The organism is Pseudoalteromonas sp. CO348, from assembly GCF_004208845.1.
Lineage (GTDB): Bacteria > Pseudomonadota > Gammaproteobacteria > Enterobacterales > Alteromonadaceae > Pseudoalteromonas > Pseudoalteromonas maricaloris.
Map to the genome: position 1 here is coordinate 57,672 of NZ_SGPI01000012.1, position 57,671 is coordinate 115,342.

Consider the following 57,671-nt stretch of genomic DNA (forward strand, 5'->3'; position numbering starts at 1 on the left):
GGTGATTTCTCGTAGTGGCGGGGAAGGGGAAAACGTCAGTATTCGTGGTCTTTCCTCTGATCTTACTTTTACGCAGTTAAACGGCAATTTTATCGCTTCTTCTCCGGGCTCGCCGTCGCGCTCTTTTAGTTACTCTTTGTTGCCTTCTACCATGGTGCAATCGGTTGAAGTCTTTAAGTCTTCAGAGGCGCGTTTAGATGAAGGTGGGGTTGGCGGCACGGTTATTCTTCACAGCCGCAAACCACTGGATATGGAGGCAAATTCTGGGGCGTTGAATGTTGAATATACCTACGCTGATGTGACTGAAGAGTACGAGCCTAATTTTAGCGGCGTTTATTCTTGGAAGAACGAAGAAGAAACTTTTGGCTTGCTAGTTGGTTATACCAAACAAGACCGCACCAACCGCTCTTTAGGCGGTGATATGTCGGGCGGTGGCGGTTGGCGTTGGGCAACAAGTTCAGACTTGCCAGCAACGGACACGGCGGGCAATGTGATTGCTGATAGTACACGCCGATTTGCAGCGTTAGAAGATGCTTATGGTAACGTTTATGATGGTGTTTGGGCACCGCAAGTTGCAGGTGTTGGGGTAACCAAAGAAAAACGTGAACGTCAGGGGTTACAAGCCACCATTCAATGGCGTCCAATAGATGATTTATCTTTAACATTCAATCATTTTCATTTTGAGCTTGGGCAAAATCGCACCACGTCACAAATGTGGATCCCAGAATGGAAGTACAACCCAGATTATCTGACCGGTATTACCCTAGACGAAACCGGTACGATTGTGACTGGCATGGACTTTACCAGTGGCGCTGGTGGCACTGAAGGGAATCTTGAATTTCCCTGGATCATTGGTAGTTATACGGTAGAAAAAGATACCTCGGATACCTATGACTTCGCCTTTGAATATGCTGGTGATTTATATGATTTGCGCGGTAAATTTGGCCACACTGAAGCCAGCGGTGGCCCTTCAGAGTCTTGGAGTGCGGCATATAAAAGCGGCCAACCTGCGAGTCGCAGCGACTCAGGCCAAGTTGAAAACGCCGCTTCATTTGCTGGATGGCGATTAGGTGACAGAGTGTCGCTGTACGCCGATCCCGCTTTGTTGTCTAACCTTCAGGCTGGTATTGCCGGCGATCCCGATCCGGGGTCGACAGGTTCAAGCTTTGTCGTCAGTGACTTAGAAGAGGACTATGCTCAGTTAGACCTTGATTATCGCGTCGGGTACGGCATCGTTGATACGCTGCGTGTCGGTGCTAAATATCGTAAAGCGACACTGCATCGCGAAACCAACAACACCTTCTTCATCACTCAAGATGGGGCTGACAGAATTGCCAGCGGCGAGCTTGATCCATTCAGTCAAGGTGCCATTGATGAGGTGTCTTATCAGTGGATTGGTGGTATGCCAAAACTGGAAGATATTTTGAACGCAACGTCTGAACAAAATATCCCAGGCGGTTTTGAAGTAAATGCGATGCCCACGATAAATTGGGATAGATACCGTGAAATCGTGACCAGTGAATATGTTAAGCACACGCGCCGTGAGCCTGATTTTGTGTTCGACATAGAAGAAGAGATCATGGCCGCCTATCTACAGGCCGATTTTTCTTTTGGAGATTTTAGAGGAAACATCGGGGTACGCTATGTCGAGACTGAAACGCAGATTATGTCATCGGATAAAATTAACTACTTTTTAGATGACATTGATGATGTCACCGAAGAGGATATTTTAGGTGATGAGCGCCTTATTGACGTTGAAACCACCACCGTGCGTACCGTAACCGACTCGCAATTTTTACCTAGTTTCAATATTGTCTGGGATGCCAGCGACAATCTTGTTATACGTGGTGCTATCGCCAAAACGATGTCTCGAGCTCCGTTCAACGACATGGGTGCGCCAGAGCAGCTGACCTTTATCTCTCAAGAATGGGCTGATGATAGACTAGAGTTTAGAGGCAACCCTGTGGAGCCAGGGTGGCGCGGCTCCGGTGGTAACAAGGCGCTAAAACCATTTGAATCGGTACAGATGGATTTATCTGCGGAGTATTATTATGGCGAAGGATCTGCGGTTGGGATTGCGGTATTCAACAAAGACGTAGATAACTTTATCGTGCCCTTGATCATTACCTCAGTAAGGCCGTTTGAGGGCTTTAATAATCCTTTTACCGGTGTTGAAATTGTGCCGCCGGGTGATATTACCGTCACGCCGTTTACCACCACCGCCAATGGTACAAATGCAACCTCTCGGGGAATAGAGCTGTTTGCACAACATGCATTCGACAATGGCTTTGGTCTCAACGTTAACTACACCCTAAACGATACTAATCAGGCAGACATTAGCGTAGACGGTGAAAAGGTCGGTGAGTCTGCGCTTGTTGGCAGTGCCGATAATCAATTTAACTTCTCCGCCTATTACGAGAATGACACCTTTAGTGTCAGAGCATCATATAACCGCCGAGGAGAAACCGCTCTGGGGCTTGCTGACGGGCTCACTGTATATCAGGAACCATACCAACAAGTTGATGTGAACGCTTCTTATAACTTGATGGAAAACCTGATCCTAACCGCGTCTGTGATCAACCTAACCAAAGAAGAACCGAGAACCTTTTATGGTGAAGATTCTAAAGCGAGATTGCGCAGCAGCAGCTACACCGGGCAGCGCTACTATGCCGGGATCACCTATCGATTTTAACTTTGGCGATAACCATAAAGTAATGCAAACAGGGTGAAGTCGTGTCAGTACAACGAGAAACAATATCACGGCTTATCACCTGCTTGTGGTGCGTTTATATCAACCTAGTCACACGAGTTGGTTGATATGTAAGAAGGGATAAATATGAAAACGTTAAATAAAATAAGAAATGCGATCCCGCTCATTGCCGTTAGCAGTTTATTGGCTGCATGTGGCGGCGGGAGCGATGACCCAAAAGTTGAAGAAGTGCCAGTAACCCCTGCTGTGACGACGGCAGAAGTATCAGGTTCAGTGATAAAAGGCGCGTTGAGCCAAGCCCGCATTTCGGTGACGGCGCTCAATGGCTCTAGCATGATGATGGATGAGAACTCGGCAACCAGTCAATCGGGGGAGTTGTTTATAGAACTGACGGGTAAAGCCGGGTTTGGCATTAATTCCACCATTAAAGTGACCGCCACAACGAGCGAAGGCTCGCAGATGCGCTGCGACGCCAGTCGCTGTGGTTCTGCAGGAATTGGGGAGCAGGTAAGTGGCGATTACATTGCTGGTGTGACTTTGGCTACCTTGAGTCATGTCGCCGTGCCGTTTGGTTCAAATGCCGATGGCAGTGCTGATGCTACCTTACAAATCAACGCCTTGACGACACTAGCAACCATGCTGGTGGAGCAGCAAATTGCTGAGGGGCGTAATGTCTCTACGCCCGAATTAATGGCATTGGCAAAAGTGGAGATGTCTGCGTTATTGCTTCGGGCCCTTGGCTGGCAAACCGGGAACACCAATGTTTTTGAGTTACCTGTGGTTAGCGCCGATCAATTAACGAATTTTGAATTAGGGGAAACTTGCACAACCTCTGACTCTGGTGAGCAAAATTGCGAGATGACGTATGTTTCCGAGAGTGTGCAAAAGCTTTCTCTATTCAATGCTGCATTTGCCCAGTTTGACGAGCAAGGCTCTTTGCAAGGCGTTTTAAGCAACTCTGCTAGCAATCTTAGCGCCGCACTTGGCGGTGATGAAGTTGCACTTGAAGCGCTTCGATTGCCAATTTACAACGCGCTTCAAGCTCACCCATTAACTGCGCAGCTAGATCTTAGTGCCGATAGTATTATGGACTTAGCGTTACCATTATTTGATGAGCCAGTATCCACGGGACCCATGCAGCAAGTCGTGACATCAGGTGCCACTATCACAGCAAGAAATGCTATTGGTGATGCTGAGAGTGCAGACAAAGCATTTGATGGCGATCCACAAACTAAATGGCTTGACCACAATGACTGGCAGGGGCCACCTACTGAGGAAGCGCCATCTTGGATCCAGGTGGATTTTCCCACTCAACAAGCAATTAGCGGTGTTTACATTACCAGTGCTAATGATGCCCCAGAGCGAGACCCTGAAAACTTCTCTTTATTAGCTTCTAATGATGAGGGTGCGAGTTGGGTTAATTTGGGTAATGTGGTTGGGGCGTCGTTTGAAGCGCGCTTTGAACGTCAAGGCTTTGTATTTGGTAATGCGCAAAAGTATACAAGCTACCGAATTGCAGTGACAAAGAACAAAAATAACGATGGCTTACTGCAAATTGGAGAAATTCAATTTGTCGGGCCGGTTTATCCGAGCGTTGACCATACTGATACTGAGACGTTTGCGGTCACGGCAAGCAACAGTATCGGTGAGGAGGAAAACCAAGATAAGGCATTTGATAACGACCCTACCACTAAGTGGCTAGATCATAATGATTGGCAAGGCCCACCTACCGTCGAAGTGCCTTCATGGATCCAAGTAGATTTTAATGAGGCTGTGGCGGTTAATCAGCTTGCGATAACGAGCGCCAATGATGCACCAGAGCGAGATCCTGAGAACTTTGCTTTGTTTGGCTCTAACGATAATGGGGTTACATGGCAGCAGTTGAGTAATTGGATTGGTGAGTCTTTTGAAGCGCGAGGGAAGCGCCAAAGCTTTGCGGTAGCGAATCAATTGCCATACCAAAGCTATCGCCTTGAGATAACCAAGAACAAAAATAATGATGGCTTGATGCAGCTTGCTGAGATTGAATTAATCGGTCCAGAAATCTCTGGATTAGATCATGCACAAGTACAAGGTGCGAGTTACTCGGCGCGTTTTAGCATTAGTGATTCAGAGGGCGCAGCGCAAGCATTTGATAAAAATGTTGAGACTAAATGGCTCGATCACAACGACTGGCAGGGGCCACCCACGGTTGAAAATCCGGCTTGGGTTCAAGTTAGCTTGCCGCAAGCGCAAGCGGTAAATACTTTGTACATTACCAGCGCCAATGATGCGCCGGAGCGTGACCCTGAAAACTTCCAACTTTTAGCATCTCACGATGGGGAAGTGTGGCAAGTATTAAATACTTGGGTAGGGGAATCGTTTGAATCGCGTTTTGAACGTCGTGCCTTCGCGTTTGCTAATGGTTTGGCTTACTCACATTATCGCTTGTCTATCAGTAAAAATGCGAATGATGATGGATTAGTGCAAGTAGCTGAAATTGAACTCGCTGGACCTCAGTATGCACTTGAAGATTTGTCTGACTTGGCTGGAACAAGCTTTACCGCGCGTAATCGTATTGGAGATGCGGAAAGTGAACAAAAGGCGTTTGATAATGATATCGAGACAAAATGGCTAGATCACAATGAGTGGCAAGGCCCGCCAACAGAGGAATCACCATCTTGGATCCAAGCTGATTTTACTGTGCCACAGATTGTGAGTGGTTTGGCAATCATCAGTGCCAATGATGCACCAGAGCGCGATCCCGAAAATTTCCAATTACTCGGTTCTAATGATGGCGGTGAGACGTGGACAGAAGTCGCGGTTTGGGTGGGTGAGAGCTGGGATGAGCGCTTACAACGAAGAGCGTTTACTTTCTCCAATGCTTTTGCCTATAGCAGCTATCGTCTAAATATTAGCAAAAATGCGAATAACGATGGCCTAGTACAAGTCTCAGAAATTGAGCTCCTTGGTCTTAGCGACGAATAGCCTAAATAACCTGAGTTAAATAAATCTCAACCAAAAAAGCCAGAATGCAATTTGCGCTCTGGCTTTTTATTTGTCTCTATGGGAGTGACTTAGTATGATCTATTATAATACATCTACGGCTTGCAAAGACTCGCTTTGGTAGCAGCCCAACAAGCGTACAAACTGGGTATGATCTTTTAATTCTTCAAGTGCTATTTGGACTTGTGAGTCCGCAATATTGGCAAGTAAATCAACGTAAAAGACTTCTTCCCAAGGGTTACCAGGTACTGGGCGTGACTCTAGCTTAACCATATTGATATTGTGCTGTTTAAATACCATCAGCGCGTCAGCAAGTGAGCCTACTTGCTGTTTAGTGGCCATAATTAAACTGGTTTTGGTTGGGATTTGAGTAGACACTTGAAGTGCTTTTCTTGCTACTACAATAAAGCGGCTATGGTTTTCGGTCTGATTCGCAAGGCCAGACTTCACCACTTCTAGACCCATATTCTTACCTGCTTGTGCAGAGCCAATCGCGGCACTGTTTGGGTGCTCTGCTGCTTCTTTTAATGCACTAGAGGTCGAGTCGCAAGTTTCATGCTGAATATCCCCCAGACCTTGAATAAAACGGCTGCACTGCGCAAAAGGTTGGGGGTGCGCATAAATTTTGTCGATCGCTTGTAATTCTGTGTCTGGCAAAGCTAGGAGGCAATGCTCTACGGTATGCGTTACTTCGCCCACAATAGATACTTGCGCATGTTGCAATAAATCGAAGACCTCGTTGATACTGCCTGAACTGGTATTTTCAATAGGTAAGATACCAAAGTCAGCCTGGCCTTTCTCTACCTGCTCGGTGATTTGCTCAAAGCTTTGGCAACCCATTTCCACAAGCTTACCGGGACGACGGCTGAAGTATTTATGACAAGCAAGCTGGCTATAAGAGCCTTGTCCACCCAAGTAGGCAACGCGGTGTGTATCACCTACTGCATCGGGGTTTAAGTTCTTTTGCAGCATGGCTTGCTGGTTTAATACAGAGTCTTCTAAGATAGTTTGGAAAACGCTGTTTATATAAAAGGCATCAAGACCCAGAGATTTACCATATCGGATCAGTTTCTCTAGTAGTGCCTGCTCACGTGCTTCATCACGGATAGGTTTGTTGTTGGCAATCTTATATTCCAGCACGCCATGACTAATGCGACGTCGCTTTGCCAGTAAAATCAGTAATTCCGAATCTATCTCATTAATGTCATGCCTAAGGGCATCTAATGTATTTTGTGTCATAGGTCCTCACTCCCATTTAGCCAAAAAAAAAAGCCTCCCGAAGTTGGGAGGCTTAGCTATTCTTTTTCACTCGCGAACAGTCAAGCCTCTTCACCTAAAGAAGCTAAAAAAGAAATATGTGTTGCTGTTGCGTGTGATGAAATTCATTTATTCAAACCTTACTTTGAAACTGAATACATTATTAGCATAGAACTAAACGAGAAAACAAGTACTACTTTGGACGTATTGGCAAAAACCTAAGTTATTTAGTAGATAAGTGACCAATCTCAGTGAGTTAAGTACGTTAATCAAACGTAACTTATTGGCGAGTCGAAAAATATTCTGGTATATTCAGGCAACACCACCACTGTAAATAGAAGAATAGGTTAACTTGTGGGCAATCGTCGTCCCCCATCAAGATATGGTGCAAGCTCTTTAAGTGTAAAGCTGTCGATGTTGATTTCGGCCGTGTGTTTGATCGCGGGCGTTTTTGCTGCAGCATTGATGCTAAAATCTGAAGAAAAGCAGTTGATCTATGAAGAGTATGATGAGCTTAAGCGTTTTAGTGCACAGGTGAACAATCAGTTCTCAAATTACCTCGATCTTAAAGCCAACTTGGCCGAACAAGCCAATTCAGTAGTTTCCAAACACTTACTTTACGGTGTTCAAGATTTATCTGGCGCACAAGCGAGTGTCGACAAGCGTGGCGAAAACTTAGCGAGTACAGCCAAAAATGGCCTTTCTGCAGCTATGTATACTGGCGATTTAAAATTGCAGTCAGTGCAAAAGTTATTTTCTGAATCTGAATTGCTTTGGAATATTCTTGCGCCCCCGCTGTTACAGGATTTCTTTAATTTTTACCTCTCTACAAAAGACGGATTTGTCCGTGTTGCACCTCCTAATGCCCTATTAGCGAAAGACCCGAGGCTGGTAAATAATCAGCTTCATAACTTGCCTGTTTTACATGCTGAACAAAACCCAACGAGGGAAGCGGTATGGTCGGGCGTGTATTTTGATAGGGTTTGGAACAAATGGGTGGTCAGTATTTTGGTGCCTTTATACTTACATGACAAATACCTTGGGTTAACGGGTAGCGATATAGAGTTGACCACCTTACTCGAAAAACTACCTAAATCTGACCATCAGCAAGGTTTCATCGTTTTTGATAAACAGGGTCGATTATTGGCAGCTCCCGGCCTGTTTAAAACCACCGCTGCGACTGGGCAGCTATTGGACCACAACAAGCTACCGGAAGATTTGAGTAAAATAGTACAAACTGCACTTATTACTAAGCTGCCAAATATCCAAGATGAATTTAGATATAAAGACAACTGGCATATTATGCACGTGACCCATATTGCCAATTTAGATTGGTACATTGGGATCTACAAGAAGCGGGCGTCGGCTATCTCGGCCATTGAAGAGCTTAAAGTTAAATTCTTTGGTTTGTTTATTCTGTATGCCATTTTTGTTGCGATATTACTGCATCAGGTTCTATATCAATTAGTACTCAAACGCATCAATGCGCTCGTTAAAGCAGTGAAGGGATTTGGTCGAGGGCAGTGGGATACGCCAACCTTGCCGCATACCGATGACGAAATAGGTCAATTGAACGCCTCATTTAATGACATGAGTGTTGAGATAAAACAACTTGTAAATGGCCTAAATCAACGTATTACAGAAAAGGAAATCGCTGAAAAGGCGGCAAACCGTTTGTCAAAAGCTGTGGCTTTCTCTGGTACTGGCGTTGTATTGACCAATGAGCATTTTCAAATTGAGTACGTCAATCCAAAAATGCAGGAAATGACGGGCTATGATGAACAGCATTTTATTGGCTCTCCGCTTTTGAGTATTATTTCAAAAGACATGGCAATTCTCATTGATGATATCGATATTGACTTACGCAGTCGCAATCATTGGCGCGGGGATACCATGTTGGCGGGTAACAGAGAGGCGCCTATTTGGGTCAGTTTGAGCGTGTCACCGATCCGTGAAGAAGGCGGCGCAATTTCAAGTTATGTCGCCTCAGCCCAAGATATTTCGTTTGTAAAAGAAAGCCAGCGTAAAATGGAAGAGTTGGCTTACTTTGATACCTTAACTGGCCTTGCCAACCGAACGTTTTTCAGGATGCAGTTACGTAAATCCATGGCGCTTGCCGAACGTGGTCATTACGCCTTTGCTCTATTTTACTTTGACTTAGATGAGTTTAAACGCATCAATGATACATTGGGACATGACGCAGGTGACCGCTTATTGCTTGAAGTCGCGACGAGATTGAAAAAGCGCCTCCGTGCAGAAGATACCATTGCCAGATTGGGTGGGGATGAGTTTGCGGTGTTACTGAGTGGCATCAATGAGCGAGAAAATGCCATGGAAGTTGCCAATATCATTCAAAAGACACTGGCAGAACCAATAAAGCTGGGGAATAACGAAGTGATCGTCAGTGCAAGTATTGGCATTACGATGGCTCCGTTTGACAGTAAAGAAGAAGAGCAGCTGCTGAAACATGCAGATTTGGCAATGTATCAGGCCAAAGCAAAAGGGCGGAACACTTACCATTTCTATAGCCAAGATTTAGACGAAGCCGCTAACGAGCGCCTATATATAGAAAACGAGCTGCGTATAGCAATTAAAGCGCAACAATTTACCTTGCATTATCAACCACAAGTGAACAGTGAAAGTGGAGAGGTTGTAGGCTATGAAGCGCTTATTCGCTGGTTCCACCCAAGCGAAGGAACCATTCCGCCAAGTAAATTTATTCCAATTGCTGAAGCGACAGGCCTAATCGTAGAGCTTGGTGCATGGGTGTTAGAAGAAGCGTGCCATTTTTCTCGTCGTTTAAAAGCCGCGGGCAAGATTGCCAACATATCCATCAACCTTTCTGCGAGACAGTTTAAAGACGCACAATTGATCCGTACGCTGTCAGATATTATTGACAGAACTGAGATGGAGCCGACTCTACTACACCTTGAACTTACTGAGAGTATGCTGATGGGAGACGTAGAAGCGGCAATCATACAACTTAGAGATATCAAAGCGCTTGGCGTTTCACTGTCTATTGACGACTTTGGTACAGGCTATTCGTCTTTAAGTTATATTAAGCGTTTCCCAGTTGATATACTTAAAATTGACCGCTCCTTTGTAAAGGATATCCCTGAAGATCCGAACGATATGGAAATCACCGCTGCTATCATTGCAATGGCGCAAAAATTAAATTTGCAGGTTATTGCTGAAGGGGTGGAAACTGAGGCTCAGATGACGTTCTTGGCGAAAAATAACTGCTATATTGTACAAGGTTATTACTACAGCCCGCCGTTGAGTGAAGCAGAGATTTTGCGGTTTGCCCCTGCGGTATAGCGGCTCAGCCCCAAAGCATGGGGCTGAAAATAATAAGCGCCTAACCGCCTGCGATTTTCACTTTGAAGCCTTGGCCTTCTAATAATTGCTTAAGCTTTTCTCTGTCATCGCCTTGAATTTCAATAACGCCTTCTTTAACTGCGCCACCTTGACCCATTTTTGATTTAAGCGTTTTTGCCAATTTCTTTAGATCATGCTGTTCACTATCTATGCCAACGACAAGCATAACGCCTTTACCTTTGCGCCCTTTAGTTTGTCTTTCAATACGAACGGCGCCGTCTTTAAAAACTTTCCCTTGAACTTCTTGCTTTGGCTCTTTGGTGTCAATACGGCCTACATCTGTGGAGTACACAAGTCTTGATTCTGACATTGATTCTGGTCCTCTTGCGGGTTCTTTGCAGAGATCATAGCAAAAAGCAGATTAGATGTTTTTTATTTTTTGCTAAATGATTTTTAAGCGTTATATTTAAATTGGTGAGGGGAAACAAATCAAAATAATTTAGGAGCTTAATGATGAGCTTGAGTAAAAACGCTTCTGCTGACGGTAAGACACTAACCATTCAAATTAGAGGTAAGTTCGACTTTAATTTGGTGCAATCGTTTCGTCAGGCGTATGCGGAGGTGAATGATCAAACCGAAAAGGTTGTTGTTGACCTGCGTGAAACCGATTATATGGACAGCTCCGCTTTGGGAATGCTGTTAAATATGAAAAAAACACTAGGAAGCTCAGTTTCTAGCATTCAAATTAGTAACTGCCGTCCACAACTTAAGAAAATCCTCCAGATCTCTCGTTTTGATAAGAAGTTTGATATTGACTGATCGCCGATAGATTAGCCCTTCATGAATATCTTGGTAGTCGACGATCAGGTATTAAACTGTAAGCTGCTCAAGGCAATGCTTGAGCAACAATTTTATACCGTTTTTTGTGCGCATAATGGTCGTGATGCATTAAAAATTCTCGAAAGTCAGGACATCGACATCGTGCTGCTAGACGTTGTCATGCCCGTAATGGATGGCTTTGAGACTGCCCCCAAAATAAAGCAATATGCGGGCGACGTATATCTCCCCATCATCTTTATCACTGCACTTGAAGATCAAAGCAGCTTTGAAAAATGTCTCGCTGTAGGAGGTGATGACTTTATTCATAAGCCGTTTGATAAAGTCATTTTATCAGCCAAAATCAAAGCGCATGCGAGGACACGTAGGCTCAGCCAACAAAGCAACGAACAACGCCGACAACTGGAATATCACTATAACCAAATAGAGCGAGAGCACGAGATTGTTGAGCACATCTTTAGTAATGCGCTTGCACAACAATCTGAATATCCTGAGATTTGTGAATACCACTTGTCACCTGCGTCAATGTTTAACGGCGATATGTTTTTAATGGCCAAGAGCCCAATGGGTGGCTTTTATTGTTTACTGGGTGATTTTACTGGTCATGGTTTAGCAGCTGCGGTCGGCGCGCTTCCCGCGTCGCGCATTTTCTATACTATGGTGCAAAAGGGGATGGCGGTCAGTGATATAGCCGTTGAGCTCAATACCGCCCTTAATGAGTTATTACCCGGCCACATGTTTTGCGCAGCAGCGATCATTGAATTGAGCAGCTCAGGGAAAAGTGTTTCTGCCTGGCTTGGTGGTTTGCCAGATTTATATCTGATTGACCAAAATGGTAGCCTTATTAAAACCATTGAGAGCCAACATATGGCACTCGGCATTCTAGAAGTTGATGAATTTGAACGTAATCTGCTGCATTTTGAAGTCAGCCCCGACCAACGCCTCGTAATGGCGACAGACGGTATCATCGAGTCTGAGTCTGAGCGGGGGGAAATGTATGGCGAACGACGGTTAAAGCGCTTGCTGGCGAGTCGGCAGCATATTTCCACGGATCAAATTATCTCTGAAGTTCGCGAGTTTTCTGGCAATACGGAGCAACAAGATGACTTAAGTATCGCGATTATTAATTGCGTTGCCAGCGAGTCAATTGTTTCTGCGCCTAACCATTATTCAAGCTTGCCGTTTAATATTTCGTTATCTTTAGATGCCAAACAGATGAAAACGACAGATCCAGTACTTGAGCTGGTGGACTTGCTTAGTGAGGTTGATGGTATTTCGGCGCATCGCTCTAACATCTTCTTACTACTCTCCGAGGCCTACAATAATTCTTTAGATCACGGTGTGTTGGGGCTAGATTCTGAGATTAAAAATAAAGAAGATGGCTTTTTTGAGTTCTACAGTTTGCGAGAGAGTGTTCTGAAGGAGCTAAAAGAAGCGCTCATTATTATTTCTGTGCGCTACAGCCCTGAAGAGCTAAAGCTATACTTCAACATTTGTGATTCAGGTAATGGTTTTGAATCAAGTGAGCGTAACAAAGCACAGCAAGAGCATAGCCATGGTCGAGGTGTTAGCTTACTTAACGAAATAGCTCAGAGCGTTAGCTACAACAGTGCTGGAAATGAAGTAGAAATGATCTATTCACTCACCTCTAAGTCGGTCTAAATTCCACTCAAGCGTATTTCACCTCAGCTTTAGTTTACTATCTACTCTTATTACTCTATGTACCTGTTTTTTAGTGTTGGCAAGGTATAAAGAGCGTGGTAAAGTTGCATTAACTTTAGATGTTTAGATGGCTAAAATGTCAGATTATATTTCATTGAGTGGATTATCTATCTCCCGCGAGTTGCTTTTGCTGCAATTAAAAAAACTAGATGCTTATATTGAGCAAAACTCAAGTCCTGCTGTGTGGTCATATCAGATCCCTGAGCTTGGGGAAGGAGGCGCTTGTAGCTTGTTTGGGCACCTTCAGGAAGCGCCTTTTTTATTAAGTGACCACGTTGAAAAGAACACGGTGAATGAGCAATCGCTTGCTAAGCTGCAAACGATAGTGTCAGCAGTAGTTGAATTTACAGCTGTTGATTGGTTTGGCATATACCAAGCAAGAGCGACAAATGAAGGGAAACAACTTCTCAAATTAGCGTACTCTGGCGCGCCGAGTAGACCGCTATTCCCAATAACGGAGGCTTTTGCCGCTACGTCAAATAATATTCAAACGGTATTAAGTGCTAAAGCTCGAGTGATTAATGACATCCCTCAATATGTCGCCAGTGGTGGGGAGTACTACACTTGCGATCCAAAGGTGAAAGCAGAAACCTGTATGCCATTATTCGATGATGCTCAAAATTGTATTGGAATTATTGATGCAGAAGCGTTTTCTGAGTCATTTTTCAACGAAGAAATTTTAGCATTGCTTGCAGCGGCATGTACGAGAATTCCTGACTATTTACCCGAATAATTATCGGAATAGTCCGGCTGTAAACTTGACGCCTTTGTGGTGCTGCCAAGTTTACAAAAATGAATAAAATTCTAGATAAATATGGTAACTGAGATGCAAGTCTCTATGTTACCATCAAGTCTACTGGAATCGGGCGTCAGCCGCTCGAGTTTGCATTAATTAAAATAAAAGAGATAAGCCATGTTCTCAGAGCTAAAACCACTTCCAACAGATCCTATTTTAGGCCTGATGGCCGCTTATAAACAGGACACTAACCCAAACAAAATTGACCTTGGTGTAGGTGTTTATAAGGACGAGCAGGGAAACACGCCGGTACTTAGAGCGGTTAAAAAAGCGGAAGCGTTTCGTTTAGAAAACGAAACGACAAAATCTTATATTGGTTTGGCTGGTAACTTAGACTTCTGTCAAAAGATGGAAACACTGTTACTTGGAGAGCATAGTACATTATTGGCAAATCGCGTACGTACGGCGCAAGCACCTGGTGGTACTGGCGCATTACGTGTTGCTGCCGAATTTATTAAACGTTGCAACACCAATGCAACTGTTTGGGTTACGACTCCAACTTGGGCAAACCACATTAGCCTATTTGAAGCAGCTGGTCTAACAGTTAAAGAGTATCCTTACTACGACTACGAAAACAAAGGGTTGTTGTTTGATGAGATGATCAATGCGCTGAAGCAAGTACCTAAAGGTGATGTAGTACTACTTCATGCATGTTGTCATAACCCAAGTGGTATGGACTTAAATCAAGCGCAATGGAAAGTGGTTGCTGAACTTGCGAAAGAGCAAGGCTTTACGCCATTAATTGATATTGCATACCAAGGTTTTGGTACCAGCCTTGAAGAGGATGCACAAGGCCTTAGAACGGTTGCGGATACAGTTGATGAAATTATCATCTGTTCATCTTGCTCTAAAAACTTTGGTTTATACCGCGAGCGTATCGGTGCGTGTTCAATCATTGCAAAAGACAGTGCAACTGCTGATGTTTCAAACTCAGTATTACTTAGCGTTGTTCGTAGTATCTATTCAATGCCACCAGCACACGGTGCTGATATTGTAAATACCATTCTAAGCAGTACTGAACTTACGCAAATGTGGTACGATGAACTTGACGAAATGCGCGGTCGTATCAATGGTCTACGTACGTTGATTAAAGAAAGCCTAGCTGCAAAAGGTGTTGAGCAAGACTTCTCGTTCATCGACCGTCAGCACGGTATGTTCTCTTTCTTAGGTATTAATAAAGAGCAAATTGACAGACTACGCACTGAATATGCTATCTATATGGTAGGCTCTAGCCGTGTTAACGTAGCTGGCGTAAGCAAAGACAATATTGACTACTTTGCTGAAGCAGTGGCAAGCGTGATTAAATAATACCACGCTACACAGAACAAAATAAAAAACCGCAGAACATGCGGTTTTTTATTTTCAGCCTAAACCACCCACTGGAGTAATACCAGTTGTATTAAGTAAGTGATCTATCTTGAAGCGGGGAAATAGCTTTAATAGCAAGGCAAAAATTTTGCTATTTAGTTGTTCTAAATGAGAAATTTTTAACGAAGCTAATATGCTATTTCACCCTTCAAATTGATTAGAGAATTAATTCAATTGGTATAAGTGGTTATTATCATTTAGGCTTGCTTAATTTTGGTCACTTTATCTGGATCTGACGCTTTTTCGTTTTCAGATTTGTTTTTGGTATTGGCCTTTGGTGCTACTTTGCCACCTTTTAACACAGACACAAAGTCATCTTTTTGTTTTGCAATTTCAAGCGCTAGGGATTCAACTTGTTGTTCACTCAGCGGCACGTCAACTTTCGTTAGCATGTCTTCCAATGCTTCAGCTACATCTAGCATCTTATCATAAGCATCAGCTTCTTTTTTAGACGTGAAAGTCATACGCTCGACTCCATTTCTTTCAACAACATATTTGATGATAACGGCCATGGTTATTCCCCTAGTCACTGTTTTTTTATACAGTAAATCGAATCGAGTGATTAAGCAAGTTATTTTGAAAATTTTTCAAGTGCTGTTGAGAGAAGGAAAATAAATTAAATTATTTAAAAACAAAAGCTTAATTTTTGTTTGGGTTTTTGAAAGAATGAATGTTTTTTGACAAAGTCAGTGTTCCAATCTTTATTTAACCTGAGGTTTGGATAAGGAATGAGCTAGCTCATTGTTTTAAACTCACATTAAATTATTTCCTTTATCTAGCCAGAGAGTTTTGGGGATAACCAGGCGAATTTACGCACCAATAGCTGGCTATTGGAAGTGAATTCAACACAGTTAGCGCTAAAACTAGCTGCTAGAAAGGCATTAATTATCCGAAGCTCAGGTTATTTTATAAGCTTGCTGCAATCATCCATTGAGAGGAATGCAAAAAGCTTTGGATACTTTTTACGCACAAGGAGTGTATATATGTTCAATAAACCCACCATACTTTCTATTTTATTGGCGTTAGGTTTAAGCTGTTCAAGCGTGCTCGCAAAACCTGCGGAGCAAGCAAAGTCAGTCTCTCAAACACAGCAGCAAAGTGCTGTACTCGATATTAATTCCGCTGACGCTTCGGCGCTTTCAAGTTTACCAGGGATTGGTATTCGTAAAGCTGAAGCCATCGTAGAGTACCGTAAGAAAATGGGGCGCTTTAAAACAACAACGGAGTTGCTGGAAGTAAAAGGAATTGGGAAAGGAATATTGGCAAAACTGGAGGGGAAAATTAGAGTCTAGTCGTAGTTATTGTGTGCGAGCTTAGCTGCTCGCACACAGGTAAATTGAAGATCAGGGCTTATTCGAGGCGTTAAACTCAGCGATTGCCTGAGCTAACTTGGGTTTGCCAAACTGTATTTCCAGTGGTGTGGTCAGTAGCGGATAAATTAATCCTGCTACCAATAAGACAGGTAATAACAACCAGCCTTCAAATACGACCAATGAGGCAAAAAACGGTGTGAGCAGTAGCAACTTGGCTATTCTTAACAAGACCTTTGTTTTTGCATCAAGGTGGCTAAGTGCAAGACGTAAGATCATCTGCTTGTCACGTAATTTAAACGCTCTCAGTTGCTCAATTTGGCTTAACCTAAAATGCATGAATGTGATATCTCAACTTCTTTTGGTAACGTGGAAAAATAAGAAAAGAATAAATGCAACACTATAAAATGCAAAGATAATTTCCATCCATCCAGGCATAGATAATCCTGCAAAAGACCAATCTATGTTGCCGCAGTCACCTGTTGCAGCAAAAAAGCTTGGAAGCCATTCATGCAGCGGCATAAACGCGGGAAAGTTTGGTACAAAGTCACAGGTAAAAGCAAATGGATCCGTTGTGGTTTGCATACTGATATGTTCACGGGCGATAAAATAACCCCAAATACTGCCTACACCCCACGAAACAAATGCCAGACTACGCAGTGCGAAAGAGCGAGGAGAAATCATGCCGATTAAACCAGCTGCTAATAACCCCAGCATAGCAAAACGCTGATAGATGCACATAATACATGGCTCTAAACCCATACCGTATTGGAAATACAGTGCAACGGCTTCAAAAATAGCAGCGGATAGTGCTAGCAATCCCCAAGATTGCCTAGAGAGATGAAAAGATGAAATCTTCATTATAGAGAAACCCTTTTTGTTTTATTATGCTTTATCTGGCCGCGTTAGAGCAACCTTACTTCGCAGTGTGCGCTATCTTTGCGACGATTTTTCGACTCTTGTTACCTGCAGAAGTTCGAAAATATCAAAATAGATCACTTGATTAAGTCAATAGAGGTGAGACCGACATTATCAGTATTTCTATTCTGACGTATTTACTCATTCACTTTTCTCGAGGGCATCGATATGAAAAGTAGCACGCTCAATGGCTGAGCCATGTAAGATAACATATTCAATATCGTTATAAGCCGCGACTGACTGCAAAGGGTTACTATTTAAAAGTAATAGATTTGCCACTTTCCCAGCTGCGATACTGCCGTACTGGTTGTCTATTGCAAATGCTTTCGCATTATTAATGGTAGCAGCAGATAGCAAGCTAACGAGGCCTACTCCGGCTTGATCCATCATTGTTAGCTCTTGATAAGTCGATAAGCCAGGTTGCGAGACATAAGTTGGTGCGGGTGGCGTATCTGAGCCAAGCAGCAAGGTTGCGCCATTCTTATATAGATAATGTAGTGCTCGTTGCCCTTGAGAGAGAACTTGCTCAAGTTTAGCGACCTTTTGTTGATTACTTATTTCACCCCAGCCTTGACCCATTTCTCGAGAAAACCAGCGACCAGGTTCACTTTGATACCAAGCAATTTGAGACGGAGGTAATACGGTACGATATTCAGACGAGAAGGTGAAAGTGTTGTCAGTCACTTTCGCTAGAGCATTCATCACATTTAATGTGGCTTGATAGGCGATGTCTTTTTCGATGATGGTATCCAGCACAGCTTTTACATTGGTTGGCAGTTCGCTTTCGCTAGGGGCTGTATTTGGCGCTAACCAGTTCCAAAGTCCATGCGCCATAACGTTGATATTGGCATCTACAGCAAGTTGTTGCATATCAACGGCATTCGCATGTGCCATTACGGGTAACTTAAGTGAGTTTGCGGACTCGACTAACTGTTTGGCAGTTTCTTGGTTAATAAGCGGTATAGCACTATTTTCTCCAAAGCCATCTTCAAAGTACAGTTTGGCACAAGTTGCACCGTCTGATTTCATTCGCGTTAAGGGCTGAGCTCCTTGGTGAGCGTGTGCTTGAGATGGTGTTAGCTCATGAGCAGGATCGCTGTGTTGTGCAGCAAAGTAGGGTTTATGTTGGTGTAGCTTTGAGTAACTAAGGCCTTCAGCGTTGTACCCTTGGTAAACCGGCATTGCGCCACAAAAGTAGGCGTCGGGTGCGGGGCCATTTGCTGTAAATTCGGTCATGCCGGTAGCAGTGTTTGACGGGTCAATAACTTGCGTGACGCCATAGTAAAGATAATTAGCGCCTTGCCGTTGTAAAAATGCTGCCTGCATTTGGCGAGCTCTAGGAGAAGTGTTAAGCAATCCCGGCATTGTTTTTAGGTGGACATGGCTATCGGTTAACCCTGGTATGAGGTATTGACCATGAGCATCAATAACCTTTGCTGCATCCGGTTTTTGACTTGAGTCAGAGACTTGTATAATTTTGCCATCTCGGATGGCGAGCCAATGATTGGAAATGATATTGACTTGGTGCTTATCAATAGGATTTAAAATGGTAGCATTGTCGATACGAAGGTCCACTGCTGCAAATAATGCATGAGAAGACAGGGCGCAACAGGCCGCAAATATTAATGTTTGTTTTTTCATAATGAAAACCAGTTAGTGTTGTATTAGATGCCTTCGAGCATAACTGGCGAGGTACTTTGTGTTTTAATTTTCATATAAATTAACTCTGAAATTTTTCTTAATTTAATTAAAACTATAATAATCAATAATGTAAGGTGTTCTTGGGTTGAAAAATTTGCTTTTGGGAAATTGGCTTGTTGTGCCTAAATTGAACCAGATTGTGGAGTATCCGACTGGCCGTGAATATACCGTCACCCCAAAAGTGATGAAATTACTGTTGGTGCTGATCGATGCGAAACCTGAGCCTCTGAGTATTGATACTCTCGTCGAGTTAGTTTGGCACCCGAAGGTGGTGTCTGACAACTCGGTCTATCAAGCTGTGGCGCAGTTAAGAAAGATTTTAAACACAGATCCGCAATACGAAGAATATGTAGAAAGAATATCAGCTCAAGGCTACCGCATTCATCCAAACATTGCGCTTAGAGAGCATAAAGCGGCTGTGATGCCAGTGAGCAAAAAGCGAATTTGGCTGCTTGGTGTCACCATTACATTGCTCGCGCTCATCGCTTTTTTTGCTTTTTATATTCAAACTGATCAAAAGCACAAGACACAAAACAACCCGTATTTTGATGAGATCACTCTTGCCACACACCTATCTCAAAGTACAGCGGTGGAGGAGTTAGCGCGAGCGAAAACGATTTATCAACAAGTGTTATCTAAACAAAGTGATAATGTCGAGGCACTCAGTGGCTTATGCAATGTCTTTATGGGGCTTAGCGTATATGGCGCGGTGTCAGAGTATGAATCGCTTGCTTTGTGTCGGCCATTGTTAGAAAAGGCACGGATCTTAGATGATACAAATATTGAAGTGATAACCTCTCTTGCGCGCTTTGCGGTGATGGAGAGTGAAATTGAGCAAGCACAGGATTATTTTAAGCGCGGATTTGAGCTCTCAACCAAGCATGCTCGCCTATGGCATTGGTATGGTCGATTTCTTCGGGACCAACACAAAATACCCGATGCAATTGCTGCGCATAAACAAGCGTATCAGTTAGCACCAAACGATGCGGTTATTATCCGAGGATTAGCCTATGCCTATTTGAATTTTAGAGAGTTAGTGCTCGCGCGAAAATATTTTGATCGTAGCGTTGCCGTTGCCCCCCACACCAAAAACAATCCGCTCTATGCGCTAGACTTTTATCCGCTTAACCAGAATAGAGCAAGCCAATATTTGCTGTGGTACCAAAACAATCACATCAGTCATAGTAAATTGTACCCCGCGCAGCAGTTGAGCCACGTATTGGTGTTATTGAGTTTAGGGCGCGCAGAAGAAGCTGAGGAGACATATCAGCAAGCCGCAAATTTAGGTTCAATTTCTACAGCATTTAGACTCTATGTTGAAGCCGGGATCGCATGGCGACAAGGTGATGTAGAAAAGGCTGAAGGACTCTTAAAGCAGCGATACGAGCTAGACTCAAAGGGTAATCATTATGTGATGCCCTATATTCTTGCTTTACTTGCACTGCAGAAAGTACAGCCCGCGCTAACGCTTTTTGAACAGCATTTTGCTGATATCGCGACGCCTACATTGCCAGAGGCAGGCAATGTAGGGCAATACCTTACTTATGCCCTGATGCTGAAACGTACTGGTCAAGATAGCCAGCTTAAGCGGGTAACACAGTTGTTAGAACAATACCTTAATCAAGGAAATCAGCTAGATGCAGCTTTATCTCCATATTGGTCCGCACTTAACAATGACGCAGCAGAAACACAACAAGCGCTAACGCAGCTGCTCAACACTGGCTGGTTACCCGACTACAATGATAGTTTTTTTGCTACGGATCTTTATCTCACTTTGACATCAGACCACGAATTTAAACAAGCATGGCTGAGTAAGCTTGAAAGCAGACAAAACGAGCTCTAATACGTTAGGTTACTCATACATAAAATTCGCTCTGTGATTTAAAACTAGGGAGCGAATTTTCTTGGTGATTCCTTTAATAGGAGTTCTGTGTTTCGGCAGACTTTGATATTGGCTTTTAAAAACAGGGTTCGATTTTGTTGCTTGTGAGTTTTGGTTTCCTTAAGCTGCTTTGTTGTTTGCAAGCAACGCTCGAAAGTAAATTGCAAAAGATGTCCAATAACATTATCACATGCCGCTTTGTCTGTTTATTTCGCAGTCGTTTCGTGTGCACTTTAGGAGAAGCATTTGAGTTATACAAAATGAAAGCAGAGGCTGGATGGTCTGATGAGGAGCAATTTGTTTACATTAACAGCTCAGTGTTTAGCGAAGATGAGCTCGTTCAGGCCAAGTCTATATCGCCTTAATTGAGTTTTAAGTCTCACACCGCATCACAATCTCACCTGCATTAAACATGGCTATTTTCAGCTAGGGTGATTTGTAGCTTGTTAGTTGAGCTTCATCTGGTACAATCAGTGGATTAACAAGCACAACCTGCCAATCAAGGCATTGATGTAATAATAAAGTGGTGTGAGATGAGAATTTTCAAAGCCAAGAGCCCAGCTGGATTTGCTGAAGAATATATTGTTGAGTCAATTTGGAACGGTGAATTCCCTCCGGGATCCATTCTACCTGCTGAGCGTGAGCTTTCTGAACTCATTGGTGTAACAAGAACAACACTGCGCGAAGTATTACAAAGGCTAGCTCGTGATGGCTGGTTGACTATCCAACATGGTAAGCCAACCCGAGTAAATAACTTTTGGGAAACATCAGGGCTTAATATTTTAGAAACCTTAGCGCGTCTTGATGAAGATAAGATGCCTGAGCTGACCGATCAGCTGCTGTCAGCGCGTACCAATATTAGTGCTATCTATACGCGTGCGGCGATAAAATTCAATCCGCAGCGTGTTATCGATATTTTGTCTAAGCATGAAGAGCTAGAAGACACCGCAGAAGCGTTTGCCGATTATGACTACCAAGTTCACCATGAGCTGGCGGGTGCTGGGCAAAACAAAATTTATGTGCTTATTTTAAATGGCTTCAGAGGTTTATACTCAAAAATTGGTTGCCATTACTTTTCTGATTCAAGAACACGAGGACTGGCGAGACAGTTCTATGCAGATTTAACCAAACTGGCAGAAAATCAAGAACACGATGGTGCTATTTCATTGATGCGTAAGTATGGTCACCAATCGGGTGAAATTTGGCAGCAGATCCGCGGTGATATGCCTGAAAATATCATGGACTAATGTCCACTGAGTGATAGACATCTTAAAAAGGCTTCTTCGTGAAGCCTTTTTTGATCTCCGAATGGCATCTTGAGCGGAGGCATTTCTGTCTCATCGAATTTATAGATTGGTGCTATCGGTAAATTCGATTGTTAATTATGGCGCTTGCCAAATACACTAGGCGCAGTTTTTGGCGGTGAGAATGACAAAGAGACTTTAGTTATGATTTTAGCTAGGGTTGTTTTTTCATGAGCACGCCACAATATTATGAACAAGATATTTTGGTCTCGACACGAGATACCAAGATAAGATTGGAAATAAACCTAACTATTGGAGATAAAAATGGGTGTATTAGTAGGCCGCAAGGCACCAGACTTTACAGCAGCAGCAGTACTAGGTAACGGTGAGATCGTAGATAGCTACAACCTGCACGAGCGTATTAAAGGTAAAAAAGCGGTTGTTTTCTTTTACCCACTAGACTTCACGTTTGTTTGTCCTTCAGAGCTAATCGCGTTCGACAAGCGTTACGAAGAGTTCCAAAAGCGTGGTGTTGAAGTGATCGGTGTTTCTATCGATTCTCAATTCTCACACAACGCATGGCGTAACACTCCAGTAAACGAAGGCGGTATCGGTCAAGTTAAATACGATCTAATCGCTGATGTTAAGCACGAAATCTGTCAAGCATACGACGTTGAACACCCAGAAGCTGGTGTTGCTTTCCGTGGTTCTTTCCTAATCGATGCTGAAGGTAATGTACGTCACCAAGTAGTTAACGACCTACCACTAGGCCGTAACATCGACGAAATGCTTCGCATGGTTGATGCACTAGCATTCCACGAAGAGCACGGTGAAGTATGTCCAGCTGGTTGGACTGAAGGTAAAGCAGGTATGGATGCAAGCCCTGAAGGTGTTGCTAAGTTCCTATCTGAAAACGAAGGCGCACTATAATTTAGTGTCGACTTTATGATATCTCGCTGATATCAAAAAGAAACCCGCCAATTGGCGGGTTTTTTAATGGCTACTGATACCTCAATAGCTTTCTCAGGGTAAAACTTTGACTACTCGGCTACCTTGCCTACTTTAGCAAGTGCCATGCTAGTTAAAGTTGATAAACTGACCCAGTGATTTTATCAGTTGAATGCTCAGGTAAGCGGCAAATAAACTGATCACGGGAGTTGCGAGCAGACTCAGAAATTCGAGTTCATTAATCATTAGCCTCTTCCTTTTTTTCTTGCTCGTTGTTATTGGTTGTTTGAAACGCTGTCTCTAAAGACTGTTTGGTCTCAATTTTTATTTCTTCTAGATTCGCTTTGATTGACTCAGTGATAGCTTGCGTTACTTTGGTTTTTACTTCTTGAAGTAATGAAGCATCAATTTCTGCAGCTGTTGTTGTCATGCTTGCTGTAAACAATAAAGTTGTCATGGTGATTTTCGCTAAAGTAGTCATAATAAGTTTCCTTGTAATTTGTTAGTCGCAATAACTATTACAAAGGTTGTGCCAAAATGAATTTAATTTTTATGTTATTGATTTTTATGTGTTTTAATTTTTTCTTGGCATAGGGGAGTTAATGGGGTGGTGAATTTGACCAGTGCAGGATGGGTGAAATGGCTAAGATTTAGTTAAATTTATTAAGGCTGGATTAAGCGAAGTAAGAAAGGATGAAGAACAATGTTTGGGCCGAATTAACGGCCAAAGTTAGGGTCATCAGGTAAATCAACCAAGATTAATACAGCCCCTTTACCGCCATATTCTAAAGGTGCTTGGTGCATCGCCAGTATATCTGGATGCTGAACAAGATACTGCGGTACTTTATGTTTAAGCACACGCTCACCAATTCCATGCACCACGCATGCACAAGCAATATGCTGCTTCTTACAAGCATGAATTAATGCAGCTAGTTCTTGTTTTACCGTTTCTTTATTTAGCCCGTGCAAATCTAAGATGAGTTCGGGCGCGTAGTCACCACGCCTTAGCTGCTTTGCTAAATAGCGATCAGCTCCGGGCTTGACGAAATTGATGGTTCCTGACGTATCAATATCAGGAATATACTCGTCAGAAAAGTAAAACTCAGATTGCTGCTGCTTGACCTGTTGCTTCAGCTCAACGCTCTGAATTTTTTTCTTTTGTTTGAGCTGCACCTGATCTTGTTTTAGGGGTTTTACACCATTCAAAGACTCACGAAACATCGCGAAATCGTCATTTAGGTCAGCATTAGTGTTAGATTCTCTGTTCATGATGGCATTTTAAATAAAAAAAGCATAAAAACCTAGCTTAAAAACCGCTACAATAGCGCCATATAGTTTGATCTTTAGAGAGTCATCATGACGGAAATGTCACAACCACTTATTACCGAAGAAATGGCCGTTGAAGCCTTTCAAGACTTACATACCATTCAGGACTGGGTACGCTGGACGGCGAGCCAGTTTGTGAGTAACGAGGTGTTTTTTGGTCATGGTACGGATAATCCTTGGGACGAAGCGGTCAGTATAGTGCTTCCGGTGCTGCATATGCCAATTGATGCTCCCAAAGAAATCATGCATGCGCGTATGACACAAAGTGAAAAAGCGCATCTGATGGAGTTTATCAAAGCACGTATTGAGCAGCGTATTCCCGTTGCCTACTTAACCAATCAAGCTTGGTTTGCTGGTATGCCGTTTTATGTTGATGAGCGCGTATTAGTACCACGCTCACCATTTGCAGAGTTAATCGCAAAACATTTTGCCCCCTGGGTAGCTGCACCGAATAAAGTAACGCGTATTTTAGATATGTGTACGGGTTCTGGTTGTATTGCGATTGCATTGGCCAAAGCATTTGAGCGCGCACAAGTAGACGCAGTCGATATTTCTTTTGAAGCCTTAGAAGTGGCTGATCACAATATCAATCAGCATATGATGCAAGACAGAGTCTTTGCTATCCAATCTGATGTATTTAGTGGTGTACCGGGTCAAAAGTACGATTTAATCGTAGCGAACCCTCCTTATGTTGATGCAGAAGATATGTCAGATCTGCCAGAGGAGTTCCATCATGAGCCAGAGCTTGGCTTGGCGTCAGGAGAAGATGGCCTTGATGTGACCCGCACACTACTGGCAGAAGCGGCCGATCATCTAAATGATGATGGTTTGTTATTTGTCGAAGTTGGCAATTCTATGGTACATATGGAACAACAATTTCCTGAAGCGCCATTTACTTGGTTAGACTTTGAGCATGGTGGTTTAGGGGTCTTTGTCGTATCCAAACAACAACTATTGGAATACTTTAAAAACTGATAGGGAGCCAATGCTCTCTATCGTCTATTTAGGAATGAGGAAAAACGATGGCAGGCAATAGCATTGGCCAATTATTTAAGGTGTCGACCTTTGGTGAAAGCCATGGCGCCGCGCTTGGTGGCGTGGTGGATGGTGTACCACCAGGGCTTGAGATCACTGAAGCTGATTTACAAATCGATTTAGATAGACGTAAACCAGGTCAAAGCCGCTACACAACACAGCGCCGAGAGGGCGATGAGATAAAAATTCTCTCGGGTGTGTTTGAAGGCAAGACCACAGGTACGAGCATTGGATTGTTGATTGAAAATACCGACCAACGTTCAAAAGATTACTCAAACATCAAAGACTTGTTCCGTCCGGGTCACGGCGACTATACCTATTGGCACAAATACGGACATAGAGATTATCGCGGTGGTGGTAGGTCGTCGGCACGTGAAACCGCCATTCGAGTTGCAGCAGGGGCAATCGCGAAAAAATATCTCAAGCAAGTCCATGGCATCGAAATCAATGCCTGTCTTTCTCAATTAGGCCCGATTAAAGCCGAGCATTATGATTGGTCAGCCGTTGAAAACAATCCATTTTTCTTTCCCGATGAATCTAAGCTAGAAGCGCTAGATGAATATATGCGTACGCTGAAAAAAGAAGGAGATTCAGTCGGCGCAAAGGTAAAAGTCGTGGCGAAAAATGTGCCTGTTGGTTTAGGTGAGCCAGTGTTTGACCGTTTGGATGCTGAGATAGCGCACTCCTTGATGAGCATTAATGCCGTAAAAGGCGTAGAGATTGGTGATGGCTTTGATGTGGTTGAGCAAAAGGGCTCTGAGCATAGAGATGAGCTAACGCCACAGGGTTTTACCTCTAATCATGCAGGCGGCGTTTTAGCGGGTATTTCTACAGGGCAAGATATTATCGCATCAATTGCGCTAAAACCGACATCAAGTATCTCGGTACCGGGGCAGAGTATTGATACCCACAACCAACCACAAGAAGTTGTGACGAAGGGTCGCCATGATCCTTGTGTTGGTATTCGTGCCATTCCAATAGCAGAAGCCATGTTGGCTATTACGCTCATGGATCACTTATTACGTCACCGAGGTCAAAACCAAGACGTCAATTTGCCGCACAAGCCAATTCCTGGTCATATCTAGCTAGTAGCGAGTAAGCTAATTTTGGCACAGTGATTGCTTTTCTTGGACAAATCAAGGAGAGCAATCATGATCACTTACCAAACCCACTCCGCAATTCGTACCACTGAGTCCGTTTCAGAGCAGCAAAGCCTTGCCCAAACTAAACGAGCTAATACCGCTGCGCAGGAGCAAGACTATGTCGCGGCTGCTAACATCGCAGCTCAATCATCCCCTGTACTCGATAATAAAGCCGACGATCCATATAAATATGAAGTGGTGGAGCGTAATCAGTCATTTCTCGAAAAAATGAGAGAAGCGGTAATGTTTAGCCGCTTAGGGGCAAATAAAGAGAAAATAGACGAATTAAAAGAGAAAATGGCAGAACTTGAAAAGCTTGCGGCTGAGGGAAAAATTTCACCTGAAGAATTAGAAGAGCGGATGGCCGCCTTACAAGAAGCGATGAGAGAAGCGGTAACTCAGGAAGAAAACAAAGCAAACAAGGATACGCTAATGAGTTAGTGAGGCTTAAAATAATAAAAGCCTCAACTGAGGCTTTTATTATAGCTATAAACTAACAGCGTTTAGCTGTGATATTTTTCACACGCTTCTAGCGTATTTTCGATTAAGCTTGCGACGGTCATTGGGCCCACACCACCTGGCACTGGGGTAATAAAGCTCGCATTTTGTTCTGCGATGTCGTATTGCACGTCACCTACCAGTTTGCCTGATTCTAAGCGATTAATGCCTACATCGATGACAATCGCGCCTTCTTTAACCCAGTCGCCTGGAATAAACTCAGGTTTACCGACCGCCACAACCAGTAGATCGGCACGACGCACATGGGTTTCGAGGTCTTGCGTAAATTTATGGCAAACGGTTGTAGTACAACCAGCAAGTAGCAGCTCTAGTGACATAGGGCGACCAACGATGTTTGAAGCACCAACCACAACAGCATGCATGCCTTTATAACGCACACCGGTAGAGTCGAGTAGGGTGATGATCCCTTTTGGCGTACAAGGTCTCAGTGCTGGCATTCTTTGGGCAAGACGACCTACGTTATATGGGTGAAAGCCGTCGACATCTTTATGAGGATCAATACGCTCTAACACTTTTTCTGCGTCTAGGCCTTCAGGTAGCGGCAATTGTACTAAGATCCCATCAACTTCAGGATCTGCATTAAGCTCATCAACAAGCGCAAGTAATTGCTCTTCGCTTGTATCACCTGGTAAGTCGAAAGATTTAGAAACAAATCCGACTTCTTCACAGGCTTTACGCTTTGAACCAACATAAACTTGGCTCGCAGGATCCTGGCCTACTAATACCACAGCCAAGCCAGGCGCTCTTAGACCTTGCGCTAGTCTGTCTTGAACTCGTTGTGCAACAGTAGAACGAACTTGTTTCGCGATAGCTTTGCCATCAATGATGTTTGCCGTCATGATTGACCTATATTAAGGGTTAAAAAACTTGAACGATGATAGAGCCTTTAAATTCTTCTATACAAGCACTTTCATATATTGATGAAATGATTGCTTAATAAAGAGGAAAAATGGGGTCGCTCTATTTATATGTCCCTTTAGTTATTACCAAGGAGGACATTTGCCCGCTATTTTCTCAAAAAACAGCCAGTCCGCCAAGTTTGCATTGCGTAAAAGCAAAGGTTTTCATGATCTGTTCTACAAGAAGTGTTCAAAAATTGTTTAAGTCAGCTGTTTTATCAACAATTTGTGGCAAAATTAGGCAGTTGAAACAAAAACTAAAAAAAATATTTGACCTACTTCGGGCAAATCACTATTATGCACCCCGTTGCCAACGAGGACTCACCGATAAAAAGGTTCTTAGTTCTCCAAGGTCACAGTCGGCGATTAGCGCAGCTTGGTAGCGCACTTGGTTTGGGTCCAAGGGGTCGCAGGTTCAAATCCTGCATCGCCGACCACTTTTAAAATAAGAAAGTAGCATGAAGATGTTTACGAGTTTGCGCCCTTAGCTCAGCTGGATAGAGCAACGCCCTTCTAAGGCGTCGGTCGAAGGTTCGAATCCTTCAGGGTGCGCCATCTTATTTTAATCCACATGTAGTGGCGGCTGTAGCTCAGTTGGTAGAGCCCTGGATTGTGATTCCGGTTGTCGTGGGTTCAAGTCCCATCAGTCGCCCCATCTACATGCCTAAATTAGTCGGCGATTAGCGCAGCTTGGTAGCGCACTTGGTTTGGGTCCAAGGGGTCGCAGGTTCAAATCCTGCATCGCCGACCACTTCTACAAAATATATATGTTCGGCGATTAGCGCAGCTTGGTAGCGCACTTGGTTTGGGTCCAAGGGGTCGCAGGTTCAAATCCTGCATCGCCGACCACTTTCTCTCTAGTATCTCAGTCATTTATTTCAAATTTACTAACTTTTAATCAATTAGCACCAATATGCCTATTTATTTAACCTGATTGCTCGACTCCGTCGTTGAATAGGTTATAATGCCGCGTCTATTAATTAACGTAGTGCCCGTAGGGCAGGCAACAAGCGTCACATGCAACGGAGAGTTTGGCAATTTAGCCGAAGGCCCATAAAAAGCATGATGGTTGTCTTGTTAGTAAGGAAGGCGCTTTGTCGCCCAAAAATGAAGATTGAGGTAAATCATGCAAGTTTCTGTTGAGACGACTCAAGGCCTTGAGCGCCGTCTGACCATCACCGTTCCTGCAGAGAACGTTGAGACTGAAGTTAAAAAACGCCTACAACAACTGTCAAGAACACAGCGTATCGATGGCTTCCGCCCTGGTAAGGTTCCAGTGTCAATCATCACTAAGCGTTACGGCGCAGCTGTACGTCAAGAAGTTGCTGGCGATCTGATGCAGCGTAACTATATCGAAGCAATCATTGCTGAGAAAATCAACCCTGCAGGCGCACCATCTTTTGCTCCTAAGTCACTAGAAGCTGGTAAAGATCTAGAGTTCGATGCAACTTTTGAAGTATACCCAGAAGTTGAACTTAAAGATCTAGACAAAATCGCGGTTGAGAAGCCGGCAGTTTCTGTCACTGATGAAGACCTAGCGAACATGCTTGAAACGCTTCGTAAGCAACACGCTTCTTGGACTGAGAGCGATGCTGCAGCTGGCGAAAAAGACCGTGTAACGGTAGATTTCGTTGGTACAATCGACGGTGAAGAGTTCGAAGGCGGTAAAGCTGAAGACTTCCCTCTAGAGCTTGGTCAAGGTCGTATGATCCCAGGCTTCGAAGACGGTATCGTTGGTAAAAAAGCAGGTGAAGAAGTTGTTTCTGACGTAACTTTCCCTGAAGAATACCACGCTGAAAACCTAAAAGGTAAAGCGGCTCAATTCACAATCACTGTGAAGAAAGTTGAAGTTCAAGAGCTTCCTGAACTAACTGACGAGTTCGCAACTAAGTTTGGTGTTGCTGAAGGCGGCGTTGACGCACTTAAAGAAGAAGTTAAGAAGAACATGGAGCGTGAGCTAAACCAAGCGGTTAAAGCGAACGTGAAAGATCAAGCTATCAAAGGTCTTCTAGAAACTAACGAAGTTGAAGTGCCAAAAGCACTAATCGACCAAGAAATCGATGCACTTCGTCAACAAGCTGCACAACGTTTTGGCGGCAACGCACAAAACATGCCTGAGCTTCCTGCTGAGCTATTCCACGAGCAAGCAGTAACTCGCGTGAAAACTGGCCTACTACTAGGTGAAGTGATCAAAGCGAACGACATCAAAGTTGATGAAGATAAGGTTGCTGAACTAATCGACACAGTTGCTTCTGCATACGAAGATCCAAGTGAAGTAGTGGCATACTACAAAGCAAACGATCAACTAATGCAGCAAATGCGCAACGTTGCGATGGAAGAGCTAGCAGTTGAAGCAGTACTTGCTGCTGCATCTGTTTCTGATGTTGAAAAGTCATTCGACGACATCATGAATCCACAGGCTGCTCAATAAGTCTTTGAAGAAATCATTGACTTACAGCTAAGCTGAAGTTTAAATGGCTCGAGTTACTCTAATAGAGAATTCGGGCCATTTTTGTTTTTAGGCCTTGATATTGAAGCATTAAGTACTTATATCTTGAGGCACGGCTTATTTTATTAGCTATACTTATTTTACGAGTCAGGTTTCGTTGAGTATTACTGCTACAGTTATATCTACTCGTTTCAATTCGCTCAAAAAAGTATTAGCCTAAACACCGATCACAGAATGTTTTTATGGACCGCGCTAAGTCCAATAAAGTTGCTGCGAATAGGCAATAGATTCTGTGCTAATAAGGAATAAAAAACATGAATGATGGTATGATCGATCCAATCAATGCGTTAGTACCTATGGTCGTGGAGCAAACGGCTAAAGGCGAGCGTTCTTATGATATTTACTCACGACTGTTAAAAGACCGTATTATTTTCTTAACTGGTCAAGTCGAAGACCATATGGCCAATCTAATTGTGGCGCAGATGCTGTTCTTGGAATCAGAAAGCCCTGACAAAGATATATTCCTGTATATCAACTCACCAGGTGGTTCTGTGACCGCTGGAATGTCAATCTACGACACGATGAATTTTATCAAGCCTGACGTTAGTACGGTTTGTGTTGGTCAAGCTGCGAGTATGGGGGCATTTTTGCTATCTGGCGGTGCTAAAGGTAAACGTTATTGCTTACCTAATTCTCGTGTGATGATCCACCAACCTTTAGGTGGTTTCCAAGGTCAGGCTTCTGATTTTGAAATTCACGCCCGCGAAATCTTGGCGATTAAAGAGAAGTTGAATCGCTTAATGGCAGATCACACCGGTCAGCCTTATGATGTGGTTGCGCATGACACAGATAGAGACAACTTTATGACTGCAGATCAAGCGTTAGAATATGGCCTGATTGATGCAGTTCACTCTCGTCGAGAGCTTAAGTGATTATGAATTAGCCGATGAGTTGAATTCATCGGCTTCTACTGTGCCAAAGCCAAATTTCTTTGGTATAGTTAAAAGAAATACGATGTTATCTAGAGATAACAGCAATTGAATGAGGTAGCTGAATGTCAGACACTCCAACAGACGGCGATAAGAATAGCAAGCTACTCTACTGCTCATTTTGCGGTAAGAGCCAGCATGAAGTTCGTAAGTTAATTGCCGGTCCATCTGTCTATATATGTGACGAGTGCGTTGAACTTTGTAACGACATCATTAGGGAAGAAATCAAAGATATTGCGCCTAAGCATGACGCGTCTGATAAATTACCTGTGCCAAAAGAGATCAGAAATCACTTAGATGATTATGTGATAGGTCAAGACCACGCTAAAAAAGTCTTGTCTGTTGCGGTTTATAATCATTATAAGCGCCTGCGTAACCAAGGCGGCAAAGGTGATGTAGAACTTGGCAAGAGTAATATTCTACTGATCGGTCCAACGGGTAGTGGTAAAACCCTTCTAGCAGAAACGCTTGCACGTTTACTTGATGTTCCATTCACAATGGCAGATGCAACGACATTAACCGAAGCCGGTTATGTGGGTGAAGATGTTGAAAACATCATTCAAAAGCTTCTGCAAAAATGTGATTACGACGTTGAGAAAGCACAGCGTGGTATCGTTTACATTGATGAAATCGACAAAATTTCAAGAAAATCTGACAATCCATCGATTACCCGTGATGTGTCAGGTGAAGGTGTACAGCAAGCACTACTAAAACTGATTGAAGGCACGGTTGCATCTGTTCCGCCACAAGGTGGTAGAAAGCACCCGCAACAAGAGTTTTTACAAGTAGATACTTCTAAGATCTTGTTTATCTGTGGTGGTGCGTTTGCAGGCCTAGATAAAGTCATCGAACAGCGCAGTACAAAAAATACTGGAATTGGCTTTGGTGCTGAAGTTAAATCTAAAGACTCTGAGCGCTCATTAAGCGAAACATTTAAAGACGTAGAGCCTGAAGATTTAGTTAAGTACGGCTTAATTCCTGAATTTATTGGTCGTTTGCCTGTAGTTGCGACTTTGACTGAACTGGATGAAGAAGCACTAATTGAAATCCTAAATGAGCCGAAGAATGCACTCACTAAGCAATACGCGGCGCTATTTAAGATGGAAGGCGTTGATCTTGAATTCCGTGAAGATGCGCTACGAGCGATTGCTCATAAAGCGATGGAGCGTAAAACGGGTGCCCGTGGTCTGCGTTCGATCGTCGAAGGCGTATTGCTTGATACTATGTATGAGCTTCCTTCACTAGAAGAAGTGAGTAAAGTCGTCATTGATGAAACGGTGATCAAAGGCGAATCAGACCCTATTATGATTTACGAAAATAACGGTAAAGAAAAAGCGGCGTCTGAATAGCTCAGTATGAGATTGAAAAAAGGAGCCTAGCGCTCCTTTTTATTTCTTAGTCCACATCAGATAGAAACCAATATAGTCAAATTGTTATAACAATAAAGGGCAATAGTGAGGCAAGTTTTTAGGGGGAATTTTTATACATTCCACCACGATAAATTGAGTGTCAAAACTAAGCTTTTTATCCGTTAAATTGATCTCTACTTGATGCGGATTACTATAAACTATTGAACTTTATCTGCGTTATCCCCATATAGCTCAGTATTCCCAAAATTAATTGAAGTGCGAAGAGAACATAATGACGCTTGAAAGAACGGATCGAGTAGAAATTCCAGTGCTAGCGCTACGCGACGTAGTGGTGTATCCGCATATGGTGATCCCGCTGTTTGTAGGTCGAGAAAAATCAATAAAATGCCTAGAAGCTGCGATGGACAATGACAAGCAAATCTTTTTAGTTGCGCAAAAAGACGCCTCAGTTGATGACCCGAGCACTGATGATGTCTATCAGACTGGTACCATTGCAACGGTACTACAGTTACTCAAACTACCTGATGGCACAGTGAAAGTGCTGGTTGAAGGTACTCAACGCGCAAAAATAGATGAGTTTCTAATTACAGACCAATATTTCTTGGCGCAAGCTCAGTACATTCCATCTCAGGATGTGGATGAGCAAGAGCAAGACATATTAGTTCGCAGCGCAATTAGTCAGTTCGAAGGCTATGTGAAGCTAAATAAAAAGATCCCACCAGAAGTACTAACTTCAGTATCGGGTATCGATGAAGCTGCACGCTTAGCGGATACGATGGCTGCTCATATGCCAATTAAAGTACCTGAAAAACAAAAGGTGCTAGAAATTGACGACGTGACCGAACGTCTCGAGTATTTGATGGCGTTGATGGAAGGCGAGATTGATTTACTTCAAGTAGAAAAAAAGATCCGCTCACGCGTTAAAAAGCAAATGGAGAAATCCCAACGTGAGTACTATCTGAATGAGCAAATGAAAGCTATTCAGAAAGAGCTTGGTGAGCTGGATGATGTACCTGACGAATTTGAAGCCCTGAAAAAGCGTATTAGCGAAGCGAATATGCCGCAAGAAGCGGAAGAAAAAGCGCTTTCAGAGCTTAACAAACTTAAAATGATGTCACCTATGTCTGCGGAAGCGACGGTTGTGCGCTCGTACATTGAGACGATGATCAATGTACCTTGGAAAAAGCGCTCAAAGGTGAAAAAAGATCTAGCTGGTGCACAAAAGATACTCGATGCCGATCATTATGGTCTTGAGAAAGTGAAAGACCGCATTATCGAATATCTCGCGGTACAGCAGCGTACCAATAAGCTTAAAGGTCCTATCTTATGCTTAGTCGGCCCTCCAGGCGTTGGTAAAACCAGTTTAGGTCAATCTATCGCGCGTTCGACTGGCCGTAAGTACGTACGTATGGCGCTCGGTGGCGTGCGCGACGAAGCTGAAATTCGTGGTCACAGAAGAACTTATATTGGCTCAATGCCGGGTAAATTGATCCAAAGCATGTCGAAAGTTGGCGTAAAGAACCCGCTTTTCTTGTTGGATGAAATCGATAAGATGTCATCGGATATGCGCGGCGACCCTGCATCGGCTCTACTAGAAGTGTTAGATCCAGAGCAAAATAGCAACTTTGCAGACCACTATTTAGAAGTGGACTACGATCTGTCTGATGTTATGTTTGTTGCGACTTCTAATAGCTTTAACATTCCAGGTCCATTATTAGACCGTATGGAAGTTATTCGTCTTGCTGGTTACACCGAGGACGAAAAGCTAAATATTGCCAAGCAGCACTTAATTCCAAAGCAAGTGAAACGCAATGGACTAAAAGAGTCTGAAATCAATATTGAAGACAGCGCGATCATTGGCATTATCCGCTACTACACGCGTGAAGCGGGTGTCCGTAATCTAGAGCGCGAAGTATCTAAGTTGTGCCGAAAAGCAGTTAAGAACATCTTGCTAGATAAAAATGTTAAGCAAGTTGTGATTAACCAAGAAAATCTTGAAGACTTCTTAGGCGTACAACGTCACGACTACGGCAAGGCGGAAGACGGCGATAGAGTTGGTCAAGTTACCGGTCTTGCATGGACAGAAGTAGGGGGTGACTTACTCACTATCGAATGTGCGGCAGTACCAGGTAAAGGCAAACTTGCTTACACCGGCTCGCTAGGCGATGTGATGCAAGAGTCAATTCAGGCGGCAATGACGGTTGTGCGCAACCGTGCTGACAAACTACGCATTAATGACGATTTCTACGAGAAACGTGATATTCATGTTCACGTTCCTGAAGGTGCAACACCAAAAGACGGCCCGAGCGCCGGTATTGCGATGGTAACAGGCTTAGTATCAAGCCTCACTGGCAATCCAGTGCGTGCAGATGTTGCGATGACAGGTGAAATTACCTTGCGTGGTGAAGTTCTGCCTATCGGTGGTCTGAAAGAAAAATTATTGGCAGCACACCGTGGTGGAATTAAACGAGTTTTAATACCGAAAAAGAACGAGCGTGACTTAAAAGAAATTCCTGAGAATGTTCTTGAAGGGCTTGATATTCATGCGGTGTCATGGATTGATGAGGTATTATCACTGGCGTTAGCGCACCCAATAGACAGTTTTAGCGTGGAATCGCAAAAAAACTAAGAAAAAAGCCAAAAAATTGAGTGAAAAGGCTTTTCAAATCCAAAAGGTGTGTTAAGTTAGGCACTGTATTCAAGCCTACTGGTTCGGAAGCCCCGTAATCACTAGGCTTGAGAAAGATTTCGAGAATTAGAGAGTCGCTGTGATGTCTCTAAATGAATAGCAAAAGTTACCAGTAAGAAGTAACTTTTGACAATAACTATGGAAGAGGATGATATTGTGAATAAATCTCAATTAATCGATCAAATCGCAGCTGATGCTGACATTTCTAAAGCGGCTGCTGGTCGTGCGCTAGATTCATTCATTGAGTCTGTAACGGGTGCACTAAAAGACGGTGACTCTGTTGCACTTGTAGGTTTTGGTACTTTCTCAGTGCGCGAGCGTGCTGCACGTTCTGGTCGTAACCCACAAACTGGTGAGACTATTCAAATCGCAGCAGCTAACATCCCATCTTTCAAAGCGGGTAAAGCGCTTAAAGACGCAGTAAACTAATTCAATTTGAATTAGGCGGTGCAGAGTCATCGCGAACTGCTTCAAGATAAAAGGCGTATCTGCTAAGATACGCTTTTTTTATACCATCACTAATCTGATTGGTGTAATGCTTAACCCAAATCTAGCAAACACAAAGTGCTTAGGTGCTTTGACTTAGATAAGAGAAACAATAAATGCTTGAAAAGATCAGAGAAGGCTCGCAAGGCCCGGCGGCTAAAATCGTATTAGGTTTAGTCATCTTATCTTTTGCGTTAGCAGGGATCGGTGGTTACCTAGGTCAAACCACAGAGCAGCCTGTCGCAGAAGTGAACGGAGTAAAGATTTCACAAACTAAGTTTTCTCGTGCTTACTCGAATGAACGTGCACGACTAGAGCAACAGTTTGGCGAATACTTTGCACAGATTGCAGCCGATCCTAATTATATGGCGCAAATTCGCCAAGGTGTTGTTGATCAATTAGTACAACAAGAATTACAAACCCAACTAGCTAAAGAGCTTGGTCTTCGTGTGAGCGATGAGCAGGTTAAAAAAGCGATTGTTGAAATGCCATATTTTCAAATTGGTGGAGAATTCAGTAACGACCGTTACTTACAAGTTATCCGTCAAATGAACTTCCAGCCAGATAGCTTCCGTGAATATCTTCGTGACGAGATGACTCGTGCGCAGTTAATCTCAGCGGTTGCAGGCACTGATTTTGTACTGAAAAACGAACTTCAGCAGTCTATTGCGCTACAGCAACAGACTCGTGCTATCGACTATGCGGTATTAAGCAAAGAGTTGGTGAAAGATGAAGTGTCAGTGTCAGACGAAGAAGTTCAGAACTATTACGACTTGAATCAAACTCAGTTCCAAGCTCCAGAATTGGTGGCGGTTAACTATATCGAGCTAAAAGCTGAAGATTTAGCGCCTGCAGAACCTGTGACTGAAGAAGCGTTAAAAACGTATTACGAAGAGCAAAAAAACCAATATCTTGAACCTGAAAGACGCCGCGTGTCACACATTCTTGTTGATGCAAGTGAAGATGCTGAAGCTGCTAAACAAAAAGCAGATGAAATTCTGGCTGAATTGAATAATGGTGCTGATTTTGCCGTTGTTGCAGAAGAAAAATCTGACGACGTGGTGAGCGCTGAGCTTGGCGGTGATCTAGATTGGATTGAAAGAGACATGATGGATCCGGCGTTTGAAGATGCAGCATTTGCGCTTGCCGCGATAGGTGATGTATCTGAAGTAGTTGAATCTGAGTTTGGTTTTCACATTATCAAGCTAACAGACATTCAGCGCCAACAGGCACAATCTTTCGAAGACGTAAAAGACGACCTTCGTGCAGAGCTTGAAAAAGCAGCCAAGATCGATGCCTTCTATCAAAAGCAAACCCGTGTAGCTGAACTTGCTTTTGAAATGGCCGACTCGCTACAAGACGCTGCTGAAGCCGCTGGCGTTGAGATCAAATCAACTGAACTGGTAAGTCGTAACGCGCTTCCTGAGCCACTGAATTCACCAGCGATAAGCAATACTATCTTTACGCCAGAGCTGCTAGAAGACCGCGTAAACTCAGAAGTGTTAGAAGTTGCACCAGAGCATATCGTGGTGGTTCGCGTTGCTGAGCATAAAGCGGCAGCGACTAAGCCTCTTGAGGAAGTCAGCGCGCAGATCAAAACGCAGTTGAGCAATGAAAAAGCCTCGACATTAATTGCAGAGAAAGCACAGTCACTATTTGAGCAACTACAAGGTGGTTCTACTTTAACTGAGATTGCCAAAGCACAAAGTATCGAAGTGAAGAGCGTGTCTGAGCTTAAGCGTCGTAGCTACGACGTACCACCAGCTATTGCAGCTGAAGCATTTAAATTGCCTCAGCCGGGTGTGGCAGAAACAGAATCTGCACTTGTAGAGCTTGGTAATGGCGATTCGGCATTTGTGGTGCTGAAGTCAGTCACCACGCCTGAAGTTGATGGCAAGGTTGATGCGCAGCAGAAGCAGTCAATCACCGCTTCTTACGCAAACAAAAACTATCTTGAGCTACTAGCAGCACTTGAAGCTAAGTCTGAAGTAAAAAGACCACAGCTTCAGGTCGCAGAGCAGCAATAATCATTTTTAGATAGCAGAAAGGCGCCAACACGGCGCCTTTTTTATTCCTTGTGACTACTTAAGCACAGGGATTGGTATTATTGAATATGTTCAAGTACGGTGCTTGCAACCGCTTGTGAAGACTGATAATTCTGCCCCGTCACTATGCGGCTATCTACCTTGATAAAAGACGCATTCCGCTCCCCATACTCAAAACTCCCTCCCAGCTCTTCCACTTTAGGCTGAATTTGAAAAGGAAAATGCTTGAAATAGGCTCTATCTGGATTTTCAAATGCGGTAGGGTAACCGGTAATTTGCTTTCCTTTGATGAGATACTCGCCATTTTTCAAGCGCAAATTAACGATACCTGCTGTGCCGTGGCATACTGCGGCAACAACACCATGGTTTTGTTCATATATATGCATAGCTATATGTTGTAGAGTAGGGTTTTCCGCTACTTCGTACATGGCATTGCTGCCGCCAACATAATAGATTGCCGCATATTGGCTAGGGTCGACTTCAGCTGGGCGCATTGTGTTGCTGAGTGCATACATATAGTCAGGTTGGTAAAGGTACTTTTTATGTTCACCGTTTGAAGTATTTATATAGCTCAGGTTTAAAGCGCCACCTTGTGTGCTGACGAAATCAACAATTAGTCCAGCTTGGGTAAATACGTCATAGGCACTGAGTAGTTCTTCGAAGCTCGTGCCAGCTGGCAGCTGACTATCGCCGTGAAAGGCCTTGCTTGATGCGACAATGAGCACTCGGCGACCTAAGTTCGTTACTTGCTGGGAAGTTAGAGTGGTTTGCTGCGCAGATTTACTGATGATTTGCCATGTGCCAGCTATTTTCTTTAGGAGTAGGTGGTCGATGTACTGTACGTTTGACTTCAATATATCAATACGGATTTTGGCCTGTGCAAGGTGGTCATTCACGCTGATATTTAGAATTTTGGCGCGCCTGCCAGTGTCTTTTTTCGAGCCTTTATACCAACTCAAATACTCTTTCAACGGGACTTGCCACATCGCTTGGTCTGACTTTTCTAAAATAAGCATCGCGTCGGGATGAAACGCTTTTCTTATCACTTCAGGCTGGTTATTGGCGGTGCCACTGATGTAGTGGTTTAATGTAGCGGTAATTTTAGCGGTCTCATCCTCAAAAGCGACAGCGCTGCTGGTTTGGATAAGTAGCAAAAATAACAATGGTACTAGTTTTGATAGGGTCATAAGTTTCTCCTGTAATGACTCAGAAGAAACATAAACTTATTTAATTAAAGCAGTCACCTAGAGTATATTTTAGGAGTCTGAGAGTATGTTTTCGGAGTGCTTAAAGTTATTTGGAGAGTACCCTGTGAGCTTCTTAAATGCGGCAAAAAATGTGGATGCAGAATTAAAACCACACTCCAGTGCAAGGTGTTCCAGCGGCATGTTGGTGCTCGAAAGCAAGTGTTTCGCATATTCAACTCTCAAGCCATTGAGATATTGTTTAAAGTTACAATGATAGTGGCGATTTACTATTTGCGATAATTTGTTGTGGCTCGTGCCTAATCGTTTGCCTAATCGTTTGGCTAATCGGGGTAGCGTTAAATCCGGCTCAGTAAATAGCTTGCTTTCTGACATTAGCGACTCCAGTTTGGCTATGAGCTGATTGTACTCATCGTCGCTTATGTGCGTATTGGCATATTTCTTTTCATTAGCAGTTGGTTTTCGTAGTAATTTGGGTGCGAAAAGGATACTTAAATAGAGCACAAAGCTGAAGGTGAGTGCTCCTGTGATGTAAGAAGTGAATGACGAAAAGAAATACGCGGCCCAAATGAGCCAGCAACCGCAGATAACAACCATAGATAGATGAAACTCGGCGTTGTTATTGGCGCTTTTGGCCGTAGCTAGACGATAAAAAGTATAAGAACTTATCAGTAAATAACCTAGCCAAAAATAGGATGTGCCTTTGTAACCCCACGTTTGCCAAATTTCAGGGTGAAGCTGATAGGGCATGAATATACCAAATCCAATAATAAAACCGCTTAATGCCAAAAAGTGTATTGTTAGATAACGATTTTTGGTTTTACTGTAGCTTGCGAGTACAAAGTTGAGCAGGCAGGGACCAAGCAAAAAGTAGGCACTCAAACCTATTTGCAGGATCGTTTTATCCAGCTCTGGGTTAAAGTAAAAAAGGACTGATTTACCAATTCGAATACAAAGTAAAATGAGGAGCACCGACACCCAGCGCAGTGCTTTTGCCTCCTGAAATTTTACTAGCAGTAGGGCGCTGAGAATAAAGCCGTTAAATACTCCAACTAGTGAGAAGAAAAATAACAGATGGGCACTAAAATCCATTTCTCATTCCCTCGCGAAATTAAGCTGACAGCAGCTTCTGCATGGTTTTAGATTTTGGCGTATTGAACACACACTCCGTTTCGCCATATTCGACAACTTTGCCGCGATTTAATACCAAAATTTCATCACTCATATGGCGAACCAAACTCAAATGATGTGTGATAAGCACATACGCAAGTCCCGTTGCTGCTTGTAGCTCTAGCAGCAGATTTACGGTTTGTGCACGTACGGATGGGTCTAATGATGACAGCGCTTCATCTAGTACCAGCACTTTAGGGTCTAAAATAAGGGCTCTCGCTAAGGCAACCCGCTGTAATTGTCCGCCACTAAACATATGAGGATAATAGTCTATGTGTTCGCCAAGTAGCCCGACTCGGCCGAGTGTGATGCGGATTTTCTTATAACGCTGCTCTTCGGTGAGTTCAGTATTATATTGTAGACAATCATCAAGCATATCCCCAATGGTGAGACCCGGGTTGAGCGAGCGAGTTGGGTCTTGAAAGATAAGGCGAATAGTACGGCAGTCATGATTGCGAATACCAGCGTCTTCTACAATTTGGCCGTTTAGTAAGATTTGTCCTGAGTCTGCCATGTCGGCACCGGCAAGTACTTTGGCGAGCGTACTTTTACCAGAGCCAGTCTCGCCTATGATCGCGAGGGTTTGTCCGGGAGCAAGCGCAAACGACACATCTCTGAGTACCTGCAACGAGCGGCGTCTGAACAGTCCTTGACGAGAAGTGTAGGACTTGTTTAAAGACTGTACTTTTAAGACGGGTTGCATTTTTGCTTCACCTTAATTAACGGAAAGTGGCAAGCGTAACTATGACCATGCGAGCGACTTTGCCTTGGCGTGACGACACATTCTTTTTGCGCTTGAGGGCATCTCGGGCCCAAGCGGCATCCTATGGGTAAATGCTGTAATGGGGGAATAGTGCCTTTCAAGGCATAAAATGCTTCTTTGTGACCGAGTCCTTGACCAAAGTCAGGTAAACTCTTAACCAGCGCCTGGGTGTAGGGATGCAATGGCTGTTTAAAAATAGCCTGAGTAGGGCCTGCTTCAACCATCTGTCCGCAGTAGAGCACATGCATTGCATGGGACCAGTCGGAGATCTCTTCCAGCTCATGCGAAATCATTAATATCGACATGTTTTTAAGTTGGTTTAATGCCTTGAGCAATCGAAATACTTGCGCGCGGGCGGTGCTCTCAAGTGCAGTGGTTGGCTCATCGGCAATAAGTAGTTTAGGGCTTCTGGCGATGGCCATCGCAATCATGATTTTTTGGCACATTCCCTCAGAAAGCTCATGTGGGTAACTGCTGCAGATCTTTTTATCGTCTCGGATCCCAGCTTTGTGCAATAGTGCTCGAACCTTTTCTTTTCGTGCTTTTCTACGACCAAAAAAGCCACCTTTTAAGACGCTATCGGGAATAGACTCCGCGACTTGGTCGAAAATAGTGGCGGTCGGGTCAAGGCTTCGACTTGGCTCTTGGTAAATCATCGCAATGTCTTGGCTGACTAGCTTTCTGCGCTTTTCTGAAGATAAACGCATCAGGTCAACACCACGCCAGTGCATGCGATCTGCGGTTACTGTCCAGCGCTGATTGAGCACCCCCACAATGGCCTTGGCGATTAGACTTTTACCAGAGCCAGACTCACCGACAAGCGCATGCACTTCGCCTTCTTTAAGGCTAAGGTTGACCTTATCAACCGCGCGAATAACACCGTCTTCGGTACGTAGTTCAATGGTGAGGTTCTTAATGTCTAGTAATTGCATTAATCTGCCTTACGTTGTTTCAGCGCTTCACGCAGTCCATCGCCAACTAAGTTGGTAGACAGTACTGCCAAAAAGAGCAATACACCTGGGAGGCCTACAGTCCAAGGCGCGAGATAAATTAAACTTAAGTTTTCTTGTAAGATAGCACCCCATTCGGTAGATGGAGGCTGCGCACCGAGCTTTAAGAAACCAAGTGCGGCAATATCCAAAATAGCAGTCGACAGCGCCATGGTGAAGATAACCACGATATGCTCGTAAATGTTAGGCAATATGCCACGGACGAGCAATTTCCAGCGTGTTGCACCATCAAGCTTAAAGGCAATGATATAGTCTTTACTCAGCTCAGTGACCACTAAGTTTCTAATCGAGTGGATGTATTGTGGCAATAGCGCGAAGATGATCGCCCACACCGTATTCATCAAACCTGGCCCCAGTATAGCAATGATGATAATGGCCAGCAGTAACGAAGGAATGGCGAGCGTAATATCCAATAAATGATTAAGAAAGCTAGATTTCAAGCCTCGGCTGGCGCCAGCAAGCGTACCAAGTACGACGCCGAGTGCCGTGGTAACCAAGGCCGCAATGATAGATAAACCAAACGTGTATGTTGCTCCGTTCATTAAGCGCGACAAGATGTCTCGCCCCAAATCATCTGTACCAAGTATAAAGCGCACATCGCCATCATCATGCCAAGAAGGTGGCAGTAACAGGGCATCAGCATGCTGCTGGTTAACACCATAGGGCGCGATCAGCGGAGCTGTTAACGCCAATACCGTTAAGGCAACAAACAGCCACAAACCCACTAGCGCAACGTGATTTGAGCGGAATTTACGCCATAACCTAAATAAAGGTGAGCGATTAGACTCTTCGGTAAATAGATTAAACTTTGCCATGAGCCTGATTCCTTGCGAGCGGGTCGAGTATCGAGTGAATAAAATCAGACAACATGTTGGCAATGATAACGAAGAAAGACACCGCGAGCAGTCCCCCTTGAATAGCTGGGAAATCACGTTGATAGATGCTTTCAATCAACCATCGACCGATCCCTGGCCAAGAGAATATCACCTCAGTGATCATCGCAAGTGTGATGAGCGTGCTAAATTGGAGACCAATTTGTTTTATCACTGGTAGCAGCGCATTTCTCAGCGCGTGGTGAATGATAAGCTGGCTGCGATTAAGGCCTTTTGCTCTAGCCGTTTTAATATAGTTCTGGTCGAGGACTTCGAGCATAGAATCGCGAGTAAAGCGGATCAAAACTGTCGTTGGGTACATAGCCAGCACAACGGTTGGTAGCGCTAAATGATGAAGTGCATCCCAAAATGCGGCACCGCCATAGGGGAAACCTTCAAGGTAAATATCAATCAGAATAAAATGAGTAACGGGCTGTATTTCATAAAGTAAGCCAATTCTACCGGACATGGGAAAAAGCCCTAGACCCAGACAAAATGCCATAATGAGCAGCAGGGCTAACCAAAAAACTGGAATGGAAAATCCCATCAAGCTTAATGAGTTAATGAGCTTATCTGGCCACTTTTTATGATAAGCGCTGGCTATTACTCCACTTGGTACGCCAATCACGACAGCAACCGTCAAAGCATATAAACACAGCTCAAGCGTTGCTGGAAATAGATGTTTCACATGAGAAAGCACGGGCTGGCCCGATGATAAGGATAAACCCCAGTCGCCTTCAAACATACGAGCCATAAACGCGCCATATTGCACAAAGATATTTTCTTCAATACGGTATTTTTCAACTAGCGCCTGCGTTTGGGCATAACTTGAGTTGACTTCCCCACTGAAGTTAGTGATCAACTCGCCAGGAAACAGATAATTGAGGGCGAAAGTAAAAATCGTTAGGGTAAACAACATAAAGCAAAGCAAGCTCAGTCGTCGATAAGCATATTTTGCGAACATGTTAGTCTCTCCTTGCCTCAGCGAGCGAAATACCACCAAATGGACGTAGTGAGACGCCCTTGATATCAGAGCTAGTTGCTTGGAACCTTAGCCCGTGCGCAATTGGAACGAGAGGCAGCTGCTCAATGACCATTTTTTGTGCTTGCTGATAATAGTATTTTCTTTCTTCCATATCGTTGGTGTCTAACGCTTGGGTGAGCAATAAGTCAAACTCCGGATTACACCAGTTGGAAGGGTTTTTGCCACTAAATGTCGCAGTGCAGCTCAGTAATGGGCTGAAGAAATTGTCTGGATCAGGCGTATCTGCTGCCCAGCCTAGTAACACGCTATCGTGCTCATGGCGGCCAACGCGTTCTATAAAGGTATTCCATTCGTACTCAACGATCCTGGCATTAACGCCAATATCACGTAAATCACGTTGAATAAGCTCTGCCATTTTCCGCGCGTTAGGATTGTAAATTCGCGACACCGGCATGGCCCATAAGGTCATGGAAAAACCATCCTCAAGACCCGCTTGTTTCAAATACTCTTTGGCTTTTTCAGGGTCATATGTTGGCATTTTTTGTTGCGCTTCAAATGCCCATGAAGAAGGGGGAAGCATTGAGCGGGCTAAAATCCCATTGTTGTAAAATACCGCTTGCATGATTTTTTCAAAATCTATGCTGTGCGCAAGCGCTTTGCGGACTAGCGGATTATCAAATGGTGGTTTTTCGGTGTTGAATGCCCAGTAACCTATATTCAGATTTGCAGCCTTTTCAACCTCTATGTCTTTTCTTTGCTCAAGCACGGTGAGCTGGGTAGCACTGGGGTGCGCCGTAATATCACATTCTTTAGTTAGCATTTTCGCGATGCGGCTAGTGCCATTGGTGGTGATATCGTAGACCAATTGTTCCATGTATACCGGGTGTTTCCAGTAATGCTCATGGCGATAATATCGGATCAGGTTATCACGTAAAAATTCACGGTACTTATACGGACCTGTGCCGACGGGCTTTTGATCAAAATCTTGCTTATGTTCAAGCTCTATAAGCTTATCGGCATATTCTTTAGAAAGAATGACGGCGAAGTCAGTGGCGATATTGGATAAAAAGCTACTTTCCGCGTTGAACAGATCAAAGCGAACGGTATGTTCATCCACTTTTTTTACTTGGCGGATCAGTTGGTCGAGTCCAATACTTTGAAAATAAGGATAATTTGCATCACCAACAAAGTGGTACGGATTGTAAACATCAAATAAACGGTTAAATGAGAATACCACATCATCGGCATTCATTTTTCTTGTAGGGGTGAAATAGAGGGTATCGTGAAATTGAACATCATCCCTCAGGGTAAAAGTGAAAGATTTACCGTCTTCGCTGACCTGCCAAGACGTTGCCAACTCTGGTAAGAATTCGCCGCTTTCAGGATCAATACTGATCAAGGTGTCATAAAGCTGATTGGCAATAATATCAATCGTAGACCCTGTTGTGGTCACTTGTGGATTAAATGACACAGGGTTCGCCTCTGCACAATATACTAAGCCTTGTGACTTATCATTCACTTTATTTGGCGCCTGATCTGTACAGCCAAATAAAGCGGTACACAGCACACCAAAAAACAATTTACGCACCACTATGCCTCTTGTTTTTGGTTTTGGTCCAGTAGGTTGTATTTTTTCAAATAACCTCTTAGTTGATGATACGTCAAACCAAGGTTTTGTGCAGTTTTCTTTTGATTAAATTGACTAAATTCAAGTGCTTTTTGCAGCATTGTGATTTCATAGTCGTTGGAAAGCGATTTTAAATCACAAGGGAAGTCGAATTCGAGGGTTGGATCTACCCGCTGTTCGTTACTCGGTTGCGCAGCAGGCAAAGGCTCAACTTTATGAGTGGTTGAAGTTGTTGGCTGGGCATTTGGCGCTTTGATCCGTTGACTCGGCCTAAATGGGCTAGCAAAGGGGTCAAACACAATATCATGAACCGGAATTTGGTCATTGCCATGACGATATAAACTACGCTCCACCACATTTTTGAGCTCTCGTACATTACCGGGCCACGGGTAATCAAGCAGTTTCTCGATGGCTTTACGGGTAAAGCCGCTAAATAACTCCCATCCTAAATCCCGAGCCATATTTATCGCAAAATGTTCGGCCAATAATAAGATGTCTTCTTTTCTCGCTCTTAATGGCGGTAAGGTGATGACATCAAATGCGAGGCGGTCCAATAAGTCGTGTCTGAACTCTCCAGCATCGGCAAGAGAGGGAAGATCTTCATTGGTAGCGCATACCAGTCGAGTATCTACTTTTACAGTTTGCTTGCCGCCAACTCGCTCGAACTCGCCGTATTCAATTACACGCAAGAGCTTTTCTTGCACCATTGCAGAAGTATTGGCTAACTCATCCAAAAACAGTGTGCCACTGTTAGCGCGTTCAAATCGACCTTCATGGCGCTTGCTTGCACCAGTAAAGGCACCGCTCTCATGACCAAATAACTCACTCTCTAAGAGGTTTTCGTTTAGGGCTGCGCAGTTAAGTTTGACGTATTCCTGATCCCACCGCTCTGAGAGATAATGCAAACGTGCCGCAATTAACTCTTTACCTGTGCCACGTTCGCCAATAATAAGCACGGGCTTTTCTAAAGGAGCGAGCTGTGAAACCTTGTCTAGCACAGCTAAAAAGCTGTCAGATTGGCCTAATAAATTATCCTGTTGGCGAAAACGGCTCATATTGCCTAACTCTTAGTGGTTTTTACTAATAACTAGTGTATTTCAAAAAAAGGGATAACTAAAGGCTTTTTGAAAATAAAATAACCTTATGATTTTATTGTGTTTTTAATTTTGTTAAAGTTGGCAAGCTATTTGATACATAGAAGTAAGCAATTTAGCTATTAACCAAAGAGGTAACCACTATGGGAATTTTTTCTCGTTTTGCAGACATAGTGAATTCTAATATCAATGCTATTTTGGATAAAGCCGAAGATCCAGAAAAAATGGTTCGCCTAATTATCCAAGAAATGGAAGATACACTAGTCGAAGTAAGATCGACCTCAGCAAAAACACTCGCTGAGAAAAAGGAGTTAACACGCCGTCTAGATCAGCTAAAAGCACAGGTAGATGATTGGCAAACCAAAGCAGAGCTTGCACTAAGTAAAGAACGTGAAGATTTAGCACGTGCTGCTTTACTTGAAAAGCAAAAGTCTGCGGAGGATGTTGCAGCCCTTGAAAAAGAGCTAGAGCATGTAGACACGCACATTGAAAAGCTGCAGCAAGAAGTCAGTACATTACAAGATAAACTGGCCGACGCAAAAGCGCGCCAAAAAGCGATTGTACTACGCCAGCGCTCAGCAGAATCTCGTTTAGAGGTGAAAAAGGCACTAGACAGCAGTAAAGTAGATGATGCCCTAAATCGCTTTGAGCGTTATGAGAGCAAAATCGATGGCCTAGAGTCACAAATCGAATCTTACGATCTAGGTAAGAAATCTTTAGCGGATGAGATTGCTGATCTGCAAAAGAACGAAAAGATTGACGATGAGCTTGAACAGCTGAAAAAGAAAATGGCTGAAAAGTGAAAATAGTCGCACCTACTGTCAGGGTAGGTGCTAACCAACTACAATAATAACAGCTAGGTTGAAGGCAGGAGAAGATTATGTTTGACGCAGAAGTTTTGATGGCTCCGTTGATTATTTTTATGGTCATCGTGGCACCACTTTGGTTAATTTTGCACTACCGTAGCAAAAAGCAAGTAAGCCAAGGGTTAAGTGAACACGAGCATCGTCAGCTTATCGAATTAGCCAGCAAGGCAGAAAAAATGGCAGATCGTGTTGAAACGTTAGAAGCTTTACTTGATCAAGAGTCACCACAATGGAGGCGCAAGTTATGAGTAGACTAAAGCGAGAGCTATATCGTGACCCAAGTCGCGGCAAGGTAGCCGGAGTATGCGCAGGTCTTAGCGATTATTTCAACATGGAGTTATGGCTTGTTAGGATCTTATTCATCACGGCCGTGCTATTATCAGGTGGTCCATTATTTATCGTCGTGTATGTGGCATGCTGGTTTATTTTAGATAAACGTGAAGTGACACCAAACCGTTCGCCTGATGCAAAAGATGAAGATAAAGTATCGGTGAAGTTTAAGGTGTGGCAAAAAGGCGAGCCGCCAAGACAGGCACTTTACGACCTAAAAGACAGATTATCACGACTTGATGGTCGCATTCAGAACATGGAACGCTACGTAACTTCCCCTGAATTTACGGTTAGCAGAGAAATTGACAAGCTATAAGGCGGTATTGGCCGCCTTGGCATTTTCTTGAGGGGCACTTTTCTACTTATGACTACGTCACGTTTTCGAACCCCATCTTCCTTAGATAAGTTAAAACAACAAGCCAAAAAAACGCTCCACCGCTCTTTTGATAAGCATATCAAGCTTGCCGTAACCGGGTTTAGTGGCAGCGGAAAAACCGCATTTATCACGGCTCTTATCAAGCATCTGACTACTCAAACGAGCACCGACAACTTACCGTTTTTAGATGTCGTGAGTGAAGGTCGTCTTGTTGCGTGTCGCCCTGAGCCCCAGAAGGCGCTGGCGGTACCAACTTTTGACTATCAACAAGCAATAACTTGTTTGTTGGAAGAGCCGCCAACATGGCCTGCGTCGACCAAACGTATCAATACCTTAACCCTAGCGTTTAGGTATCATAGTGAACGTGGACTCAAACAGCACTTAGCGCAAACCCATACACTATACCTTGAACTATATGATTATCCAGGTGAATGGTTAATGGACTTACCGCTACTTAAAATGACTTTTCCCGAGTGGTGTGAACAGCAATTTGCATTATTAAATAAGCCAAAATATCAGCCATTTGCACAAACGTTTTTACAGCTCCTCGAGCAGTTTGATGGGACGGAAGCGGTGGATGAAAGTAAGCTGAAAATGCTTGCACAAAGTTACCATGCGCTTTTAGCGCAGCTGCAGCGGGACACTCGTTTATCTAACTTGCAACCTGGCCGAGCGTTGATCCCGGGTGACCTTGAGGGAGCGCCAATATTGCTGTTTTTCCCGGTACAAGTTCACCCAAACGACATTACTGAGCATTCACAATATCAACAGCTTGTGGAGCGTTTTGAAGCCTATAAAAAGCAAGTAATCGCGCCATTTTACAAAGATTACTTTTGCCAGTTTGACCGCCAAGTCGTGTTAGTTGATCTATTGGGTAGCTTAAGTGATGGCTACGACACACTGAAAGAGCAAGAAGTTGCGTTAAAGCAGATCCTCGCCATGTTTTCTCATGGTAAAAGTGGCTTTTTGTCTCGTTTATTTAACCCAAAAATAGATAAGGTGCTATTTGCCGCCAACAAATGTGATGGCGTCTTGAACGAGCAGCAGACCAATTTGACAAGGTTGTTAAATGAAATGCTGGTGGACAGTGCCAATGAGCTGCGCTTCAACGGGGTCACTGTGGATACGATGTCTCTTTCTTCGGTGAGAAGTGTTGAGTCAAGGGCGGTGAAAGAGGAGATGCAACATGTGCAATGTATCTACGGCAAGCCAGTCGGCGAGCAGCAGTTTATTAATTATGTGCCACCAAACCCGCCTGATCACGTTCCAAAAGCGCAGGCTTGGCCCCAAAATGGATTTGAGTTTTTAGCGTTTGAGCCGCTACCTGCGAGGCAAGGAAACTTATCGCATATCAGGCTTGATCATGCTTTGCAGTTCTTAATTGGAGATAAATTAAGATGACAGATCAGACAAAATCTTACCAAGGTTCGGGTAGGCGCTTAAACATCGACGCTGAAAGCCAAAATGAGTCTCAACATTTGGGTGGTGAAGGCAAAGTTCTCGGCAATGAGCTGGTTGTGAGTGAAAGCCTTGATACTGTGCCAGAACCCGAGTTACCGAAAATTGAACGTATTTACGAATCGCCTTGGCGATTTGGGTTTAAGCAGTGCTTTTTGCTTGCGCTATTAATACTTATCATTGTGGAAGCAGCACTGACCTTGATAGAGAGCTATGAGCAAAATATTCTGCTGTTTAGTCTATACACCACCGTGTTGTCTCTTGGTTTATTGGCGCTATTTAAATTCTTATTTTCAGAAGTCATCGCACTTAGCAAGCTTAAACAACATCAGCAAATTAAGCATGATGCCCAGCGCTTATTACAGAGTGACCAAATTGGCGAGGCGCGAGCTTGGCTTGCACCACTATTAAAAGCGCATCCAGAGCAAAAGGTTGCCGCATTTGAAGAGGCATTACAGCCTCACCACACAGACAAAGAAGTCATCACTTTATATGAAAAAACCTTGCTCCGAGGCCAAGATGCTGAAGCTAAAAAGCTAATTCAAGAGCATGCGACAACATCGGCGCTCTTAGTTGCTTTAAGTCCACTTGCACTTGTGGATATGCTGGCGGTGCTTTGGCGCGGAGTCGTGCTGGTAGAAAAGATCAGCAAACATTATGGTATTCGATTAGCGTATCGCAGCCGCATCACCTTATATAAAATGTTGTTGAAGCAAATGGTATTTGTTGGCGCAAGTGAACTGGTAAGCGACCTTGCTGCGACCAGTGTGGGGGCTGAATTACTTGGCAAGCTTTCTACCCGTTCGGCACAGGGCCTAAGTGCCGGGATATTCACAGCCCGTTTGGGCTACAAGGCGATGGAACTTTGTCGACCATTGCCACGTTTGGAGCACAAACAAAGCCTTTTGAAAAGTGCGATTAGCTCAGTCGTTGATGTGCTACTAAGGCGTAGCAAAAAAGATTAAACGGCAACAATTTTATACACCTCTTTAAGTAAAACAGGCTAGTCACAACAAGTGAACTAGCCGTCTCCCCATCTGGCATGCTTGTCTATTTTTCTAAACTGCCCTACATATTGGTTATTACACAAAAACGACGCTAATCAATTCACTACCATGTTTATTTGGTTGGCAATAATAAAATCAGCAGGCAAGTATGAAAAAATTAAGAGATGACAGTCAGTGTATTCACGGACCCAATCATTTTGACGACCCACATGGGGCGTTAACCGCTCCTTTGTATCAAACTTCAACATTCCACTTTAAAGACGCAGCGCAAGGAGCCGCACGGTTCGCCGGTGAAGAGCCCGGCTATATCTATACTCGCTTAGGCAACCCCACGACGCGAGAGCTAGAAGAAAAAGTAGCCCGACTTGAGGGAATGGAAGATGCTGCGGCGACCGCCACTGGTATGGGGGCCGTGTCTGCATCGGTGCTGAGCTTTTTACAGCAAGGCGACCATATGATTGCATCAAGCGCATTGTATGGCTGTAGCTTCGCACTATTTGCGCATATGTTGCCTAAATTCGGTATTGAGGTGTCATTTGTTGACTTAACCGATGAGCAAGCGTTACGTGATGCGGTACAGGAAAATACAAAACTATTGTTTGCCGAAACGCCGATCAACCCCAACATGACGGTATTAGATCTGAAAATGTTAGGGGAGATCGCTAAACAGCACGAGCTCTTGTTTGTCGTTGACAATACCTTTATGACGCCGCTTTTACAAAAGCCTGTGAATTATGGTGCTGATCTTATTGTGCATAGTGCAACCAAGTACCTAAATGGTCATGGGGATGTGGTAGCAGGGCTCGTGTGCGGTTCAAAAGAGCACATAGAACTTATCAAATTAACCGTGTTAAAAGACATTGGCGCTACAATCAGTCCGCATGATGCTTGGTTAATCAATCGAGGGTTGAAAACCTTAGCTTTGCGTGTACAACGCCACTGTCAAAGCGCACAAACGGTAGCAGAGTTCCTAGAAGCGCACCCTAAAGTGAATAAAGTCTACTACCCTGGTTTACCTTCGCATCCTGGTTACCAATTTCTTGGTGAACAAATGAAAGGAGCTGGTGGGGTAATTGCTTTTGAAATCAACGGCTCGCTAGAGCAGGGTGAACAATTTATCAATGCGACTGAGCTGTGTACGTTAGCGGTAAGTCTAGGTGACCCAGAAACGCTCATTCAACATCCAGCATCAATGACACACTCCCCGTATACACAAGAGGAAAGGTTAGCTGCGGGAATTTCTGATGGACTAATTCGGATTTCAGTGGGGCTTGAAGACGTAGAAGACATTATTGACGATCTTAAGCAGGCGTTTGATAAAATATAGCTGTAAGTTAATTTTTACAAAGGGGCTGGGTTTAGCCCTTTTTTATTAAGTGTGTAATTTTAACTTTACAGGTGTGTATTTTATAGTTTACGAAAGTGCTTGTTGTGCGAAATGTGATAAACGTGCTCACTATTAAACTTTCCTTCACTTTTACTTAGTATCAAAGTCACAAGTTGAAGCGCTCCGAACCATCAACAGGACGGCAATTGAAATTGCAAGATCATAAACTCGGGGTGAAGTAAGTGAGAATGTAAAATGGCTAAAGCAAGTAAATATGTATCTAAGCAGCCAGATGAAAATGGCGTTATTGCTTGGACAGATGAAGAGAATCAAATTTGGTCGGAGTTAGTTGCACGTCAGCTAGCGTGTATCGAAGGCAAAGCCTGTGATGAATATTTGGCGGGCCTTGAGAAAATTAACTTACCAAAAGACCGCATTCCACAACTAAGTGAGTTAAACGAAGCACTGGCGAGAGAAACGGGTTGGCAGGTAGCACCAGTGCCGGCACTGATTGATTTTGACGAGTTCTTTCGATTACTTGCCAACAAACAGTTTCCTGTAGCGACCTTTATTCGCTCAAGAGAAGAATTTGATTACTTGCAAGAACCAGATATCTTCCATGAGATTTTTGGCCATTGTGCAATGCTAACGAATCCAGCATTCGCCGAGTTTACACACAAGTATGGTCAGCTAGGCTATGCCGCTGAGAAGAAAGATCGCGTATACCTTGCACGCTTATACTGGTTTACCGTCGAATTCGGTTTGATGCAAACCGAGCAAGGTCTACGTATCTATGGTGGCGGTGTGCTATCAAGCCCAGGTGAGACTCAATATGTTTACTCCGACAAACCAGAAATTAATCCGCTTAAAGTGTTAGATGTGTTACGTACACCTTATCGCATCGACATTATGCAACCTGTTTACTATACAATTAACTCAATCAACGACTTATTTGAGATCTCTAAAATGGATATCATGTCGCTGGTTGAACAAGCAAAAGAGCTAGGGTTATTTGAACCTAAGTTTCCGCCAAAAGAAAAACTAGCAAGTTAAGGAATTATCAATGTCTGATTTAAGTGCACAAAAATGTGAAGCGTGTCGTGCGGATGCGCCTAAAGTATCAGATGAAGAACTAGCGGTTCTAATCAAACAGATCCCTGATTGGGTACCTGAAGTACGCGATGGTATTATGCAGCTTGAGCGTGTTTACAAGTTTAAAAACTTTAAACAAGCAATTGCGTTCACAAACAAGGTGGGTGATATGGCTGAAGAAGAAGGCCATCACCCAGGTCTACTTACCGAATGGGGTAAAGTGACGGTAACGTGGTGGAGCCACTCTATTAAAGGTCTTCATAAAAACGATTTTATCTGTGCCGCTAAAACCGACGAAGTATTCGCACAGTAGGTCGACATTTATGTCGACAAATATCGACAAATATCGACAAAAATCGGTAAGTATCGACAAATATTGGTAAGGTAAATATCGATAAATATCGACAACCCCATGTTATGTTTCGACCTACAAAATAAAAACGGCGCTAAACAAGCGCCGTTTTTATTCATCATTTAGGATAAAAGCCAAGAAAAGATTTGTCTTTTCATTTTCCAACCAAATACAACTAGCGTTAGCAGAAATAGATTAATCTATTTCTTATCTCGCCCTTAGGTTACGTAAACGTAGGGCTAATTATGCCATTAGTCCACAAGATAGCGGTTGCAGCAAGAATGATGACTAACAGCACTAGGCCACAAGTCACAACCGAGCTGGCATAAATAAACCCACGCTCTTCAGGAATATGCATAAGAATAGGCACGCCCGTATAAAGCAGGTAAACGGAGTACGCCAGTGCAACCATCCCAACCGATACGACAAACCAAAGCTCAGGATAAAATGCCGCAAAAGCCGACATAAACATTGGTGTTGCCGTGTAAGCTGATAACTCTAGAGTCTGTGTATAGGTAGGTGTTGAGCCAAAAGTGATGGCCATCCAGTGGGCGAGATACGCCAGAATAAAGACGCCTGCAATCAATGCGCAGTACATTGCAACACCAATTAATATTGCTGACTCATGAGTTAAATAGACAGCATCCCCAGTACCAACACTCCAGCCTAAGTAGACCGAAGAATAATACCCCATAATGCTTGGGATCAGCGCAACAAGTGCAATATGTGACAAACTGTAAAACATGCTTTCGTGACGGTTATCAATTGTTTGCCACTCTTCGTGCGGGTGAGCATATAAGCCCCATAGATGATTAAAGATCATAGTTAGCCCCTCAAATATAGGTTTGTACTATTTTTGTACAATTCAATTAAGTTATGAGAGATGAGTTAATTTTTGTCAAGAAAATGTAGTTGAATAGCAATATTACTATTTTCAGAATGATCTAAAACTTCTTGGGGAATAGCCTTGTGGTGCACCTTGCAGCGAGAAGTTATGATAAAATGGCGCAAACACATTAGTCTTTTGTTGTTATGTTAGAAAAGTACACAGATTTACTTGCGCCTATTAACCAATTTTTAGGCTGTGAAACCCCGCAAGCTTGGATTGAAAAAGCAAAACAAAGCGAGCACTTACCATTGTTGCTTATCGATCATATGCATTGTGAGTTAAAAGCGGCACAAAGTGCGGCCTTCTTAATTCGCAAATATGCAATAGATGATGCGTCTGCAAAAACATTGTTAAGTTGGTTGCAACCCTACGAAGATTTTATTTATCGCAGTGTTGGTGATGGCGAGTTTTCAGGCAGTAAAAATGAATTGATCGGTGAGCTAACTGCACGACCTGAATATGCTTACAATCAAGATATTTTGAGTAAGATGGTGAGGCTTATCAAAGAAGAGCTACATCACTTTGAACAGGTGCTAGAAATCATAAGGGCACGTGATATTCCTGTTGAGTACGTACAAGCATCTCGCTATGCGTCTGGAATGATCAAACACATTCGCACTTATGAACCCGCAGCCCTGGTTGATAAACTGATCATTGGTGCTTACATTGAGGCTCGTTCATGTGAACGTTTCGCTAAACTTGCACCACACTTAGATCAAGAAATTGCTAAGTTTTATGTGTCGCTATTGCGCTCAGAAGCCAGACATTACCAAGACTATATTGATTTAGCGCATCAAGTGGCCAACGCAACCGATCCTAAGCGCTGTGACGTAGCTGGGCGCATTCAACTATTTCAGCAAGTGGAAAACGAACTTATCAGCTCACAGGACCTTGATTTCAAGTTCCACTCAGGTGCGCCTATTTAAGCACTAAATTTATTCAAAAGGGTGGCAAAGGAGCTGCTGTTTGCCACTGTCATCAACGACGATATATGAGCTTTGTGAATACCAATCGCCAAGCACAGTGCGTACCTTACCGCCTTGGTATGTGTGCACCTTTGGTCTGTGGGTGTGGCCGTGGATCATATTGTCTACGCCATGTTTTGCGAACATGTCTGCCACTGCTTCTTCGGTGACATCTAGAATCTCGAGGGGCTTGCCTTTTTGGTTTTCAATACTCTTACGTCTTGCATTTGCAGCGACTCTGCGACGATACCAAAGTGGCATAGCAAGCATCAGTCTTGGCCACCACCAACCGCGGCTCTTCTTACGAAACTTTTGATAGGCTTCGTCTTGTGTACACATCTCGTCGCCGTGCAAAATCACCGTTGGTGTGCCGTATAGATCTATCACCGCTTGTTCAGGTAGCAAAGTCATTCGGCATTCGTCAGCAAAGGCTTGTTTGATTAAAAAATCACGGTTACCGTGAATAAAAAAGACTTGAATGCCAAGGTGACTCAAGCTTCGCAGTTTTTGTGCAATACTCAGGGCGTAGGGGTCTTTTTCATCGTCTCCAATCCACACTTCAAAAAAATCACCCAGAATATATAAAGCGTCGACATCGGCGGTCATATGATGGTCGAGAAAAGCGAAAAAAGCGGCGGTGATATCAGTGCGGTGCTCGGTTAAATGCAAGTCGGCGATAAAATAGGTTTTACCCATGGGACCTCAAAACTAATAAGGCCAGCATAAATACTGGCCTTGAATAAAAAGTAGGATATTACTCAGCAACGTATGCTTTTTCGATGATCACATCTTCAAGCGGTACGTCTTGGTGGAAACCAGAAGAACCAGTCGCAACACCTTTAATCTTATTTACTACATCCATGCCCTCAACAACTTCACCGAATACACAGTAACCCCAACCTTGCGATGTTTCGCTAGAGAAGTTAAGGAAGTCATTGTCGTTAACATTGATAAAAAATTGTGCAGTTGCAGAGTGTGGATCTGGCGTACGTGCCATTGCTAGGGTACCCACTTTGTTTGCAACACCGTTGTTTGCTTCGTTTTTGATCGGTGCTTCAACTGGCTTTTGTTCCATACCCGATGCGAATCCGCCACCTTGAACCATAAAGCCGTCGATTACACGGTGGAAAATAGTACCGTTATAAAACTCGCTGTTTACGTAGTTTAGGAAGTTAGCTACCGTTTCAGGCGCTTTGTCAGCGAAAAGATTAATACGGATTTCGCCGTGATTTGTTTCTAAAACAACCATGTTAGTGTCCATCGTGTTGAATGATAAAACCCTATTTTATATCAACTGGGCTTTTGTGAAAAAGCATTCCTTAAAAATCAGCGTAAAAAATCAAAAAATTGCCGTAATTCGTTATTAAAATCTAGAGGCGCTGCTATGCAGGTGGTATGATTAAAAGCACTTTTGTTAAAAAATGAACCGTACTTAGGAAGAAAACTACATGTTGCAGATTTTCAACACACTCACTCGCCAAAAAGCCCCTTTTAAACCGCTCAAAGAAGGCAAGGTTGATATGTACGTGTGTGGTATCACTATCTATGATTTCTGTCATGTAGGACACGCACGCACTTACGTTTCATTTGACGTAATGAACCGTTATTTACGTTATTTAGGTTATGACGTCACGTATGTGCGTAATATTACTGACGTGGATGACAAAATCATTAAACGCGCCGCGGAAAACAAAGAGTCGATTAATGACCTAACCGTTCGCATGACCAAAGCCATGCATGAAGACTTTACTGCGTTGAATATGCTGCCTGCGGATATTGAGCCGACGGTAACAGGGCATATGGACGAAATCATCGAGATGATCGTGCGCTTGATTGAAAAAGGCCATGCTTACGTTGCGAAGGACGGGGATGTATTGTTTGATGTTTCAACGTTTGAGCAATATGGTCAGTTATCTCAACAAGATTTAGAAATGCTACAAGCGGGTGCGCGCGTTGAAGTAGCGCAAGACAAAGATGATCCACTCGACTTTGTATTGTGGAAAAAAGCCAAAGCGGGTGAGCCTGCGTGGCAATCTCCGTGGGGTGAAGGTCGTCCAGGTTGGCACATTGAATGTAGTGCAATGAGTTCAAAGCATTTGGGCGAATTTTTTGATATTCACGGTGGGGGTTCAGATCTGCAATTCCCGCATCATGAAAACGAGATCGCTCAATCTTGCTGCGCAAATAACGGCCGTTATGTGAACACCTGGATCCACACCGGCATGGTACAAGTTAACAAAGAGAAAATGTCTAAGTCTCTTGGCAATTTCTTTACCGTACGTGAAGTGCTAAAAGCCTTTGATAGAGAAACAGTACGCTATTTCTTGATCAATGGTCA

At 43.6% G+C, this 57,671-nt stretch carries 50 protein-coding genes and 5 tRNA genes (2 of these 55 cut by a window edge); 35 read left to right on the plus strand and 20 right to left on the minus strand.

What is annotated here, in order from left to right; genetic code table 11:
• Positions 1–2,692 carry the 3' portion of a TonB-dependent receptor gene (locus EXT48_RS04835; protein ID WP_130163746.1) on the plus strand. Its footprint begins 293 nt before the window's first position, so 2,692 of the gene's 2,985 nt are visible here — the last part of the coding sequence; the start codon falls outside the window, past its left edge; it ends in the stop codon at positions 2,690–2,692.
• A 144-nt stretch (positions 2,693–2,836) separates the two neighbouring features.
• Positions 2,837–5,677, plus strand: a complete 2,841-nt coding sequence (locus EXT48_RS04840) for a discoidin domain-containing protein (RefSeq protein WP_130163747.1) — start codon at positions 2,837–2,839, stop codon at positions 5,675–5,677.
• A 102-nt stretch (positions 5,678–5,779) separates the two neighbouring features.
• Here the strand turns inward: EXT48_RS04840 and EXT48_RS04845 are convergent, their stop codons facing one another.
• Positions 5,780–6,934, minus strand: coding sequence for a chorismate mutase (locus tag EXT48_RS04845; RefSeq protein ID WP_130163748.1), 1,155 nt, complete (start codon positions 6,932–6,934; stop codon positions 5,780–5,782).
• A 372-nt stretch (positions 6,935–7,306) separates the two neighbouring features.
• Here EXT48_RS04845 and EXT48_RS04850 point away from each other — a divergent pair, with 372 nt between their 5' ends.
• A complete protein-coding gene (locus tag EXT48_RS04850) occupies positions 7,307–10,270 on the plus strand; it encodes an EAL domain-containing protein (protein WP_130163749.1) in 2,964 nt (987 codons plus the stop codon).
• A 40-nt stretch (positions 10,271–10,310) separates the two neighbouring features.
• Here EXT48_RS04850 and EXT48_RS04855 read toward each other — a convergent pair whose 3' ends face one another.
• Positions 10,311–10,640, minus strand: coding sequence for a translation initiation factor (locus tag EXT48_RS04855; protein WP_017216143.1), 330 nt, complete (start codon positions 10,638–10,640; stop codon positions 10,311–10,313).
• Positions 10,641–10,783: 143 nt separating this feature from the next.
• Between EXT48_RS04855 and EXT48_RS04860 the strand changes: the two genes are divergently transcribed.
• The 4 genes from EXT48_RS04860 (at position 10,784) to EXT48_RS04875 (ending at position 14,933) form a co-directional block, all read left to right on the plus strand.
• Positions 10,784–11,089, plus strand: coding sequence for an STAS domain-containing protein (locus EXT48_RS04860; RefSeq protein WP_010371095.1), 306 nt, complete (start codon positions 10,784–10,786; stop codon positions 11,087–11,089).
• Positions 11,090–11,110: 21 nt separating this feature from the next.
• Entirely contained in the window at positions 11,111–12,769 is a 1,659-nt protein-coding gene (locus EXT48_RS04865; protein WP_130163750.1) for a fused response regulator/phosphatase, read from the plus strand.
• Positions 12,770–12,896: 127 nt separating this feature from the next.
• Complete coding sequence (locus EXT48_RS04870) at positions 12,897–13,562, plus strand: GAF domain-containing protein (RefSeq protein WP_130163751.1); 666 nt, start codon at positions 12,897–12,899, stop codon at positions 13,560–13,562.
• 180 nt (positions 13,563–13,742) lie between these two features.
• Positions 13,743–14,933 (plus strand): amino acid aminotransferase, encoded by a 1,191-nt coding sequence (locus EXT48_RS04875; RefSeq protein WP_130163752.1) that lies wholly within the window; start codon positions 13,743–13,745, stop codon positions 14,931–14,933.
• Positions 14,934–15,190: 257 nt separating this feature from the next.
• Here the strand turns inward: EXT48_RS04875 and EXT48_RS04880 are convergent, their stop codons facing one another.
• Entirely contained in the window at positions 15,191–15,505 is a 315-nt protein-coding gene (locus EXT48_RS04880) for a YebG family protein (RefSeq protein WP_010606713.1), read from the minus strand.
• A 471-nt stretch (positions 15,506–15,976) separates the two neighbouring features.
• Here EXT48_RS04880 and EXT48_RS04885 point away from each other — a divergent pair, with 471 nt between their 5' ends.
• Positions 15,977–16,285: a helix-hairpin-helix domain-containing protein gene (locus EXT48_RS04885; RefSeq protein ID WP_010371108.1), complete on the plus strand. Its 309-nt coding sequence runs from the start codon at positions 15,977–15,979 to the stop codon at positions 16,283–16,285.
• 51 nt (positions 16,286–16,336) lie between these two features.
• Here EXT48_RS04885 and EXT48_RS04890 read toward each other — a convergent pair whose 3' ends face one another.
• The 3 genes from EXT48_RS04890 to EXT48_RS04900 all read right to left on the minus strand — a co-directional run bounded on the left by EXT48_RS04890 (position 16,337) and on the right by EXT48_RS04900 (position 18,862).
• Entirely contained in the window at positions 16,337–16,642 is a 306-nt protein-coding gene (locus EXT48_RS04890; RefSeq protein ID WP_045990792.1) for a hypothetical protein, read from the minus strand.
• 12 nt (positions 16,643–16,654) lie between these two features.
• Positions 16,655–17,164, minus strand: a complete 510-nt coding sequence (dsbB, locus tag EXT48_RS04895; RefSeq protein ID WP_017216139.1) for a disulfide bond formation protein DsbB — start codon at positions 17,162–17,164, stop codon at positions 16,655–16,657.
• A 198-nt stretch (positions 17,165–17,362) separates the two neighbouring features.
• Entirely contained in the window at positions 17,363–18,862 is a 1,500-nt protein-coding gene (locus tag EXT48_RS04900; protein WP_130163753.1) for an amidohydrolase family protein, read from the minus strand.
• 145 nt (positions 18,863–19,007) lie between these two features.
• On the opposite strand from EXT48_RS04900, the gene EXT48_RS04905 reads away from it, so the two are divergent.
• The 3 genes from EXT48_RS04905 (at position 19,008) to EXT48_RS04920 (ending at position 22,978) form a co-directional block, all read left to right on the plus strand.
• Positions 19,008–20,765 (plus strand): winged helix-turn-helix domain-containing protein, encoded by a 1,758-nt coding sequence (locus EXT48_RS04905; protein WP_130163754.1) that lies wholly within the window; start codon positions 19,008–19,010, stop codon positions 20,763–20,765.
• A 572-nt stretch (positions 20,766–21,337) separates the two neighbouring features.
• Complete coding sequence (gene fadR / locus EXT48_RS04915) at positions 21,338–22,051, plus strand: fatty acid metabolism transcriptional regulator FadR (RefSeq protein WP_010371123.1); 714 nt, start codon at positions 21,338–21,340, stop codon at positions 22,049–22,051.
• Positions 22,052–22,372: 321 nt separating this feature from the next.
• Complete coding sequence (locus EXT48_RS04920) at positions 22,373–22,978, plus strand: peroxiredoxin (RefSeq protein WP_010371125.1); 606 nt, start codon at positions 22,373–22,375, stop codon at positions 22,976–22,978.
• A gap of 256 nt (positions 22,979–23,234) precedes the next feature.
• Here the strand turns inward: EXT48_RS04920 and EXT48_RS04925 are convergent, their stop codons facing one another.
• Both EXT48_RS04925 and smrB read right to left on the minus strand, forming a co-directional pair.
• On the minus strand, positions 23,235–23,477 hold the full coding sequence (locus EXT48_RS04925) for a hypothetical protein (protein WP_130163756.1): 243 nt from the start codon (positions 23,475–23,477) through the stop codon (positions 23,235–23,237).
• Positions 23,478–23,713: 236 nt separating this feature from the next.
• Complete coding sequence (smrB, locus tag EXT48_RS04930; protein WP_130163757.1) at positions 23,714–24,265, minus strand: endonuclease SmrB; 552 nt, start codon at positions 24,263–24,265, stop codon at positions 23,714–23,716.
• A gap of 96 nt (positions 24,266–24,361) precedes the next feature.
• On the opposite strand from smrB, the gene prmB reads away from it, so the two are divergent.
• The 3 genes from prmB (at position 24,362) to EXT48_RS04945 (ending at position 26,940) form a co-directional block, all read left to right on the plus strand.
• Positions 24,362–25,297, plus strand: coding sequence for a 50S ribosomal protein L3 N(5)-glutamine methyltransferase (gene prmB, locus EXT48_RS04935; RefSeq protein WP_165384090.1), 936 nt, complete (start codon positions 24,362–24,364; stop codon positions 25,295–25,297).
• A gap of 47 nt (positions 25,298–25,344) precedes the next feature.
• Entirely contained in the window at positions 25,345–26,442 is a 1,098-nt protein-coding gene (gene aroC, locus EXT48_RS04940) for a chorismate synthase (RefSeq protein ID WP_010371135.1), read from the plus strand.
• Positions 26,443–26,508: 66 nt separating this feature from the next.
• Positions 26,509–26,940, plus strand: coding sequence for a hypothetical protein (locus tag EXT48_RS04945; protein ID WP_039497058.1), 432 nt, complete (start codon positions 26,509–26,511; stop codon positions 26,938–26,940).
• Positions 26,941–27,002: 62 nt separating this feature from the next.
• On the opposite strand, the gene folD is transcribed toward EXT48_RS04945, so the two are convergent.
• The gene (gene folD, locus EXT48_RS04950) at positions 27,003–27,857 is read right to left on the minus strand and encodes a bifunctional methylenetetrahydrofolate dehydrogenase/methenyltetrahydrofolate cyclohydrolase FolD (RefSeq protein WP_010371140.1); all 855 of its coding nucleotides are present in this window, start codon (positions 27,855–27,857) and stop codon (positions 27,003–27,005) included.
• 420 nt (positions 27,858–28,277) lie between these two features.
• On the opposite strand from folD, the gene EXT48_RS04955 reads away from it, so the two are divergent.
• The 11 genes from EXT48_RS04955 (at position 28,278) to EXT48_RS05005 (ending at position 37,927) form a co-directional block, all read left to right on the plus strand.
• Positions 28,278–28,354 (plus strand) — tRNA-Pro (locus EXT48_RS04955).
• A 41-nt stretch (positions 28,355–28,395) separates the two neighbouring features.
• Positions 28,396–28,472, plus strand: a tRNA-Arg gene (locus tag EXT48_RS04960).
• A gap of 24 nt (positions 28,473–28,496) precedes the next feature.
• A tRNA-His gene (locus tag EXT48_RS04965) sits at positions 28,497–28,572 on the plus strand.
• A 19-nt stretch (positions 28,573–28,591) separates the two neighbouring features.
• Positions 28,592–28,668: transfer RNA gene (locus EXT48_RS04970), tRNA-Pro, on the plus strand.
• A 21-nt stretch (positions 28,669–28,689) separates the two neighbouring features.
• Positions 28,690–28,766: transfer RNA gene (locus EXT48_RS04975), tRNA-Pro, on the plus strand.
• 277 nt (positions 28,767–29,043) lie between these two features.
• Complete coding sequence (gene tig, locus EXT48_RS04980; protein ID WP_010371144.1) at positions 29,044–30,348, plus strand: trigger factor; 1,305 nt, start codon at positions 29,044–29,046, stop codon at positions 30,346–30,348.
• Positions 30,349–30,680: 332 nt separating this feature from the next.
• A complete protein-coding gene (clpP, locus tag EXT48_RS04985; protein WP_010606724.1) occupies positions 30,681–31,298 on the plus strand; it encodes an ATP-dependent Clp endopeptidase proteolytic subunit ClpP in 618 nt (205 codons plus the stop codon).
• 122 nt (positions 31,299–31,420) lie between these two features.
• On the plus strand, positions 31,421–32,704 hold the full coding sequence (gene clpX / locus EXT48_RS04990; protein WP_010606725.1) for an ATP-dependent protease ATP-binding subunit ClpX: 1,284 nt from the start codon (positions 31,421–31,423) through the stop codon (positions 32,702–32,704).
• Positions 32,705–32,996: 292 nt separating this feature from the next.
• On the plus strand, positions 32,997–35,354 hold the full coding sequence (lon, locus tag EXT48_RS04995; RefSeq protein WP_130163759.1) for an endopeptidase La: 2,358 nt from the start codon (positions 32,997–32,999) through the stop codon (positions 35,352–35,354).
• Between the two features lie 216 nt (positions 35,355–35,570).
• Positions 35,571–35,843 carry a nucleoid-associated protein HU-beta gene (gene hupB / locus EXT48_RS05000; protein ID WP_010371157.1) on the plus strand — a complete coding sequence of 91 codons (273 nt, stop codon included), beginning with the start codon at positions 35,571–35,573 and terminating at the stop codon, positions 35,841–35,843.
• Between the two features lie 173 nt (positions 35,844–36,016).
• The gene (locus tag EXT48_RS05005) at positions 36,017–37,927 is read left to right on the plus strand and encodes a SurA N-terminal domain-containing protein (protein ID WP_130163760.1); all 1,911 of its coding nucleotides are present in this window, start codon (positions 36,017–36,019) and stop codon (positions 37,925–37,927) included.
• A 77-nt stretch (positions 37,928–38,004) separates the two neighbouring features.
• Here EXT48_RS05005 and EXT48_RS05010 read toward each other — a convergent pair whose 3' ends face one another.
• The 8 genes from EXT48_RS05010 to pspF form a co-directional block, all read right to left on the minus strand.
• Positions 38,005–39,132, minus strand: coding sequence for a nuclear transport factor 2 family protein (locus tag EXT48_RS05010; protein ID WP_130163761.1), 1,128 nt, complete (start codon positions 39,130–39,132; stop codon positions 38,005–38,007).
• A 69-nt stretch (positions 39,133–39,201) separates the two neighbouring features.
• On the minus strand, positions 39,202–40,242 hold the full coding sequence (locus EXT48_RS05015) for an AraC family transcriptional regulator (protein ID WP_130163762.1): 1,041 nt from the start codon (positions 40,240–40,242) through the stop codon (positions 39,202–39,204).
• A 19-nt stretch (positions 40,243–40,261) separates the two neighbouring features.
• Positions 40,262–41,023: an ABC transporter ATP-binding protein gene (locus EXT48_RS05020; RefSeq protein WP_045989988.1), complete on the minus strand. Its 762-nt coding sequence runs from the start codon at positions 41,021–41,023 to the stop codon at positions 40,262–40,264.
• Positions 41,008–42,015 (minus strand): oligopeptide/dipeptide ABC transporter ATP-binding protein, encoded by a 1,008-nt coding sequence (locus tag EXT48_RS05025; protein ID WP_010606731.1) that lies wholly within the window; start codon positions 42,013–42,015, stop codon positions 41,008–41,010. Before EXT48_RS05025 ends, EXT48_RS05020 begins: the two co-directional genes overlap by 16 nt.
• A complete protein-coding gene (locus EXT48_RS05030; protein WP_010371175.1) occupies positions 42,015–42,908 on the minus strand; it encodes an ABC transporter permease subunit in 894 nt (297 codons plus the stop codon). The genes EXT48_RS05025 and EXT48_RS05030 overlap by 1 nt, the downstream gene beginning before the upstream one ends.
• Complete coding sequence (locus EXT48_RS05035; protein WP_045989989.1) at positions 42,895–43,929, minus strand: ABC transporter permease subunit; 1,035 nt, start codon at positions 43,927–43,929, stop codon at positions 42,895–42,897. The genes EXT48_RS05030 and EXT48_RS05035 overlap by 14 nt, the downstream gene beginning before the upstream one ends.
• 1 nt (position 43,930) lies before the next feature.
• On the minus strand, positions 43,931–45,514 hold the full coding sequence (locus EXT48_RS05040) for an ABC transporter substrate-binding protein (protein ID WP_239359963.1): 1,584 nt from the start codon (positions 45,512–45,514) through the stop codon (positions 43,931–43,933).
• 26 nt (positions 45,515–45,540) lie between these two features.
• Positions 45,541–46,632, minus strand: coding sequence for a phage shock protein operon transcriptional activator (gene pspF / locus EXT48_RS05045; RefSeq protein WP_130163764.1), 1,092 nt, complete (start codon positions 46,630–46,632; stop codon positions 45,541–45,543).
• Positions 46,633–46,814: 182 nt separating this feature from the next.
• On the opposite strand from pspF, the gene pspA reads away from it, so the two are divergent.
• From pspA to EXT48_RS05085, 8 genes are all read left to right on the plus strand, one after another.
• Positions 46,815–47,474, plus strand: coding sequence for a phage shock protein PspA (gene pspA / locus EXT48_RS05050; protein ID WP_010371188.1), 660 nt, complete (start codon positions 46,815–46,817; stop codon positions 47,472–47,474).
• A gap of 77 nt (positions 47,475–47,551) precedes the next feature.
• Positions 47,552–47,785 carry an envelope stress response membrane protein PspB gene (pspB, locus tag EXT48_RS05055; protein ID WP_010371190.1) on the plus strand — a complete coding sequence of 78 codons (234 nt, stop codon included), beginning with the start codon at positions 47,552–47,554 and terminating at the stop codon, positions 47,783–47,785.
• Positions 47,782–48,183, plus strand: coding sequence for an envelope stress response membrane protein PspC (gene pspC, locus EXT48_RS05060; protein WP_010371193.1), 402 nt, complete (start codon positions 47,782–47,784; stop codon positions 48,181–48,183). Before pspB ends, pspC begins: the two co-directional genes overlap by 4 nt.
• Before the next feature lie 48 nt (positions 48,184–48,231).
• Positions 48,232–49,644, plus strand: coding sequence for a YcjX family protein (locus EXT48_RS05065; protein ID WP_130163765.1), 1,413 nt, complete (start codon positions 48,232–48,234; stop codon positions 49,642–49,644).
• Complete coding sequence (locus EXT48_RS05070; RefSeq protein WP_130163766.1) at positions 49,641–50,666, plus strand: TIGR01620 family protein; 1,026 nt, start codon at positions 49,641–49,643, stop codon at positions 50,664–50,666. Before EXT48_RS05065 ends, EXT48_RS05070 begins: the two co-directional genes overlap by 4 nt.
• 190 nt (positions 50,667–50,856) lie before the next feature.
• Positions 50,857–52,035 carry a PLP-dependent aspartate aminotransferase family protein gene (locus EXT48_RS05075; protein ID WP_010606739.1) on the plus strand — a complete coding sequence of 393 codons (1,179 nt, stop codon included), beginning with the start codon at positions 50,857–50,859 and terminating at the stop codon, positions 52,033–52,035.
• Between the two features lie 255 nt (positions 52,036–52,290).
• Entirely contained in the window at positions 52,291–53,088 is a 798-nt protein-coding gene (phhA, locus tag EXT48_RS05080) for a phenylalanine 4-monooxygenase (protein WP_045989993.1), read from the plus strand.
• 10 nt (positions 53,089–53,098) lie between these two features.
• Complete coding sequence (locus EXT48_RS05085) at positions 53,099–53,440, plus strand: 4a-hydroxytetrahydrobiopterin dehydratase (RefSeq protein ID WP_017216111.1); 342 nt, start codon at positions 53,099–53,101, stop codon at positions 53,438–53,440.
• 262 nt (positions 53,441–53,702) lie between these two features.
• On the opposite strand, the gene EXT48_RS05090 is transcribed toward EXT48_RS05085, so the two are convergent.
• Positions 53,703–54,302, minus strand: coding sequence for a Yip1 family protein (locus EXT48_RS05090; RefSeq protein WP_010606742.1), 600 nt, complete (start codon positions 54,300–54,302; stop codon positions 53,703–53,705).
• Between the two features lie 209 nt (positions 54,303–54,511).
• On the opposite strand from EXT48_RS05090, the gene EXT48_RS05095 reads away from it, so the two are divergent.
• Positions 54,512–55,294 carry a tRNA-(ms[2]io[6]A)-hydroxylase gene (locus tag EXT48_RS05095; protein WP_130163767.1) on the plus strand — a complete coding sequence of 261 codons (783 nt, stop codon included), beginning with the start codon at positions 54,512–54,514 and terminating at the stop codon, positions 55,292–55,294.
• Between the two features lie 9 nt (positions 55,295–55,303).
• Here the strand turns inward: EXT48_RS05095 and EXT48_RS05100 are convergent, their stop codons facing one another.
• Together EXT48_RS05100 and EXT48_RS05105 are read right to left on the minus strand one after the other, a co-directional pair.
• A complete protein-coding gene (locus EXT48_RS05100; RefSeq protein WP_130163768.1) occupies positions 55,304–56,029 on the minus strand; it encodes a UDP-2,3-diacylglucosamine diphosphatase in 726 nt (241 codons plus the stop codon).
• Positions 56,030–56,087: 58 nt separating this feature from the next.
• Positions 56,088–56,582, minus strand: coding sequence for a peptidylprolyl isomerase (locus tag EXT48_RS05105; RefSeq protein ID WP_010371206.1), 495 nt, complete (start codon positions 56,580–56,582; stop codon positions 56,088–56,090).
• 199 nt (positions 56,583–56,781) lie between these two features.
• On the opposite strand from EXT48_RS05105, the gene cysS reads away from it, so the two are divergent.
• On the plus strand, positions 56,782–57,671 hold the 5' portion of the coding sequence (gene cysS, locus EXT48_RS05110) for a cysteine--tRNA ligase (protein WP_130163769.1). 490 nt of this gene lie beyond the right edge of the window; only the first 890 of its 1,380 coding nucleotides appear in the window; its start codon is at positions 56,782–56,784; its stop codon lies off the right edge, out of view.

Coding starts and splice junctions, on each gene's coding strand:
- EXT48_RS04840 (WP_130163747.1), top strand. CDS start 2,837: ATGAAAACGTTAAATAAAATAAGAAATGCGATCCCGCTCATTGCCGTT.
- EXT48_RS04845 (WP_130163748.1), bottom strand. CDS start 6,934: ATGACACAAAATACATTAGATGCCCTTAGGCATGACATTAATGAGATA.
- EXT48_RS04855 (WP_017216143.1), bottom strand. CDS start 10,640: ATGTCAGAATCAAGACTTGTGTACTCCACAGATGTAGGCCGTATTGAC.
- EXT48_RS04860 (WP_010371095.1), top strand. CDS start 10,784: ATGAGCTTGAGTAAAAACGCTTCTGCTGACGGTAAGACACTAACCATT.
- EXT48_RS04865 (WP_130163750.1), top strand. CDS start 11,111: ATGAATATCTTGGTAGTCGACGATCAGGTATTAAACTGTAAGCTGCTC.
- EXT48_RS04870 (WP_130163751.1), top strand. CDS start 12,897: ATGGCTAAAATGTCAGATTATATTTCATTGAGTGGATTATCTATCTCC.
- EXT48_RS04875 (WP_130163752.1), top strand. CDS start 13,743: ATGTTCTCAGAGCTAAAACCACTTCCAACAGATCCTATTTTAGGCCTG.
- EXT48_RS04880 (WP_010606713.1), bottom strand. CDS start 15,505: ATGGCCGTTATCATCAAATATGTTGTTGAAAGAAATGGAGTCGAGCGT.
- EXT48_RS04885 (WP_010371108.1), top strand. CDS start 15,977: ATGTTCAATAAACCCACCATACTTTCTATTTTATTGGCGTTAGGTTTA.
- EXT48_RS04890 (WP_045990792.1), bottom strand. CDS start 16,642: ATGCATTTTAGGTTAAGCCAAATTGAGCAACTGAGAGCGTTTAAATTA.
- dsbB (WP_017216139.1), bottom strand. CDS start 17,164: ATGAAGATTTCATCTTTTCATCTCTCTAGGCAATCTTGGGGATTGCTA.
- EXT48_RS04900 (WP_130163753.1), bottom strand. CDS start 18,862: ATGAAAAAACAAACATTAATATTTGCGGCCTGTTGCGCCCTGTCTTCT.
- fadR (WP_010371123.1), top strand. CDS start 21,338: ATGAGAATTTTCAAAGCCAAGAGCCCAGCTGGATTTGCTGAAGAATAT.
- EXT48_RS04920 (WP_010371125.1), top strand. CDS start 22,373: ATGGGTGTATTAGTAGGCCGCAAGGCACCAGACTTTACAGCAGCAGCA.
- EXT48_RS04925 (WP_130163756.1), bottom strand. CDS start 23,477: ATGACTACTTTAGCGAAAATCACCATGACAACTTTATTGTTTACAGCA.
- smrB (WP_130163757.1), bottom strand. CDS start 24,265: ATGAACAGAGAATCTAACACTAATGCTGACCTAAATGACGATTTCGCG.
- prmB (WP_165384090.1), top strand. CDS start 24,362: ATGTCACAACCACTTATTACCGAAGAAATGGCCGTTGAAGCCTTTCAA.
- aroC (WP_010371135.1), top strand. CDS start 25,345: ATGGCAGGCAATAGCATTGGCCAATTATTTAAGGTGTCGACCTTTGGT.
- EXT48_RS04945 (WP_039497058.1), top strand. CDS start 26,509: ATGATCACTTACCAAACCCACTCCGCAATTCGTACCACTGAGTCCGTT.
- folD (WP_010371140.1), bottom strand. CDS start 27,857: ATGACGGCAAACATCATTGATGGCAAAGCTATCGCGAAACAAGTTCGT.
- tig (WP_010371144.1), top strand. CDS start 29,044: ATGCAAGTTTCTGTTGAGACGACTCAAGGCCTTGAGCGCCGTCTGACC.
- clpP (WP_010606724.1), top strand. CDS start 30,681: ATGAATGATGGTATGATCGATCCAATCAATGCGTTAGTACCTATGGTC.
- clpX (WP_010606725.1), top strand. CDS start 31,421: ATGTCAGACACTCCAACAGACGGCGATAAGAATAGCAAGCTACTCTAC.
- lon (WP_130163759.1), top strand. CDS start 32,997: ATGACGCTTGAAAGAACGGATCGAGTAGAAATTCCAGTGCTAGCGCTA.
- EXT48_RS05005 (WP_130163760.1), top strand. CDS start 36,017: ATGCTTGAAAAGATCAGAGAAGGCTCGCAAGGCCCGGCGGCTAAAATC.
- EXT48_RS05010 (WP_130163761.1), bottom strand. CDS start 39,132: ATGACCCTATCAAAACTAGTACCATTGTTATTTTTGCTACTTATCCAA.
- EXT48_RS05015 (WP_130163762.1), bottom strand. CDS start 40,242: ATGGATTTTAGTGCCCATCTGTTATTTTTCTTCTCACTAGTTGGAGTA.
- EXT48_RS05020 (WP_045989988.1), bottom strand. CDS start 41,023: ATGCAACCCGTCTTAAAAGTACAGTCTTTAAACAAGTCCTACACTTCT.
- EXT48_RS05025 (WP_010606731.1), bottom strand. CDS start 42,015: ATGCAATTACTAGACATTAAGAACCTCACCATTGAACTACGTACCGAA.
- EXT48_RS05030 (WP_010371175.1), bottom strand. CDS start 42,908: ATGGCAAAGTTTAATCTATTTACCGAAGAGTCTAATCGCTCACCTTTA.
- EXT48_RS05035 (WP_045989989.1), bottom strand. CDS start 43,929: ATGTTCGCAAAATATGCTTATCGACGACTGAGCTTGCTTTGCTTTATG.
- pspF (WP_130163764.1), bottom strand. CDS start 46,632: ATGAGCCGTTTTCGCCAACAGGATAATTTATTAGGCCAATCTGACAGC.
- pspA (WP_010371188.1), top strand. CDS start 46,815: ATGGGAATTTTTTCTCGTTTTGCAGACATAGTGAATTCTAATATCAAT.
- pspB (WP_010371190.1), top strand. CDS start 47,552: ATGTTTGACGCAGAAGTTTTGATGGCTCCGTTGATTATTTTTATGGTC.
- pspC (WP_010371193.1), top strand. CDS start 47,782: ATGAGTAGACTAAAGCGAGAGCTATATCGTGACCCAAGTCGCGGCAAG.
- EXT48_RS05065 (WP_130163765.1), top strand. CDS start 48,232: ATGACTACGTCACGTTTTCGAACCCCATCTTCCTTAGATAAGTTAAAA.
- EXT48_RS05070 (WP_130163766.1), top strand. CDS start 49,641: ATGACAGATCAGACAAAATCTTACCAAGGTTCGGGTAGGCGCTTAAAC.
- EXT48_RS05075 (WP_010606739.1), top strand. CDS start 50,857: ATGAAAAAATTAAGAGATGACAGTCAGTGTATTCACGGACCCAATCAT.
- phhA (WP_045989993.1), top strand. CDS start 52,291: ATGGCTAAAGCAAGTAAATATGTATCTAAGCAGCCAGATGAAAATGGC.
- EXT48_RS05085 (WP_017216111.1), top strand. CDS start 53,099: ATGTCTGATTTAAGTGCACAAAAATGTGAAGCGTGTCGTGCGGATGCG.
- EXT48_RS05090 (WP_010606742.1), bottom strand. CDS start 54,302: ATGATCTTTAATCATCTATGGGGCTTATATGCTCACCCGCACGAAGAG.
- EXT48_RS05095 (WP_130163767.1), top strand. CDS start 54,512: ATGTTAGAAAAGTACACAGATTTACTTGCGCCTATTAACCAATTTTTA.
- EXT48_RS05100 (WP_130163768.1), bottom strand. CDS start 56,029: ATGGGTAAAACCTATTTTATCGCCGACTTGCATTTAACCGAGCACCGC.
- EXT48_RS05105 (WP_010371206.1), bottom strand. CDS start 56,582: ATGGTTGTTTTAGAAACAAATCACGGCGAAATCCGTATTAATCTTTTC.